The sequence below is a fragment of the Streptomyces sp. MB09-01 genome (assembly GCF_033794505.1).
Classification (GTDB): Bacteria; Actinomycetota; Actinomycetes; order Streptomycetales; family Streptomycetaceae; genus Streptomyces.
In genome coordinates, this window is sequence record NZ_JARAYQ010000039.1 from 1 (window position 1) to 41,388 (window position 41,388).

Here is a 41,388-nt window from a genome sequence, read left to right on the forward strand (position 1 = left end):
GTGCCGCCCCCGGCACCCGCCCGGCGGCCGTCCCCATATACCGGCAAGCGGAATACCGGAATACGGACGGGGTCTTACGTTCACCGGGCAATCCCCCGTAGATTCCCTGCGCTTACGCAGATGATCGACGAGGGGACGAGGGTCATGCCTGAACCGGAAGCAACAGGGACAGAGCGGAACACGGCGAGTCCGGACACCACACCGGGCTCGCCTTCTCCGAAGTCCATCGCCGTGTGGGTGCTCGTCGGACTCGTCGGCGCCATCGGCTGGGGCGTGCTCGCGCTCTCGCGCGGCGAGGAGATCTCGGCCGCCTGGCTGCTCGCCGCCGCGCTGGGCTCGTACGCCATCGGCTACCGCTTCTACGCGCGCTTCATCGCGCACCGCGTGCTCAAGGTGGACAAGACGCGGGCCACCCCCGCCGAACGCCTTGACAACGGTGTCGACTTCCATCCCACCGACCGCCGGGTCCTCTTCGGCCACCACTTCGCCGCCGTCGCCGGCGCCGGCCCGCTCGTCGGACCGGTGCTCGCCGCGCAGATGGGCTACCTGCCCGGCACCATCTGGATCGTCGCGGGCGTCATCTTCGCGGGCGCCGTGCAGGACATGATCACGCTGTTCTTCTCCACCCGGCGCGACGGCCGCTCCCTCGGCCAGATGGCCCGGGACGAGATCGGCCCCGTCGGCGGAGCCGCCGCCCTGGTCGCCGTGTTCGCCATCATGATCATCCTGTTGGCCGTGCTCGCGCTGGTCATCGTCAACGCCCTGGCGCACTCCCCCTGGGGCGTCTTCTCCATCGGCATGACCATCCCGATCGCCCTCTTCATGGGCTTCTACCTGCGCGTGCTGCGGCCGGGCCGGGTCACCGAGGTCTCCTCCATCGGTGTCGCCCTGCTCCTGGTCGCCATCGTCGCGGGCGGCTGGGTCGCCGAGTCCTCCTTCGCGGACACCTTCACGCTGGAGAAGGAGACGCTGGTCATCTGGATGGTCGCCTACGGCTTCATCGCGTCGGTGCTGCCGGTGTGGATGCTGCTCGCACCCCGCGACTACCTCTCCACCTTCATGAAGATCGGCACCATCGCGCTGCTCGCCCTGGGCGTGGTCATCGCGATGCCGATGCTGAAGATGCCCTCGGTCACGGACTTCGCCTCGCGGGGCGACGGCCCGGTCTTCGCCGGCTCGATGTTCCCGTTCGTCTTCATCACCATCGCCTGCGGCGCCCTCTCCGGCTTCCACTCGCTGGTCGCCTCGGGCACCACCCCGAAGATGATCCAGAAGGAGACCCAGGTCCGGGTCATCGGCTACGGCTCGATGCTGACCGAGTCCTTCGTCGCCGTCATGGCGATCATCGCGGCCTGCATCATCGAGCCCGGCCTCTTCTTCGCCGTGAACTCCCCCGCCGGGGTCATCGGCACCACGGTCGAAACCGCCTCGCAGGCGGTGACCGACTTCGGCTTCGCCATCTCCCCCGAGGCGCTGACCCAGGCCGCGAAGGACGTGGAGGAGGCCAGCCTGCTGTCCCGTACGGGCGGCGCTCCGACCTTCGCACTCGGAATGTCGGAGATCTTCTCGTCGGTCATCGGCGGGGCCGGCATGAAGGCCTTCTGGTATCACTTCGCCATCATGTTCGAGGCGCTGTTCATCCTCACCACCCTCGACGCGGGCACCCGCGTCGGCCGGTTCATGCTCCAGGACACCCTCGGCAACCTGCACAAGTCCTTCAAGGACGTCAGCTGGAAGCCCGGCGTCTGGCTGGCGAGCGCGATCGTCGTCGGCGCCTGGGGCTACTTCCTGTGGGTGGGCATCAAGGACCCGCTGGGCGGCATCAACCAGCTGTTCCCGCTCTTCGGCATCGCGAACCAGCTGCTCGCCGCGGTCGCCCTGGCCGTCTGCACCACCCTGCTGGTCAAGTCCGGCCGCCTCAAGTGGGCCTGGGTGACGGCCGTCCCGCTGGCGTGGGACGTGGCCGTGACGCTCACCGCCAGCTACCAGAAGATCTTCTCCGACAACCCGAAGATCGGCTTCTTCGCGCAGCGCAGCACCTTCCAGGAGGGCATCGACGCCGGGAAGGTGCTCAAGCCCGCGAAGAGCATGGACGAGATGCACACCGTGGTCACCAACGCCACGGTGGACGGGGTGCTGTCGGCCCTCTTCGCCCTGCTGATCATCATCGTGCTGCTGGACGCGGCCCGCACCTGCCTGAAGGCCGTCCGCAAGCCGGAGTCGGTGGCCCTCACCGAGGTCCCGTGGACCGAGTCGAAGATCGTCGCCCCGGCCGGGCTGATCCCGACCGCCGAGGAGCGGGCGGAGCTCGCCGCGGCGGGCCTCGACTCGGGCGGCGGACGGGTCAAGGAGCCGCTGTCCTCATGAGCGGCCTCACGAGCGGCCCCAGCCGCCTCACGAGCGGCGCCCGCGGCTTCCCGCGGCTGCGCGGCGCGCTGGCCCGGGCCCGGTTCTACGTACGGGAGTTCTCGGGAGAGGCGGCGTACGACCGGTACGTCGCCCACACCCGCTCCCACGACCCGGACGCGGAGGTCCTGAGCCGCCGGGACTTCGAACGCGCCCGCACGGACGCGCGCGAGGCGGACCCGCGCAAGGGCTTCCGCTGCTGCTGAGCCACACCGGAGGGCCCCGCCGAAATCCGGCGGGGCCCTTCGCGCGCCTCCGGCACACTCGACCGCATGGACATCACGATCAGACCTGCCCAGCCTGCCGAGTTCGCGGAGCTGGGCGAGATCACCGCCCAGGCCTATCTCGCCGACGGGCACCTGGACTTCAACGAGGACGACGGCTACCTGAACGTGCTGCGCGACGTGGCCGGCCGGGCCGCCCTGGCCGAGGTGCTCGTCGCCGAGCGGGACGGGCGGATCCTGGGCGGAGTGACCTTCGCCGCACCCGGGAGTCCGCTCGCCGACATCGCCGGCCCGGACGAGGCCGAGTTCCGGATGCTCGCGGTGGCCCGCGAGGGGCGCGGCCAGGGCGTAGGCGAGGCGTTGGTGCGGGCGTGCGTCGAGCGGGCGCGGGCGATCGAGGGCGTGGCCGCCATGGTGCTCTCCACCCAGCGCAGCATGACGGGTGCTCATCGGATCTACGCGCGACTGGGCTTCGTACGCGTTCCCGAGCGGGACTGGGCGCCGATCCCGGGTCTGACACTCCTCGCGTATCGGCTCAAGCTGTAGCCGCGCCGACACTACATGTGGGGGTTGCCGCATACGGCCGCCCCCACATGTATGCTCAAGGCTGCTGTCTCGCAGGGGAATCCGGTGTGAATCCGGAACTGTCCCGCAACGGTATGAAGTGTCCGCCTACCGGATGCCAAGTCCGAGGACCTGCCGACAGCGCGCCCGGCTCGACCGAACCGGGTGCCGACACGTCCGGGCCTCGCGGTTGGGCCGGTGGACGCCATGCGGTGTGTACGCGTTCCCGTCACGCCCGCATGCGCCCGCCCGCGCCCCGCTCCGCCGATGACCGGGCCGAGCGAGGGAGAGCTCCCGCCGTGACCATCGCGCCTTCCGCACCGCGCGCCGAGTCCGTTTCTGGCGACAACACCGAGGGCCCGGGGGCCACGCTGCTGCGTACCCTCACCGAACTTACGGCGGACCTCCCCGACACCGACCCCGGCCGGGTCGCGGCCTCCGCCCTGCGGGGCCGCAGCTCCGCCGCCGACGACGCCGAACTCCGCGCTCTCGCCACCGAGGCGGCCGCCGGTCTGATCTCCGAGGACCCCGCGTACTCGAAGCTCGCCGCCCGGCTGCTGACGCTGGCCGTGCGCGACGAGGCCGCGAGCCAGGGCTCCACCTCCTTCTCGGCCTCCGTCGAGGTCGGCCACCGCGAGGGCCTCATCGCCGACCGCACCGCCGAGTTCGTGCGCACGCACGCGAACCGGCTGGACGCGCTGGTCGAGCACACCCTCGCCGAGGGCGCCGACGACCGCTTCGGCTTCTTCGGCCTGCGCACCCTGCACAGCCGCTACCTGCTGCGCCACCCGATCACCCGTCAGGTCATCGAGACCCCGCAGTACTTCATGCTGCGCGTGGCCTGCGGCCTCGCCGCGGACGAGAGTGTCCAGGCCGTCGAGGAAGTGGCCTCGCTGTACCGGCTGATGAGCCGCCTCGACTACCTGCCCTCCTCCCCCACCCTCTTCAACTCCGGCACCCGGCACCCGCAGATGTCCTCCTGCTACCTGCTGGACTCCCCGCTGGACGAGCTCGACTCGATCTACGACCGCTACCACCAGGTGGCGCGCCTGTCGAAGCACGCGGGCGGCATCGGCCTGTCGTACTCCCGCATCCGCGCCCGCGGTTCCCTGATCCGCGGCACCAACGGCCACTCCAACGGCATCGTGCCGTTCCTGAAGACCCTCGACGCCTCCGTCGCCGCCGTGAACCAGGGTGGCCGCCGCAAGGGCGCCGCCGCCGTCTACCTGGAGACCTGGCACGCGGACATCGAGGAGTTCCTGGAGCTCCGCGACAACACCGGTGAGGACCAGCGCCGCACGCACAACCTGAACCTCGCCCACTGGGTCCCGGACGAGTTCATGCGCCGCGTGAACGCGGACGCCGAGTGGTCGCTGTTCTCCCCGGCCGACGTGCCCGAGCTGGTCGACCTGTGGGGCGACGAGTTCGACGCCGCCTACCGCAAGGCCGAGGCGGAGGGCCTGGCCCGCAAGACCATGCCCGCCCGCGACCTGTACGGCCGGATGATGCGCACCCTCGCGCAGACCGGCCAGGGCTGGATGACCTTCAAGGACGCCTCCAACCGCACGGCGAACCAGACCGCCGAGCCGGGCACGGTCGTGCACTCCTCGAACCTGTGCACCGAGATCATCGAGGTCACCAACGACGGCGAGACGGCCGTCTGCAACCTCGGCTCGGTCAACCTGGGCGCTTTCGTCATCGACACGGCCGACGGTCGCGACATCGACTGGGAGCGGATGGACGAGACCGTCCGCACCGCCGTGACCTTCCTCGACCGCGTGGTGGACATCAACTTCTACCCGACCGAGCAGGCCGGCCGCTCCAACGCCCGCTGGCGTCCGGTGGGTCTGGGCGCGATGGGTCTCCAGGACGTCTTCTTCAAGCTGAAGCTCCCCTTCGACTCCCCCGAGGCGAAGGCCCTCTCCACCAAGCTCTCCGAGCGCATCATGCTCGCGGCGTACGAGGCGTCGTGCGACCTGGCCGAGCGCAGCGGCCCGCTGCCGGCCTGGGAGCAGACCCGCACCGCGCGCGGCGTCCTGCACCCGGACCACTACGACGTGGAGCTGAACTGGCCGGAGCGCTGGGACGCGCTGCGCGCCCGCGTCGCCGAGACCGGCATGCGCAACTCCCTGCTCCTCGCCATCGCCCCGACGGCCACCATCGCCTCCATCGCCGGCGTGTACGAGTGCATCGAGCCGCAGGTCTCCAACCTCTTCAAGCGCGAGACGCTCAGCGGTGAGTTCCTCCAGGTGAACGGCTACCTGGTGGAGGAGCTGAAGGCCCTCGGCGTGTGGGACGCCCAGACCCGCGAGGCGCTGCGCGACTCCTCCGGCTCGGTCCAGGGCTTCGGCTGGATCCCGGCCGAGGTCCGCGAGCTGTACCGCACGGCGTGGGAGATCCCGCAGCGCGGACTGATCGACATGGCGGCGGCCCGTACGCCGTTCCTGGACCAGTCGCAGTCGCTGAACCTGTTCCTGGAGACGCCCACCATCGGCAAGCTCAGCTCGATGTACGCGTACGCCTGGAAGCAGGGTCTGAAGACCACCTACTACCTGCGCTCGCGCCCCGCGACGAAGATCGCCCGCGCCGCGCAGGCCGCCACTCCGGCGGCGCTCCCGCAGGCCGTGGCCGACGCGGACGCGCTCGCCTGCTCCCTTGAGAACCCCGAGTCCTGCGAGGCCTGCCAGTAATGAGCTCCACCGACAACAAGAACCTCCTGGACCCGGGCTTCGAGCTCACGCTCCGTCCGATGCGCTACCCGGACTTCTACGAGCGCTACCGGGACGCGATCAAGAACACGTGGACGGTGGAGGAGGTCGACCTCCACTCGGACGTCGCGGACCTCGCGAAGCTGACGCCGGCCGAGCAGCACATGATCGGCCGCCTGGTCGCGTTCTTCGCGACGGGTGACTCGATCGTCTCGAACAACCTGGTGCTGACGCTCTACAAGCACATCAACTCCCCGGAGGCGCGCCTGTACCTGTCGCGCCAGCTGTTCGAGGAGGCCGTGCACGTCCAGTTCTACCTGACGCTGCTCGACACCTACCTGCCCGATCCGGACGACCGGGCGGCCGCGTTCGACGCCGTCGAGGAGATCCCGTCCATCCGCGAGAAGGCGCAGTTCTGCTTCAAGTGGATGGACTCGGTCGAGAAGATCGACCGGCTGGAGACGAAGGCCGACCGCCGCCGCTTCCTGCTGAACCTGATCTGCTTCGCCGCGTGCATCGAGGGCCTGTTCTTCTACGGCGCCTTCGCGTACGTGTACTGGTTCCGCTCGCGCGGCCTGCTGCACGGCCTGGCCACCGGCACCAACTGGGTGTTCCGTGACGAGACCATGCACATGAACTTCGCCTTCGAGGTCGTGGACACGGTCCGCAAGGAGGAGCCGGAGCTCTTCGACGACGCCCTCCAGCAGCAGGTCACCGACATGCTCAAGGAGGCCGTCGAGGCGGAGCTGCAGTTCGGCCGCGACCTGTGCGGCGACGGTCTGCCGGGCATGAACACCGAGTCGATGCGCGAGTACCTGGAGTGCGTCGCGGACCAGCGTCTGGTCCGCCTCGGCTTCGCCCCGGTGTACGGCTCGCAGAACCCGTTCTCCTTCATGGAGCTGCAGGGCGTCCAGGAACTGACCAACTTCTTCGAGCGCCGTCCGTCGGCCTACCAGGTCGCGGTCGAGGGCACGGTCGACCTGGACGAGGACTTCTAGGTCCCCGGTCTTCCGGGGTCCCCCGGTCGGGACGCGGTAGCGCCGCGAAGCCGGGATGCGGTTCACCACCGCGTCCCGGCTTCTCGCGTTTCCGGCGCCCGATCGTCCGGCTGCCCGTGTGCACGGTCGCCCCGGCTCAGTGGGCGACGGGGCCCCAGTGCATCCCGGTGTGCCGGGCGCGGGGCCGACGGGTGGGCGGAAGGCCGCCCGCCTTCTGGCGCGGCAGCCATACGAGGCGGGTCTCGACGGCCCGCAGCTGCCGGTCGATCCGGCGGTCGCGCAGGACCCCGTACAGGCTGGGGGCGAGCACCAGGGCGGCGACGGCAAGGACGGTGAGGTAGCTCAGGAGCGTGTTCATGTCTCCACTGTCCTCCCGTGGGGAAAACTCGCACAGTGGCAGGACTGTCATGAAAGAGCGAATTACTGCCACACTGGAGTCATGCTGACCAACGTGGCCGTGGCCCTCCTCGACGAGATCGCCCCCTTCGAGTTCGGGATCTTCTGTGAAGTCTTCGGAATCGACCGCAGCGATCACGGACTGCCGGTGTACGACTTCGCCGTGTGCGCGGCGCAGGAAGGCCCCCTGGCCATGTCCGGCACGGGCTTCACCGTCTCCCCCGAACACGGGCTGGAGCGGCTGGAGAGTGCCGACCTGATCTGCGTGCCCGCCTTCCGTGACGCGGGCGAGCGTACGTTCCCGGAACCGCTCCTGGAGGCGCTGCGCCGCGGGGTGGACCGGGGAGCGCGGGTGGTCAGCGTGTGCAGCGGCGCGTACGTGCTCGGGGCGGCGGGACTGCTGGACGGCCGGCACTGCACCACGCACTGGATGCACGCGGCGACGCTGGCCCGGCGCTTCCCGCGGGCACTGGTCGACCCGGACGTGCTCTACGTCGACGCGGGCCCGGTGATCACGTCCGCCGGCACCGCCTCCGGCATCGACGCCTGCCTGCACCTCGTCCGGCAGGAGCACGGGGCCGAGGTGGCCAACACCATCGCGCGGCGGATGGTCGTACCGCCCCACCGGGACGGCGGGCAGGCCCAGTACATCGAGCGGCCGCTGCCGCGCACCTCCTGCGACACCGTGGGCGAGGTGATCGAGTGGATGGCCCGCCACCTGGAGGAGGAGATCACCGTCGAGCAGCTCGCGGAGCGCGCGCACATGTCACCGCGCACCTTCGCCCGCCGCTTCCTCCAGGAGACCGGCACCACCCCGTACAAGTGGGTGCTGCGCCAGCGGGTCCTGCTGGCCCAGGAACTGCTGGAGTCGACCGACGAGACGGTGGACGCGATCGCCGGCCGCTCCGGCTTCGGCAACGCGGCCGCCCTGCGCCACCACTTCCTGCGGACCCTGGGCACCACGCCGAATTCCTTCCGGCGCGCCTTCCGGGGCCCGCAGGCCGCCTAGCCGGCCGAGGGGGCTACGCGTTCGGGACGGTCTCGTAGCGCGGGGTGCCCTCTTCCATCTGCCGCAGGGCGTCCTTGCGGTCCCGCTTCGAGAGGCGGTCGATGTAGAGGTAGCCGTACAGGTGGTCGGTCTCGTGCTGGAGGCAGCGGGCGAAGTAGCCGGTGCCGCGCACCTTGATCGGGTTGCCCTGGGCGTCCTGGCCCTCGACCTCGGCGTAGTCCGGGCGGGCCAGCGAGGCGTACGCCGTCGGGACCGACAGGCAGCCCTCGTTCGAGTCGTCCAGCACCCGGGTGCCCGCGGGCAGCTCGACGAGCTTCGGGTTGACGACGACACCGGTGTGCCGCACCCCGTCGTCGTCCGGGCAGTCGTAGACGAAGACCTTCGCGTCCACGCCGATCTGGTTCGCGGCGAGGCCCACGCCCTCGGCGGCCTTCTGGCTGGCGAACATGTCGTCGATCAGCTGCGCCAGCTCGTCGCCGAACTCGGTGACGTCCTTGCACTCGCTGTGCAGGACCGGGTTGCCGACGACGGTGATCGGGCGGGCGGTGCCGCGCTCACGGTGGGCGAGCTCGCGCTCCGCACAGTCCTCCGTGTCCACGACGTACCCGTCGTTCACGACCTCGACAACCTCGTTCTCCTGCTGCGACATGTCCGCCGTACGCCTTCCGTAAGTCCAAGTCACCGGTGGTCGCCAATGGCCACCGATGTGCCCGTACAGCCTACGGCCCGGCTCAGCAGACTTCTTCGAGATCCCGCCACTCACGGGTGCCCGGGCTGTCCGCGACCCAGCCGTCGAGCAGTCCGCGCACCAGCCCGGCCGGCGCCGCGATACCGCATTCGCGCTCGGGCACCCACAGGGAGCCGGAGCCGGCCGTACGGTGCCCCAGCGGTCCGGGGTGCCCCGGCTCGCTGTGGTCGTGCGGATCCAGGTGCTCGCCGTCGCCCTCGTCGCTGGGCATCTCGCTCTCCGAGCAGGTCCGGCACAGCAGCCGCACCGACGAGGACCAGTCCTCGGCGGCGAAGCCCGCGTCCGAGGCCAGCTGCTCCAGCGCGTCGCGGTCCGCCTCGGTGGCCGCCTCCAGCAGCACCACCCAGGTCGGCACCGGCGACGGCGCCCACAGCTCGATCTCGTCGAAGACGGGGTACGAGGGGCCGGCCGCGGTGATCCGCTCGCCGTGCGGGACCCCGTCGTGGAGCACGACCTCGCCCCAGCGCCGCCCCGAGGAGGGCAGCGGGATCGACAGCACCTCCAGCCGGGCCGGATCCAGCCTGCGGCCCCAGACCACCTCGGCCTCGCCCTCCGGCGAGAGCCGCACGGCGGCGCTGCCGAGCTCCATGCCGACCGGTTCGCCACTGCCCTTGCCGCCCGCGCCGTGCGCGTCGCCGGGCACCTTCAGCCCGTACGCCTGCCAGGCCCGCCGCGCCAGCGGCCAGTCCTGCAGCGCGGTCGCGGCGATGCCGACGTTCCACCAGTCCGGGGCGCCGGTCTCGCGGTCCAGAAGGGCCACGGCGCGCAGTCCGGCGGCCCGTGCCTGTTCCCAGTCGTGCCGGAACTTGTGCAGCAGGGCCAGATTGAACCAGGACTCGGACAGCCAGGGCTCCAGGTCCGCGGCTCTGGTCAGGAGCGCGCCCGCGTCCTCGTACCGCCCGTCGCCGATCAGCGTGAACGCGCGGTCGGTGGCCTGCCGCCACGAGGCGGAGGGCCGATGCCGTACCTTCCCGAAGATCCTCACGATTCCCGCCTGCCTGGGGGCACCCTCCCAGCGGTGGCTGGGGGACAACGGTGCAGCCTTGCGGACACTCTTACTGGCATCCAACCATGCCCACTCGGACGGCCGCTCATTACCCATGGGTTACCCCGGTCGGACAGGAACAACTCTGTCACGTCCACCCCTGGCCAGAACCCTCGCAAGACACTCCACGACCTCCGGCTGGTATTCGTACCCGGTGCCCAGGCGGAGCTGTTCCAGGGCGGCCAGTGAGCCGCCCGGGTGACGGCTCCCGCCGCCCAGGTCGTCGTACGCGTTCACCGTGCGCACGATGCGGGCCAGGACGGGCTGCTGCCGGTACGGGTCCGCCTGCCGCTCCACCACCACGGCGACCTCGGCCGGCACCCCGGTCTGCCGGGCCACCTCCCCGCCCAGCCCGGCGATCCGGCGGGCCTCGGCGGCGGGCAGCCCGGCGGTGGCCCCGTCCGGGACCGGGTCGACGAGGGAGAGCTGGCCGATGTCGTGCATCAGGGCGGCGTACTCCAGCACCGTGAGCTCCCGCTCCGACAGGCCCAGCTCCCGGCCGACGGCGCAGCTCAGGGCGGCGACCCGGCGGGAGTGGCCCGGCCGGGTGCAGCCGGCGATCTCGGTGGCACGGGCCAGGGAGGTGATGGTCTGCCGGTAGGTGGTGCGGATCGCGGTGATCCGGTGGAAGGACAGCTGGGTCAGCAGCAGCGGCACGCTGAAGACGGGTATCGCCCACAGGCCCGCGACGGCAGCGCCGAGCGCCATCACGACCCCGGTGGCGCAGATCGCCGCGCCGATGCCCAGCTGGGCGCGCAGCTCGTCGCGCAGCAGGGGGCCGTACGGCCAGCCGGTGCGGGACCCGGCCAGCGCGGCGGCGAGGACGGCGTCGCACAGGGCGGTGAGGCCGAGGAGGCAGAGCAGGAAGACGACGAAGTACGGGCCCTGGCCCACCCGTTCCTCCAGTCGGCCGGAGTTGTAGAGCGGCTGGAAACAGACGGCGGCGAAGCCGACGGTGAGCACCTGGCGGGACAGGTGGTCGAGGGCCGGGCCGCGGCCCCGGGCGATGTGCGGCACGATCCCGGCGAGGGCCGCCGCGACGACGACCGCCACGATCTGGAGCGCCCCGTGGTGGGTGGGCCGGCCGGCGTTCTGGCCGAGCAGGGCGTAGGCGAGGGCCCCGGCGGAGCCGAGGGGCGCGGGCAGCCGGTCGAGGGAGCCGTCCCGCCGGTCCCGCCGGGCGAGCTCGCCGAGGGCGATCAGCGCGCCGAAGGCCAGTGCGGCACCGGGCTCGACGACACCCTTCCACAGGGTGTGGCCGAGGGCGACGACGGTGAGCACCGCCGCGGCCCCCCGCACCGTCCACGCGGCCGCGGCCCTCATCCGCCGGCCCCGGCACCGTCCGCGCCGCGACCGGGCCCCTCGGCCGGGGGCGTCCCGCCGGCGGGCGGAGCCGCCTTCCCCGGGCCCTCGGTGCCGGCGGGCGCCGCTTCCTGTGCGGGAAGGACGCTCAGGGCCGCCCTCGCGGGGGCCCCGGCCGCGCGGGCCCTCCCGGCGGGCCCGGCCGTCTCGCCGGGTCCGTCGGCAGGAGCGGATCCCTGCGCCGGCAGCCCCGGCAGGGCCGACGGACCCGGCGCCGCGGCACCCGCGGCCCCGGCGGGAGCGCCGGCACTGATCACCTGGAGGTCCTCGTCCGAGGTGACCACCGGGTGCCAGCCGTGCCGGCCGATGGCGCCCGTCAGGGCCCGTACCATCGCCGGGTCGAACTGGGCCCCCGCACACCGGTCCAGCTCGGCCAGGGCCACCGGCACCGGCCGGGCCCGGCTGTAGGAGCGGGTCGAGGTCATCGCGTCGAAGGCGTCGGCCACCGCCACCACCCGGGCCAGTACCGGGATCTGCTCGCCGGTCAGCCCGTACGGGTAGCCGGAGCCGTCGACCCGCTCGTGGTGGTGCAGGATCGCGGCCCGGGCCTCGCCGAGGAAGCCGATGCCGCGCACCATCTCGTGCCCGTACTCGGGGTGCAGCTCGATGATCCGGCGTTCCTCCGGCGTCAGCGGCCCGTCCTTGCGCAGCAGCCGGGTGGGGACGCCCAGTTTGCCGACGTCGTGGAGGATCCCGGCGATCCGCACGACTTCCATCCGGTCGTCGGCCATGCCCAGCTCGCGGGCGATCATCGCGGAGGCCTGGCCGACCCGTTCGCTGTGTCCGCGGGTGTAGCGGTCCTTGATGTCGACGGCCTGGACGAGGGCGCGGATGGTGGCCCGGTGGGCGGCGCGCTCGCGGTGGTACTGGGCGAACACCCAGCAGGAGATGTACATCGGCAGCAGGACGAGCAGTGCGGCCGGGAGCCCGTAGGGGCTGCGCCACATGACCGCCATCATCAGTCCGGCGAGGCCGTGGACGCAGTGCGGGGCGAGGGAGAGGGTGAGCAGTCCGCGCCAGGCGGTGGCGGCGGGCCGGCGTTCGGCGGTGGCCAGGATGCCGCCGTCGAGGGCGGCGAGCACCAGGCAGAAGACGACCGCCGCGGCCGCCGCGGGGAGCATCACGTAGGGGAAGTCCGCCACCCATCCCGGCGGCCCGGACCCCGCGGAAGGCCCTCCGCCGAGGGCGGCCGGACCGCGCAGCAGCCCGTATACCCGGCCTGCGGCCCAGGCGGCCATCGCCTGCTGCGCGCCGTGCCACACCCGGCGCACCCGGGCGGGCCGCTCGGCCACGGTCCCCGCGAAGCCGCCGGGCAGCGCCACGAGCGCGGCGGCGGCGGGCGGCAGGAGGAAGACGGCGGCGAGCACCACGGGGAAGAAGGAGCCGATGCCCTCGGGCACCCGGCCGCCCAGCAGCGGGCAGACCTTCACGAGCTCGCAGCCGAGGTAGAGCAGGGCGAGCAGGACGACGGCCGCCCAGGGCGTACCGGAATCCGTGAGGGCCGGGGTGACGCACGCCGCGGCCGCGAGGACGGCGCACAGGATGTATCCGCGCGCCATCGGCGGAAGTACCCGCATGGCGCTCTCCTCCCGTGGGCCGTTCAAGCCGGGTACCGAATCAAACCAGTACCGAATGGGGAGAATAAGTGGGGCCCCGAACGAGGTGGGCCACATTTTCGTATTGCGCCATGTGGACGCCCCCGGATTAGCACATTCGGGTGAACGAAGTGCCCATCCGGGGGCGGTTGTTCCGTGCTTCGCCGATCAGGTCAGCCCGGGGCGGGGTTGTCGGCGGTGACGTCGTGATCGGGCACCGCCTGCCCGGACCGGATCAGCTCGATCCGGCCCATCACCTTCGACCGCAGGTCGGTCGGCACGTCGTCCGACCCGCAGCAGCGCTTGACCAGCTTCTTCACGGCCTGCTCCAGGCCGTACTTCTCCAGACAGGGATTGCACTCGCCGAAGTGGGTCTCGAACTTCGTGCAGTCGCTGTCGGGCATCTCATGGTCGAGGAACTCGTACAGGTGGTCCAGGACCTCAGAGCACTCTGTCTCGTGCGGCTCTCCGCAACTCATGAGCCCGAGCCTTTCCTGTCGTTCGACTCTCCCGCGCCCGCGGGAACCAGCCCGCGCTCGCGGGCATAGTCCTCCAGCATTCCGCGGAGTTGACGGCGGCCACGGTGCAGTCGTGACATGACCGTACCGATGGGTGTACCCATGATGTCCGCGATCTCCTTGTACGCAAAGCCCTCTACGTCGGCAAGGTAGACCGCGATGCGGAACTCCTCGGGAATGGCCTGGAGCGCTTCCTTCACGTCCGAATCGGGCAGGTGGTCGAGCGCCTGCGACTCGGCGGAGCGCAGTCCGGTCGACATGTGCGACTCGGCACGGGCCAGCTGCCAGTCCTCGATCTCCTCCGCGGCGCTGCGCTGGGGCTCGCGCTGCTTCTTGCGGTAGGAGTTGATGAACGTGTTGGTCAGGATGCGGTACAGCCACGCCTTCAGGTTGGTGCCCTCGCGGAACTGGTGGAAGGACGCGTATGCCTTCGCGTACGTCTCCTGGACCAGGTCCTCGGCGTCGGCCGGGTTGCGCGTCATGCGCAGCGCGGCCGAGTACATCTGGTCGAGGTAGCCGAGGGCGTCCCGCTCGAAGCGCGCATTGCGCTCCGGGGTCGTCTCCTCCGCGTGGCCTTCGTCGGTCCCAGCGACAGGACCCACCTCCTCCGACTGCGTGGCGGCTCCGAAAGCGGATCCGCTCGAATCGGAGAATAGTCGACCATCCCGGCCCTCCGCCGCCCGAAGCGTGCTGCGCTTGGGGGCAGGAAGAACAGTCCAGTCCAGGTCAGCGGCCTGCCGACGGTTCTGACTGATGACCTGGGTCATGCGCTCCCTCTCCTCCGACAAGTTCCCGTACGTACCGACATCCGGGACAACAGAAGGGCCGGGCGGCGCATTCCCGCGTACCGGACGGGTTTTCGGGCCTTCCGCTTCCTCGCCGCTCCCGCTACTTCCCGGCCGGGAGCGCCAGGAGCCATTCCGCGACCGCCCCGGTGATCTTCGCGAGGGCCTCGTCCTGGGTGAGGTCCGCCTTCTTCGGGACGGCGAATCCGTGATCGCCGTACGGGATCTCCACCAGCGCGTGCTCTCCCGCGGGGAACTCCCCGGGACGCCCGAAGGGGTCCCGGCCGCCCTGGACCACGAGCGTGGGCCGGCCCGCCCCGGTGAGCTCCGCGGCGCGCGACTTCTCCGGCCGGCCCGGCGGGTGCAGCGGGAACGCCAGCGCCAGCACCCCGGCGGCGCCCAGCTCGACGGCGGTCCGGCAGGCCACCCGGGCCCCGGCGCTGCGACCGCCCGCGACCACCGGCAGCCCGGGCTTCGCGAGCGCGGGCCACAGCGCGCGCCATCCCTGGTCCAGCACCTTGGGCGCGGCGGCGACCTTCTTCCCGGCGACCCGCCAGGGCTGTTCGACCAGCGCGACCGTGATCCCGCGGGCGGGCAGGGCCGCGGCCAGCGCCTGGAGGTCGCCGGCCTCGATGCCGCCGCCGGCGCCGTGGCTCACGGCGAGCACGAGCTTCGCCGCGCGGGCGGTGTGCCAGGTGATGCGGGCCTCGCCCGCCGGGGTGTCTACGCTCTCGGTACGCGTGGTCATGCGCCCATCCTGCCCGGGGCGGGGCCTAGAAGAGGGTCGCCTCCTCCGGCGCGGCCAGCTCTTCCAGCAGCTCCGGCCCGTTGTTGCGGACGCTGCTCACGGAGGTGGACACCGGGTAGGCCCGCATCAGCCCGCCCGGCGGCGGCGCCAGCAGCTCCCGCAGGGAGCCCTCGGTGTCGGTGTTCGCGGGGTCCAGCCAGGCGTCCCAGCGGTCCGGGGTCAGCATCAGCGGCATCCGCGGGTGGATCTCGGACAGCGAGCGCGGTCCTTCGGCCGGGGGCACGCCCAGGGGCGCCGTCTCGGCCTCGGTGGTGATCACCGCGCAGGTGACCCACCAGGCGAGCGGGTGCTCGTCGGGCAGGGTCCGGTCGCGCCAGAACTCGTATATCCCGGCCATGGCGAAGACGGAGCCGTCGGAGGGGAGCACGAAGTAGGGCTGCTTGCGGGCCCGTTTCTTCTTCCCCTCCACCTCCAGCTGCCGCTCGTCGTGGGCGGTGACCCACTCGTAGTAGCCGTCGGCGGGGACGATGCAGCGGCGCTGCGCGAAGGGGCGGCGGAAGGACGGCTTCTCGTGCAGGGTCTCGGACCGGGCGTTGATCATCCGGGCGGCGCCGTCGGGGTTCTGCGCCCAGGAGGGGACCAGGCCCCATTTCAGGGTGCGCAGCTGGCGAACCGGACGCGGGTGCGAAGCGTCCTTCAGGGGACGGTCGAGGACGACGTGGACCTCCTTCGTCGGGGCCACGTTCCAGTCGGGGGCCAGGGCCTCCTCCGGCTCCCACTTCTCGATGCCGAATGCCTCCACGAGGTCCTCGGGCCCACGACTCGCCGCATACCGTCCGCACATGGCTGCCACACTGCCATGTCACTCCCCCAGCTACCGCTGGGAGGTACCCACACGTCACCAACGCAAGGAGTCCGCCACCTCATGGACATCAGCACGACGGCCGGCCTGTGGGACCGGCTCACGGGCATACAGACCCCGCCCGACCTGTGGCTGGTGATCGTGACCGGCCTGGTCGCGCTGGCCGCCGTGGCGCCCCGGCCGCTGTGGCGGCTCTCGCGCAACGCCATCACCATCGCGCACGAGGGCGGGCACGGCCTGCTGGCGCTGGTGACCGGGCGGCGCCTCAGCGGGATACGGCTGCACTCGGACACGAGCGGGGTCACCGTCAGCCGCGGCAAGCCGACCGGGCTCGGGATGATCCTGACCGCCGCGGGCGGGTACACGGCGCCCTCGCTGCTCGGGCTCGGCGGGGCGGCCCTGCTGTCCGCGCACCGGATCACCCTGCTGCTGTGGGCGGCCACCGCCCTGCTGGTGGCGATGCTGGTGATGATCCGGAACGCGTACGGGGCGCTGACCGTGGTGCTGACCGGCGGGGCCTTCCTGCTGGTGTCCTGGCTGACGGCGGCCGAGGTGCAGGCCGCCTTCGCCTACCTGGTGGTGTGGTTCCTGCTGCTCGGCGGGGTCCGGCCGGTCTTCGAGCTGGGAGCCAAGCGCAGGAATGGCGGAGCCCCGGATTCCGATGCCGACCAGCTGGGCCGCCTCACCCACCTGCACCCGGTGGTGTGGCTGGTGTTCTTCCACATCGTCGCGCTGTGCTCCCTCATCGGCGGCGGCCGCTGGCTGCTCGCCCTGTGACCACGCCGTGAGACCGGGGCGCGATCAAGATCTGGGGCCGGAGGAAGCCACTAAAGTGGTGGCCATGACCGAGACCCCCGCGCTCCCTGCCCTCTGGCCCGCTCCGCTCGCCGACGGGACCGTCCACGCCACCGTCACGGTGCCGGGCTCCAAATCGGTCACCAACCGCGCCCTCGTGCTCGCCGCGCTCGCCGCCGAGCCGGGCTGGGTGCGCCGCCCGCTGCGCTCGCGCGACTCCCAGCTGATGTCCGACGCGCTGCGCGCGCTGGGCGTCGGCATCGAGGAGACCGTCTCCTCCAGCTCCGCCGGTGACGGCGCGAGCGGCGAGGCCTGGCGGATCATCCCGGCGGCCCTGCACGGCCCGACGACCGTGGACGTCGGCAACGCCGGCACCGTCATGCGCTTCCTGCCGCCCGTCGCCACCCTCGCCGACGGGGACGTCCGCTTCGACGGCGACCCCCGCTCCTACGAGCGCCCGCTCGGCCAGGTCATCAGCGCCCTGCGCACGCTCGGCGCCCGGATCGACGACGACGGCCGGGGCGCGCTGCCCATGACCGTCCAGGGCGGCGGGGCCCTGGAGGGCGGCACGGTCGAGATCGACGCCAGCAACTCCTCGCAGTTCGTCTCCGCGCTGCTGCTCTCCGCCCCGCGCTTCAACCAGGGCGTCGAGGTCCGGCACGTGGGCGCCACCCTGCCGTCGATGCCGCACATCCGGATGACGGTGGAGATGCTGCGCGCGGCGGGCGCCCAGGTCGACACCCCCGAGGCCGGCGGCGAGAAGAACGTGTGGCGGGTCTCCCCCGGCGCGCTGCTCGGCCGCGACCTGGTCGTGGAGCCCGACCTGTCCAACGCCCAGCCCTTCCTGGCCGCGGCCCTGATCACCGGCGGCACGGTCACCGTCCCGGACTGGCCGCGCCGCACCACCCAGCCCGGTGACGCGCTGCGCCGGATCTTCACGGAGATGGGCGGCTCCTGCGAGCTGACCGACGCGGGCCTGGTCTTCACCGGCACGGGCAAGATCCAGGGCATCGACGTGGACCTGAGCGAGGTCGGCGAGCTCACCCCGGGCATCGCGGCGGTGGCGGCCCTGGCCGACTCCGAGTCGGTGCTGCGCGGGGTCGCGCACCTGCGGCTGCACGAGACGGACCGGCTGGCCGCGCTGACCAAGGAGATCAACGCGCTCGGCGGCGACGTCACCGAGACCGCGGACGGCCTGCGCATCCGGCCGCGCCGGATGCACGGCGGCGTGTTCCACACGTACGACGACCACCGGATGGCCACCGCGGGCGCGGTGATCGGCCTGGTGGTGGAGGGCGTACAGATCGAGAACGTGGCGACGACCGCGAAGACCCTGCCGGACTTCCCGAAGATGTGGACGGACATGCTCGCCGGGGACGCCGGTGGTTCCGGGACGCCCGGAGCGGGTGCGGGAGCGTAGGGCCCGTCATGCGCAGGTACGGCAAGCACACCGACGAGGACGACATCCGGCAGCGCCCGAACCCCAAGGGCAACCGGCCGCGGACGAGCATCCGGCCCAAGCACGAGGACGCGGCCGAGGGCTTCGTCCTGACCGTCGACCGCGGTCGGCTGACCTGCCTGGTCGATGGCCGTTCCGTGCACGCGATGAAGGCCCGCGAGCTCGGCCGCAAGGCCGCGGTGGTCGGCGACCGGGTCTGGATCGTCGGTGACCTGTCCGGCAAGAAGGACACCCTCGCCCGCATCGTGCGGATCGAGGAGCGCAGGTCCGTCCTGCGGCGCACCGCCGACGACGACGACCCGTACGAGCGGGTGGTCGTCGCCAACGCCGACCAGCTGGCCATCGTCACGGCCCTGGCCGACCCGGAGCCGCGGCCCCGGATGATCGACCGCTGCCTGGTGGCGGCGTACGACGCCGGGCTGGAGCCACTGCTGGTGCTCACCAAGTCCGATCTGACCTCCGCGGACAAGATCCTGGAGATCTACTCGACCTTCGGGCTGAAGTACGTGGTGACCAACCGCGAGGAGCTGGCTGCGGGCGACGCGGCCGACCGGGTGCGCGAGCACCTCAACGGCCGGATCACCGCCTTCGTCGGCCACTCGGGCGTCGGCAAGACCACGCTGGTGAACTCGCTGGTCGCCGAGGGCCGCCAGCGCGCCACCGGAGTGGTCAACGCGGTGACCGGCCGCGGCCGGCACACCACCACCTCCGCACTCGCGCTGCCGCTGCCGGGCGGCGACGGCTGGGTCATCGACACCCCGGGCGTGCGCTCCTTCGGCCTGCACCACGTGGACCCGTCCCGGGTGATCCTGGCCTTCCCGGAGCTGGTGCCGGGGACGGAGGGCTGCCCGCGCGCGTGCAGCCACGACGAGCAGGACTGTGCGCTCGACAAGTGGGTGGAGGACGGCCACGCGGACCCGGCGCGGCTGTATTCGCTGCGGCGGCTGCTGGAGACGCGGGAGCGCCGCGAGGGCGACTGACCGACCCGGCGGGCATGCCGTGTTTGTCGGAGGACCTGTCTGGATAAGTGCATAATCGCACCAAGTGACGTGATGTCACATGACGCGGGGAGGCATTCGCCATGGCGTGGCTGCTGGTCGTGGTCGCGGGACTCCTGGAGACCGGTTTCGCGGTCTGCCTCAAGCTCTCCCACGGATTCACCCGGCTGTGGCCGACCGTCGCCTTCGCGTGCTTCGCGCTCGGCAGTTTCGGTCTGCTGACGCTGGCCCTCAAGAAGCTGGACGTGGGACCGGCGTACGCGGTCTGGACGGGCATCGGCGCCGCCGGGACCGCCATCTACGGCATGGTCTTCCTCGGCGACCTGGTCTCCACCCTCAAGCTCGTCTCGATCTCGCTGGTCATCCTGGGGGTCATCGGACTCCAGCTGTCCGGGTCGGCGCACTGAGCTGGCGGAGCAGCCGGAGCAGCTCGGCCGCCCCCGGCTCCTCCCCCGGGGCGATCACGTACGAGAGGGCGAGGCGCACGGCGAGCTCGCACCGCTGCGGGCCCTCCCCCGGCGTGAGCGCGGCGGCCGCCCGGTCGCGGACGGTCCGGGCCAGCTCACCGGGCCCGGGCGCCCGGCGTCCCGCGGCGGGCAGGCCCGCGTCCCAGCTGCCGGTGAGCAGGGCCCGCACGAGGGGATGGGCGCGGGCCGCGCGTACGGTCCACTCCGCGACGGCGGCGAGCCGTTCGGCGGCCTGCGCCGGGACGGACAGGGCCCGGTCCACGCCGTCGAGGTACCGGTCGGCCTCGCGCCGGACCAGGGCGCTGCCCAGGCCCGCCTTGCCGCCGAACTCGTTGTAGAGGGTCTGCCGGGACACCCCGGCGGCAGCGGCCACGTCGACCATCCGCACGGCCGGCCAGGGGCGCGCGGAGAGCGCCGCTCCCGCCGCCTCCAGTAAGGACTCCCGGGCTGTCGGCATCCCTCGCCTCCCCGATCGGCTCTCCGGCCAGAGTTGACGGGCCGACAGATCCTGTCAAGGGCGCGTCGGCGCCGCACTGTGGACGTCGTTCGCCCGGGTACGGGAGTCTCGATACTGTTCGGGCATGCCCGAGTATGACGATGACCTGCGCCTTGCCCTCGAACTCGCCGACGCGGCGGACGCCGCCACGATGGAGCGGTTCCGCGCCCTCGACCTGAAGGTCGAGACGAAGCCGGACATGACCCCGGTGAGCGAGGCGGACCAGGCCGCCGAGGAGATCATCCGGGCGGGCATCGCGGCCGCCCGGCCCGGTGACGCGATCCTGGGCGAGGAGTACGGCCTGCAGGGCAGCGGCCCGCGCCGCTGGGTCGTGGACCCGATCGACGGCACGAAGAACTACGTGCGCGGGGTGCCCGTCTGGGCGACGCTGATCTCCCTGATGGCCGAGGGCGCCGACGGCGCCTTCCGGCCGGTGGTCGGCGTGGTGTCCGCGCCGGCTCTGGGCCGCCGCTGGTGGGCGGCCGAGGCGCAGGGGGCGTACGCGGGCGGCGCGCTCGGCGAGACCACGGGGATCCGCGTGTCCCGGGTGGCCGGGCTGGGCAACGCCTCGTTCGCGTACTCCTCGCTGAGCGGCTGGGAGGAGCGGGGCCGGCTCGCCGGGTTCCTGGACCTGACCCGCGCGTGCTGGCGTACCCGCGGCTACGGGGACTTCTGGCCGTACATGATGGTCGCGGAGGGCTCGCTGGACCTGTGCGCCGAGCCCGAGTTGAACCTCTGGGACATGGCCGCCATCGCGATCGTGGTCCAGGAGGCGGGCGGCCGGTTCACCAGCCTGGACGGGGTGGACGGTGTGCACGGGGGGAACGCGGCGGCCTCGAACGGGCTGCTCCACGAGGAGATGCTCGGCCTGCTGCGCCCGCGCGCCTGAGGCTCTGCGCTCCTGAGGCCGCGCGCTCCCGGGGCTCTTGTGCGCCGGGGGCCGGGGGGTGCGCCCGGCGGCACGTGTGCGCCGGCACGCTCCTCTGCACGCCTTCTTGCTGGCCCTCCGTGTCCATGGGAATCTGAGACTCCCCACGCTTGTGCGCTTGTGAAGCCTTTCTCTAAGGGCGGGTTCACGGGCACACCCACCCAAGCGGGGGGCTCACCCCAGGAGGTGGCTCTCTTCATGCTCGTCCGTGACGCAATGAGCACCGTGATCCTCACCCTCGGACCCGCACACACCCTCCGGCAGGCGGCCTGCCTGATGTCCGGCCGGCGCGTCGGCGCGGCCGTCGTCCTCGACCCCGAGCACAGCGGAATCGGCATCCTGACCGAGCGCGACATCCTCAACTCGATCGGCGCGGGCCACGATCCCGACCGGGAATCCGTGGGCGCGCACACCACCAACAACGTCGTCTTCTGCACTCCGGACGCCACCGTCCAGGAGGCCGCCGAAGCGATGGCGCACGGCGGCTTCCGGCACCTGATCGTGCTGGAGAACGGCGGCCCGGTGGGCATCGTGTCCGTGCGCGACGTCATCCGCTGCTGGGTACCGGCCCGGCGCACGGTCTCCGCGTAGGCGCGCAGAAAGGCAGGCGCGCAGGAAGCAGGCGCGCAGGCACCTCTTCGCCAACGGCGCCGGGCCGGAACCCTCCGAAGAGGGCTCCGGCCCGGCGTCACGCAACGGCAAGCGGTCCGTTTCAGCCGCGAAGGGCCTGGACCGCGGCCTCCAGCCGCTTGCCGAAGTCGCCGTCCGCCTGGCGGAAGTTGTTGATCGCGCGCTCGACGATGTCGTCGCGCGAGACCTTGGCGATGAAGCCGGACAGGTTCTCGACCAGACGGGCCTTCTCGTCCTCCGAGTAGAGGCGGTAGAGGTTGCCGGCCTGGACGAAGTCGTTGTCCTCGCTGTGCACGGCGGCGGCGTGGTTGCCCGTGCCACCGGTCACGTCGATGGGCTGCCACAGCGGGCGGTCGGTCTGGTGCGGGCCGCCGAAGCTGTTGGGCTCGTAGTTCTTCGCACCCTTGTGGCGGCCGTCGTACAGGTAGCCGTCGCGGGAGTTGGTGCGCGCCTCGGTGGCGTGCGGGCGGTTCACCGGCAGGTGGTCGGCGTTGATGCCGACGCGGTAGCGGTGGGCGTCGCCGTAGCCGAAGAGGCGGCCCTGGAGCATCTTGTCCGGGGAGGGGCCGATGCCGGGGACGAAGTGCGCCGGGGAGAAGATCGACTGCTCGACCTCGGCGAAGACGTTCTCCGGGTTGCGGTTGAGCTCCAGCTTGCCGATCTCGATCGGCGGGTAGTCCTCGTGCGGCCACACCTTGGTGAGGTCGAACGGGTTGAAGCGGTACGTCGCCGCCTCGGCCGCCGGCATGATCTGGACCTGCACGGTCCAGGTCGGGAAGTCGCCGCGCTCGATGGACTCGCGCAGGTCGCGCTGGTGGCTGTCGGGGTCCTCACCGGCGAGCCGGTTGGCCTCGGCCTGGGTGAGGTTCTTGATGCCCTGGTCGGTCTTGAAGTGGTACTTGACCCAGAAGACCTCGCCGGCCTCGTTGTTCCACTGGAACGTGTGGGAGCCGTAGCCGTTCATGTGGCGGTAGGACGCCGGGATGCCGCGGTCGCCGAACAGCCAGGTCACCTGGTGGGTCGACTCGGGCGACAGGCCCCAGAAGTCCCAGACGTTGTCCGCCTCCTGCGAGCCCGTGTACGGGTCGCGCTTCTGGGTGTGGATGAAGTCGGGGAACTTGATGGCGTCCTTGATGAAGAACACCGGGGTGTTGTTGCCGACGAGGTCGTAGTTGCCCTCTTCGGTGTAGAACTTCAGCGCCCAGCCGCGGGGGTCGCGCACCGCGTCGGCCGAGCCGAGGTTGCCCGCGACGGTGGAGAAGCGCAGGAAGGTCTCGGTCTCCTTGCCGACCTCGGACAGGAACTTGGCGCGGGTCCACTGGGAGACGTCGCGGGTCAGCGTGAAGGTGCCGTAGGCACCGGCGCCGCGGGCGTGCACCACGCGCTCCGGGATGCGCTCGCGGTTGAAGTGCGCGAGCTTCTCCAGCAGCAGCTGGTCCTGGACCAGAACGGGACCTCCGAGGCCGGCGGTCTCGCTGTTCTGGTTGTCGGCGACCGGAGCCCCGGCCTCCGTGGTGAGCGGTCCCTGCGTCACGTGCGCCTCCTGCGTCATTCCCGGATGTCCTGTCCTTGGCGTTGGCCGTACCCGATCCTACGATGGACTTTGTCTAAGTCAAGTAAGCATCCAAATTCGCACCGGTTCGGGAGTTACACCGAATCCCCTCGCTGTTAGGCTGATGTCTATGAGTGACCTGCTGGAACGACTCCGCGGACGCGGCTGGCGCATGACGGCGCAGCGGCGTGTCGTGGCCGAGGTGCTCGACGGTGACCACGTGCACCTGACGGCCGACGAGGTGCACGCGCGCGCGGTGGCCAAACTGCCCGAGATCTCGCGGGCGACCGTCTACAACACGCTGGGCGAGCTCGTCACCCTCGGCGAGGTCCTGGAGGTTTCCACGGACCGGCGCGCCAAGCGGTACGACCCGAACGCCCACCGGCCCCACCAGCACCTGGTCTGCGCCCGGTGCGGCGCGATCCGCGACGTCCACCCGGCGGGCAACCCGCTGGCCGACCTGCCGGACACGGAGCGCTTCGGCTTCGTCGTGTCGGCGGTCGAGGTGACCTACCGCGGGGTCTGCCCGAACTGCGCGGCCGCCTGACCCCGGAGACAAGAGAAGGGCCCGGATCCCCACGGGAGTCCGGGCCCTTCTCCTTCCGGCTTCACCCCCGGAAACGACTCAGGGCCCGGATCCATTGGATCCGGGCCCTGGGCCTTCAGTAGCGGGGACAGGATTTGAACCTGCGACCTCTGGGTTATGAGCCCAGCGAGCTACCGAGCTGCTCCACCCCGCGTCGGTAAACCCAACGTTACGTGAGGGCCCCCGGCAGATGCAAATCGGTTAACCGGCCAGCCCGCGGTGCAGGAGAACGGTCAGGGTCTCGACCACTTCGCCGTCCTCGGGCGCCACCCCGCCGGTCATCGCGGCGTACCCGAGCATCGAGCTCATCGCCCCCATCGCCGCGGCGACCAGCTCGGGCTCCCCCGGCAGCTCCCGGCCCTGTTCGCGCATGTACGCGAGGTGTTCGCGCAGCGGGCTGGTGGAGGTCCTGCACGCCGAGGCCGTGCGGGCGGGGGCGCGGATCGAGACGGGCCGGCGGGTGGACCCCCTCGGCCGTGGACGCGGACCTGGTGGTGGCGGACGGCCTCTGGTCGGCGACCCGCTCCGTACTGGACCCGACGGCGCCGGAGGTGCGGTACGCGGGCCTCTACAGCGTTTCGGGCGTCTCGGAGGGACCGGACCTCACGCCGGGCACCTTCCACATGGTCTTCGGCCGCCGGGGCACGTTCCTCTGCGTGCCGGCACCGGACGGCACGGTGTGGTGGTCGGCCCAGGGGCCCTCGCCGGAGTCCCCGGACCCGGCGGCGGTCACCCAGGACCTGCTGGCGGAGCTGTACGGCGGGGAGCGGATGCCGCTCGCCCTCGTCCGGGCGGCCCGAGCCACCACCCGGCTCTACCTCTGACACGGTCCGGCCCCGCCGGGCACATCCAGACCCGCCGGCGTTTGAGGCGCGGGGTCCGGGGCGGAGCCCCGATCTTCGAGCCCCGCCGGCGCTTGAGGCGCGGGTCCGGGCAGAGCCCAGGCCGCGGCGCTGCAGCCACAAGGACGGCGGAGCCCCCGGCCAGGGTCAGGCCGAGAGTTCCTCCGCCAAGGCCTCCCGCAGCCGCGCCGCCCGCTCCGAAACCTCGGCCGGCCCCAGCTCCATGGCCCGCACGCACCACTTCTGCCCCTCGGCCAGGTCCCCGTGCCGGGCCGCCAGCAGCCCCAGCCGCAGCGCCGCACGGCCGTGGCCCGCCACCGCGGCCCGCGTCCACCACAGCGCGGCCTCGGGCTCGCTCCCCTCGCGGGCGAGCAGCAGCCCCAGGTTGAACGCCCCGTTGCGGGACCCGGCCTCGGCCGCCTCCCGGTACCACCGCGCGGCCACCGCCAGGTCACCGCGGGCGGCGGCCAGCATGCCGACCCGCACCTGGGCCCGGCGGTGCCCCAGCTCGGCGGCCCGCTCGTACCACTCCTCGCTCTCGGTGCGCGGAGCGCTGCCCACCGGTTCGCCCAGCGCGACCGGCTCCGGCGGCGGGGCCAGCGATTCCAGCAGCGCGGCCAGCCGGAAGGCGGCCTCCGCGCTGCCGCCGCCCGCCGCGCACCGCAGGTGCCGCTCGGCCGCCCGCTCCTCGCCGTCGCGGACCAGCGCGATGCCGACCTGCAGCGCCGCGTCCGTGTGCCCGGCCGACGCGGCCCGCTCGTACCACTTCAGTGCCGTGCGGTCCTCGTCCCGGCTGGCGAAGAGGATCCCGAGGTTGAACGCCGCGTCGACGCTGCCCGCTTCGGCCGCCTTCGAGAACCACGGCTCCGCGCCCGCCGCGTCCCCGACCTGGAGCAGCATGATGGCCAGTGCGTTGGCCGCCTCACGGTGTCCCGCGTAGGCCGCCCGCCGGTACCACTGCTCGGCCTGCGCGGTCCGGTCCTGTGCGGCGCACAGCAGAGCAAGGTTGTACGCCCCGTTCTGGTCGCCCGCGTCCATGGCGGTCCGGTACCAGCGCTCCGCGGTCTGGGTCTCCCCGCGCGCGGCGTGCAGGGCGCCCAGCGCGTTCGCGGCATTGCCGTCGCCGTCCTGGGCGGCGCGGTGCCACCAGGTCGCCGCGCTCTCCTCGTCCCCGGCGTCGCGCAGCAGGAAGCCGAGCGCGCACGCGGCGCGGGCCTCCCCCTGCTTGGCGGAGGTCAGGTACCAGCGCCCGGCCTCCTTGAGTTCCCCGCGCGCCTCCAACAGGGCGCCCAGGTGCAGGGCCGCGCGCCGGTGCCCGCGCGCGGCGGCCTGCCGGTACCACTGCTCGGCCTCGGTGGGGTCGCCCTTGCGCAGGTGCCGCGCCAGCCGGTACGCGGCTTCGCGGTGCCCCTGTTCGGCGGCGGCGCGGAACCACCGCTCGACGCCCTTGTCGCCGCGGTGCTCGAGCAGGTCGGCCAGCCCGTACGCGCCCAGCGCATGGCCGGATTCCGCCGCCTGCCGCATCCAGTACTCGGCCGCGGGCTCGTCCCCGCGCTCGCGGAAGTGGCGGCCGAGGGCGTGCGCGGCCGGCGCGGATCCGGCCACGGCGGCGACCCGCCACCAGCCCGCGGCCTCTTCGGGGTAGCCGCGCTGGTGCAGGAGCACGCCGAGGTTGTTCGCGGCGGCACGGTCCCCTTCGCCGGTGGCCCCGCGCAGGTACGGCTCGGCCCCGTCGAGGTCGCCGCGGCGCAGCAGCAGCGCACCGAGCACGCTCATGGCGCCGGGGTCGCCCTTGTCGGCGGCCACCCGGTGCCGGGCCTCCAGCTCGGCGTCGCTCGCCGCGTCGGTCTCGGCGAACAGTTCCTGCGCGAAATCCGCATCGGTCAGCGCGGTCTGCGCGTCGGCTACCGGAACCGCCCCCTGGGCCTCTGCGCCCGATTCGGTCTCCGCCCTCACAAACCGCCCTGTCTCCAGCAGAGTTGACCTGTCCCCCATAAATCCCATCGTCGCATCACCTGCTACCCGCGTACACCTGGTATGTCGCAGCCAGTGAGGTCACTACAGCGTTTTGTCGACATGCCCACAGTGGGGTAAGTCAAACACGCTCCTACCCCAACTCACCCGCCTCAGCTAACGCGTGTCCACCCCGGGCATGACGAAGGCCCGGATCCCATGGATCCGGGCCTTCATCTTCAGTAGCGGGGACAGGATTTGAACCTGCGACCTCTGGGTTATGAGCCCAGCGAGCTACCGAGCTGCTCCACCCCGCGTCGGTGAAACCACAGTATCACGACACGGGACGGAGCCATTACCCATTGATCATCAGCCGCCCGGCTGGGGCGCCGTCGTCTTCGCCTCCGCGTCGATCGCCCGCTTCAGCGCCGCCTTGATCTCGTCCTGGGCCTTGCCGAAGGCCGCCCAGTCGCCGGACTGCCTGGCCTTCTCGGCGTCCTCGATGGCCTTCTGCGCGTCGGCGAGTGCCGCCTTGACCGTCGGGTCCTGGACGACCGGGGGCGTGACGGTGCCCTCGCCCGGCGGCTGGACCGGGGGCACCGGCGTGGTCGGGGCCTCGGCCCCGAAGACCACGTTCAGCGCCTTCTCCAGGGTGTCCTCGAAGGCCGTCTGGCCGCCGTAGGTCACCAGCACCTTGCGCAGCAGCGGGTACTTCAGCCCGGAGCTGCGGACGTACACCGGCTCCACGTAGAGCATTCCGCCGTCGAGCGGCACTGCGAGCAGGTTGCCGTACTCGATCTCCGAGTCACCACCGCGCAGCAGGCGGATCGACTCGGCGATCTTCGGTTCGGACTGGAACTTGCTCTGCACCTGGCCGGGGCCGTCCGGCGGCTTGCTGGTCGGCATCTTCAGGATTCTGATCTTGCCGTAGTCCGGGGTGCCCGGATCGGCGTTGACCGCCATGAAGGCACTCAGGTTGGGCCGCTCGTTCGGCGTGAACGTCGTGGTGAGCGAGAAGACCTGGTCCTTCTCCTTCTGGCCCGGCATCTTCATCGACAGGTAGTACGGCGGAACCGCCGTGCCGGCCTTGGTCGTCGGGTCGTCCGGGACCGACCAGGCCTCACTGCCGCTGAGGAAGGTCTGCGGGTCCGTGACGTGGTACCGGGTCAGCAGCTCGCGCTGGACCTTGAAGAGGTCCTGCGGGTAGCGGAGGTGGTCCATGAGCGGCTTGGCGATGTCGCTCTTGGGCTTCACCGTGCCGGGGAACGCCTTCATCCAGGTCTTCAGGACCGGGTCCTCGGTGTCCCACTGGTACAGGTTGACCGAGCCGTCGTACGCGTCGACGGTGGCCTTCACCGAGTTGCGGATGTAGTTGACCTGGTTCTCCTGGGCCACCACCGCGCGCTGGCTGTTGGTCAGCGAGTCGGCGGTGCTCTGGCCCAGCGTGGTGCGCGAGGCGTACGGGTACCCGTTGGTCGTCGTGTAGGCGTCGACGATCCACACGACCCGCTTGCCGATCACGGCCGGGTACGGCGCGCCGTCGATGGTCAGCCACGGGGCGACCGCCTCGACGCGCTGCTTGGGCGTGCGGTTGTAGAGGATCCGCGAGCCTTCGCCGATGGCGCCCGAGTAGAGGATCTGCGGCTCGCTGAAGGAGAGCGCGTAGGCGGCCCGGTTGACCGGGTTGTCCAGGTTGACGCCGGAGTCGCCCTTGTAGCTCGTCTCCTTCTCGCCCTTGTCGTCCGAGTAGTCGAGCTCCTTCTGCGGCCCGCCGACGATCGAGTACTGCTTCGTCTGCTCGCCGTAGTAGATGCGCTGCTCGAAGTCCGTGCCGAACATGCCCTTGGAGGGCAGGTCGGACTGGGTGAAGTCCGGGGCCCCCTGGTCACCGACCGTGGTGCCCTTGGCCGCGACCACGCCGTAGCCGTGGGTGTACTTGAAGTGGTCGTTGATCCAGTTGTTCTTCGGGATGCCGCCGATGTTCAGCTCGCGCAGCCCGATGACCGTGTCCTGGCCGGTGTACCGGTCCACGGCGAGCGTGGACGGGAAGGCGTAGTAGCCCTTGACCTGCTGGAGCTGCTGGAAGGCGGGCGAGACGATGTTCGGGTCCAGGAGCCGGATGCTGGCCGTGGTGTCGGCCTGCGGCCGCAGCTTGGTCCGGTCCGTCGTCTGCGGGGAGCCCGGGTAGTCCGTGACCTCGGAGCCGGCGATCCCGTAGGCGTCGCGCGTGGCCTTGATGTTCTTCTGGACGTACGGCGATTCCTTGGCCTGCTCGTTCGGCTGGACCTGGAACTTCTGCACGATCGCCGGGTACAGCCCGCCGATCAGGATCGCCGAGAGCACCATCAGGCCGAAGCCGATCACGGGCAGCTGCCAGGTGCGGCGCCACAGCGTCGCGAAGAACAGCACGGCGCAGATCGCGGCGATGGCGACGAGGATCGTCTTCGCCGGCAGGTAGGCGTTGGCGTCGACGTACCGCAGGCCGGTCCAGTTGTCAGCGGCCTTGAAGTCGCTGGACTTCACGGCGAGCCCGTACCGGTCGAGCCAGTACGCGACCGCCTTGAGCGTGACGAAGAGGCCGAGCAGCACCGACAGGTGCCCGGTGGCGGCGGCGGTGGCCCGGGCACCCGGGCTGGTCACGCGCAGTCCGCCGTACAGGTAGTGCACGACGGCCGCGGCGATCACCGACAGCACGACGGCGGCGAAGCCGAAGCCGAGCAGGAAGCGGTACCAGGGCAGGTCGAAGGTGTAGAAGGACACGTCCATGTGGAACTGCGGGTCCTTCGTTCCGAAGGTCACCCCGTTCACGTACATGAGCCAGGTCTTCCACTGACCGGCCGCCGAGGCGCCCGCGATCAGCCCGACGAGCACGGCGATGCCGAGGAGCAGCCACTTCTTGTACGGGGCGATGCTCATCCGGTAGCGGTCGAGGCTCTGCTGTTCCATCGACATGGCGCTGAGCGGCGGCCGCAGCCGGTGGGCCAGCCAGATGTTGAACCCGACGGCGCCGGTCATCAGCAGACCGAAGACGGCGAAGAGACCGATCTTCGTCCACAGGGTGGTGGTGAAGACGGTCGAGTACTTCACGGAGCGGAACCAGAGCCAGTCCGTCCAGAACCCCGCGAACATGATGAAGAGCATGGCCAGGACGGCCAGCACGCCCAAGGTCATGAGGAGAGTGCGGGCCCGCCGGGAAGGTCGGCCGACTCTCATCCGTGGCCCGGACGGGCCTCCGCCGCGGTCCGGCATCTGGAAAGCCAAGGTGCGCACCTCGAAAGTCGCTGAGTACTGGTATGGAACGGACCCCCGATCGTAGAGCCCATTCATGCAACTTACTGAGGCTCTGGTCAGTTCCCGGTATGGGAGGGAAAGGAGGCAGGATGTTGTCCATGTCCAACGTTTCGCCTTCCCCCGGCACCCCCATGGCGGCCGGCCCGCTCACCCGCGCCTGTCTCGAGATCGACGAGTACGCGGCCGGCCTCGGCTGGGACAAGCCCGCGCGGCTGTTCGCCCTGGTCGACACCGCCCGGCTCAAGAAGCAGGAGCCCCGGCTCGCGAGCCAGCTCGGCCTCGACCAGGACGACGCCGGCAAGGCCTCCCTCACCCCGATCGAGCAGGACGAGGTCCCGGCCGGGACCCCCCTCGACAAGTTCCTGGGCACCATCGCCTGGCCCGACGCCGTCGTCGGCTGCGCGCTGACGGTGGAGCGGCTGATGCTGCCGCCGTCCGCGGAGGCCTCCGTACCGGAGGGGCTGAGCGACAAGCAGCTGGCCAAGTGGGTCGCCGGTCACCCGGAGCGGCAGGAGGTCCGCCTCACCGTGGCCGTGCTGCGCGACGGCTCGCGCGAGTCGGCCGTACGCCTGCGCGAGAAGGACTCCCCGACCGAGGTCCTCACCGGCGGAGGCCTGGTGCCCGGGCTGGCGGAGGCCCTGGCCGCGACCTTCTCGTAGGACCGCAGGGGGGAGGACCGGTCAGGGCTTGGCGCTGCACTGCGTCAGCCCGGCCGCGTCCCCCTTGCTGATCTTCTCCAGTGCCTTGGTGGCGTCGCCGATCGTGGAGACCTTCACGAGGGTCAGGCCGTCGGGCACGTTGGAGGCCGCGGAGGCGCAGTTCTCGGCGGGCGTCAGGAAGTACTCGGCGCCGGCCTGGCGGGCGCCGATGGTCTTCATCTGGATCCCGCCGATCGGGCCGACCTTGCCCGCGTCGTCGATGGTGCCCGTGCCCGCGACGAACTTTCCGCCGGTCAGGTCCTCCGGGGTCAGCTTGTCGACGATGCCGAGGGCGAACATCAGGCCGGCGCTCGGGCCGCCGACGTCCGCGAGCTTGATGTCGATCGTGAACGGGAAGGTGTGGTCGGATCCGGCCCGGATGCCGACGACGGCGTGACCGTCGCCCTCCGCCTTGCCCGCGTTGATCGTCACCTTCGAGGAACCGGCGGGCTCGTGGTTCGCCTTCGCCGCCTCGGCCGCCTCCGCGGCGGGCACGATGGTGAACTCGACCGGCTCTCCGGGCTTGTGCTTGGTGACGAGCTTCGCCACGTCCTCCGGGGCGGTGACGGGGGAGCCGTCCACGGCCTTGATCACGTCACCGGCGTGCAGCTTGCCCTCGGAGGGGCTGCCCTTGACCACGGAGGCGACGATCACGCGGGCGGTGACCGGGATGCCGAGCTCCTTCAGGGCGGCCACCTTGGCGCTCTGCTGGGACTGGCTGAACTCCTCGGCGTTCTCCTGAGTGGATTCCGCGTCCGTCTTGCCGTCCGGGTAGAGGTTCTCGTGCGGGACGACGATGTTGTCGCCCGCCAGCCACCCGTACACCGCTTCCACCAGGTTCATGTCGTAGTCGGCGCCGGTGACGCGGACCGTCGTCATGTTGAGGTGGCCGCTGGTCGGGTACGTCTTGCGCCCCGAGATGTTGAGTACGGGCGCACCGTGCGAGTCGCCGAGCGTGTTCACGGTCGGGCCGGGGCTCATCTCGGAATACGGGACCTTGATGAACACACCTGCGCAGAGCAGCGCGAACAGCACGAGGGTGGAAGCGAGCATCGTCGCAGTGCGGCGTGGCATGGATCCGACAGTACGGGACGGCCCCGGCGGGTGGCCCTCGGGGCCGGTCCGTAAGGGGTCCGTACGCGAAACTCTCAGGGGATTCTCAGCGGGGCCCGGTCAGACGGCGTCGGAACCGGAATGGGCCTCTGCCTTCGCCCTGGCCTGATCGGCGTTCCCCATGGCCTCGCGGAACCGCGCGTAGCCCGCGAGCTCGGATATGTCACCTTGTGTGCGGTCGCGTGCCGCCCAGCTGCCCCATATCGCCGCACCTATCGCGGCGAACAGCGGAATCAGCAACCACGCCAAAGACGCCATGGGCGTGCCTCCCTACCCCGAACTACGTTCCGTTGGTGGCTTCAACGCTCGTGCCCGTGGGGGGGTTACGCAAATCGAGGGCGTGTTGCGCGGCCGAACGGGTGCGAGGCTACCCCTTCGCGGGGGCCGCTCCACGACCGGGGGGTCAGCAGGCGCCGACCCACTCCTCGGTGCCGTCGGCGAAGGTCCCCTCCTTCACTGCCGCCCTCGCACCACTCGGCGCCGGAGCGCCTCACAGGCTTCGGACTCCTGCGCCGGACTCCGTCCGTCGTACCGTCCCGGCGCGCTCCCCCTAGCAGGCGCCGACCCACTCCTCGGTGCCGTCGGCGAAGGTCTGGTGCTTCCAGATCGGGACCTCGTGCTTGAGGTCGTCTATGAGCATCCGGCAGGCGTCGAAGGCCTCGCCGCGGTGCGGGCAGGAGACGGCGACGACGACGGCCAGGTCGCCGACGGCGAGGTCGCCCACGCGGTGCACGGCGGCCAGGGCGCGGACGGGGAACTTGGCCACGACGCGCTCGGCGACCCGGCGCATCTCGGCCTCGGCCGTCGGGTGGCAGGAGTAGCCGAGCGAATCGACGTCCGCCCCGCTGTCGTGGTTGCGCACCGTGCCGACGAAGAGCGTCGTCCCTCCCGTCGCGTCGTCGCCGACGGCCTGGAAGACCTCGTCGATCGAGAGCGGGGTTTCACGGATCTCGAGCAGCCGGATGGGGTCCTGAGCGGCCTGCTCGCCGGGGTGGTCGAAGTGCGGTGCCATGCCTTCATCGTGCCCTAGTGGGTGACGGGGCGAAATAGCAGTTTCGCCCGTGCCGGACCCGAGCCCTTGGGAGCCTCCTACCAATCCGGCCCCGCCGGCGTTCGAGGCGCGGGGGCCGGGGCGGAGCCCCGATCCTCGCACCACAGGGGCCCTGCGGGTCGGGCAGGCGGCCCGACCCGCAGGGTCAGATCCCGCGCCGCTTCCGCGCCAGGCGGACGGCGGCGGCCGCGCCCAGCAGCGCCACCGTCGCACCCGCCGCACCGGCGGCCGTGGCGGCGTCCCTGCGGCCCAGCCGCCGGCCCGCGACCGTGTGGCGCCCCGAAACCTCCTGGAGGAGCTCGGCGAGCACCTCCTCGTTGGTCCAGCGGGGCCGCCACCCCGCCGCGTGCAGCCCGCTGACGCTGACCACCCAGGGGTGCATCGTGTACGCGAGGTCACCGGCCGGGGACGGGGTGAGGCCGATCCGGTGCAGCCTGGCCGCCGCGCCCAGCGCGACCGCCGAGGGGAGCTCCATGCGGCGGATGCCGCTCAGCTCCTCGACCTCTTCCTGCTCCAGCCACCCCTCGCAGCCCACGGCCAGCTCGCCCTCGACCTTTTCCAGGGCCGCGTACTCCAGGGCGCTGACCAGGTCCTCCACGTGGCAGAACTGCCACGTCGGGCGGGATCCCGCCACCACGAGCAGCCGCGGGGACTCGAAGTAGCGGGTCAGGGCGGTGTCGGTGCCGCCGACCAGGACCGCCGGCCGGATCACGGTGACGTTCAGGCCCGGGTGCGCGCGCGGGGCCCTGCGGCCGAGGCGCTCGATCTCCAGCAGGTCGCCGACGCCGGTGGCCTCCGCGGTCGCCCGCAGCTCGGAGTCCTCCGACAGCGGGATGTCGTTGTCCGGCAGGGCCCCGTAGACCATCGCCGAGGTGCAGAGCACGACCCGGTGCACACCGGCCGCGGCGGCGGCGGTGAGGACGGTCTGGGTCCCGCGCACGTTGTACGCCGTACGGGCCGCGGGGTCCGTCTCGAGGTCGAGGTCGAGTGCGAGGTGGACGACGACGTCCGCGCCGCGCAGCTTCTCGGCGATCGCGGGGTCCCGTACGTCCAGGATGTGCCACTGCGCGGCCGCGCAGTCGCCCCGCCGCTCGTCGATGGCGACGACCTGCTTGACCTCGTCGGAGGCGGCCAGCCGGCTCACCAGGGCCGCGCCGACCCCCGACGCGGCGCCGGTCACGGCGATCACGGGACCTCGCACGGCCGGGTTTCGCGGCTGGCGAACGCCCTGGGCGCTGCCGCCGTGCTCAGGGCGGTCTTCGTCGTCGTTCATCGCGCGAAACTGCGGATCTGGGGAACTCACCGGGCGTCTCCAGCGGTTGTCTTCAGTAGGGACGCGCCGTGACGCGTACCCACCAGGTGATGTCCATCCTGCCGCAGCCCAGGAGTCGGCGGAGCACCGAGCCCGTATGCGGCCCAGGTGTCTACGCTGGGTGGTGTTGTCGGACCATTGCCCGTCGGCACCCGCCGGCGGCCCTACGAGCCGAGGAAACCCGTGAGCGACACCCCATTCGGATTCGGCCTTCCGCCGGAGGAGCCGGAGAACGGCGACGAAGGCAAGAAGAAGGGCAGTGAGGGCGGTCAGGGCGGCCCGAATCCGTTCGGGTTCCCCGGCATGGGCCTGCCGGGCGGCGCGGGCGGTGCCGGTGGCGCGGACAATCCGTTCGCCGCGATGTTCGGCGCGATGAACCCGAACGACCTCGGTGCGGCCTTCCAGCAGCTCGGCCAGATGCTGAGCTACGAGGGCGGTCCCGTGAACTGGGACATGGCCAAGGACATCGCCCGCCAGACCGTCGCGCAGGGCACCGCGGACGGCGTGAAGGACACGAGCGTCGGCATCGCCGAGAAGTCGGCCGTCGAGGAAGCCGTGCGCCTCGCCGACCACTGGCTGGACGGCGTGACCTCGCTGCCCTCGGGCGCCACCACCTCCGTGGCGTGGAGCCGCGCCGAGTGGGTCGAGGCGACCCTTCCGGTGTGGAAGGAGCTCGTGGACCCGGTCGCCGAGCGCGTCGGCGCGGCCATGGGCAGCGTCCTGCCCGAGGAGATGCAGGCCATGGCGGGCCCGCTGCTCGGGATGATGCGCTCCATGGGCGGGGCCATGTTCGGCCAGCAGATCGGCCAGGCCGTGGGCACGCTCGCGGGCGAGGTCGTCGGCTCGACCGACATCGGCCTGCCGCTGGGCCCGGCCGGCAAGGCCGCGCTGCTGCCGCTGAACATCGAGGCCTTCGGCAAGGACCTGAGCGTCCCCTCGGACGAGGTACGGCTGTACCTGGCCCTGCGCGAGGCGGCGCACGCCCGGCTCTTCGCGCACGTGCCGTGGCTGCGCTCGCACCTGTTCGGCGCGGTCGAGGGCTACGCCCGGGGCATCAAGGTCGACACCTCGAAGCTGGAGGACGTGGTCGGCCAGCTCGACCCGTCGAACCCGGAGCAGCTGCAGGAAGCGCTGCAGGGAGGCATGTTCCAGCCGCAGGACACGCCCGAGCAGAAGGCCGCCCTGGCCCGTCTGGAGACGGCGCTCGCGCTGGTCGAGGGCTGGGTCGACGCGGTGGTGCACGAGGCGGCCAAGCCCCGGCTGACCTCGGCCGACGCGATGCGCGAGACCATGCGCCGGCGGCGCGCCTCGGGCGGCCCGGCGGAGCAGACCTTCGCGACGCTGATCGGCCTGGAGCTGCGCCCGCGCCGGCTGCGCGACGCCTCCCGGCTGTGGGCCTCGCTCACGGACGCGCGCGGTGTGGACGGCCGCGACGGGCTGTGGGAGCACCCGGACATGCTGCCGACGGCCTCCGACCTGGACGACCCGGACGGCTTCGTGCACCGCGAGCAGCTGGACTTCTCCGAGATCGACAAGATGCTCGGCGAGGCCGCCGAGCAGCGCGACCAGCGTGACCGGCGCGACGAGGACGGCGACGAGAAGAAGTGAGCCTGCACGACGACGCGGTCCTCGTCCTGAAGCGCTACGAGGGCCAGCCCGAGCTGCGTGACGTCTATCTGGATCACCTCGCCGCCCATCCGGACGGGGTGTACAAGCCGTGCACGGCCGGGCACATCACCGGCAGCGCGCTGGTGATCGACCCCGTCGGGGAGCGCGTACTGCTGACCCTGCACAAGAAGCTGGGCATGTGGCTGCAGATGGGCGGCCACTGCGAGCCCGGCGACGACACCCTCGAGGCGGCGGCGCTGCGCGAGGCCCGTGAGGAGTCGGGCATCACGGCCGGGCTGAACCTGCTGCCCGGCGGCCCGGTCCGCCTGGACCGGCATCCGATCCCGGCGCCGTGCCACTGGCACCTGGACGTGCAGTACGCGGCGCTGGCTCCGGCCGGCGCGATGGCGGAGATCAGCGAGGAGTCACTGGACCTGCGCTGGTTCCCGTACACGGAGGTGGCGGCGGTGGCCGACACCTCGGTGGTACGGCTGCTGGAGGCGACCTTGGCGCGGCTCGGGGGCTGATCCCGGGCACGGCGAAAGGGGCGGTCCCCGGCGGGGCCGCCCCTTTCGCCCGTCCGGGATCAGTTCCAGGCGTTGTTCTGGTTCTGCGCGTGGGAGCCGTGCTGGCCCACGCCGAACTGGGCCGCGACGCCCTGGCCGAGCTGGGCGTTCTGCGGCGGCAGCACCTCGCTGGGCTGCACCAGCGCGAAGCCGGTGCCGAGGAAGCTGAGCTCCCAGCCCTCGCCGGTGTTGCCGCGCCGCCGCCAGACTCCGCTGGAATGCGTCTGGGCCTGCATCTGCACCCGGAGCGAGGTCGACCAGGCGACGATCGCGTCCGCGTCGACGTTGACGTACTTGTCGGGCGTGACGTGCATCATCAACGGCTGCCCGGAGGTCATCAGCGCGACCTTGCCGCGGCCGGTGATGTTGAGCTGGTACTTGCCGGATCCGGAGATTCCGTACTGGCTGTCCACCGCGATGACCTCGGTGTGCAGGGTGGAGTCCAGTGCCAGGACGTAGCTGCTGTCGACCGTGAGGCCTTCCTGGTCCACGTCCACGACGTGCACGTACTGGGCCAGGTTGGCCAGGTAGACCGTGCCCTGCCCGGAGCAGCGCATGAGGTCCAGGCCCTCGCCGGTGCGGCGGCGGGCACCCCGCTGACCGGTGCTCTGGTACTCACCGTCGAAGTCGATGAGGCCCTGGTAGGCGACCATCGCGCCCTTGCGGGCGAGTACGTCGTCGGAGCCGGTCAGCGAGACCCGCAGCAGCTGCGGGTTCTGGATGGCGTACCGGTCCTGGGACTGGGCCTCGGCGTGGGCGAAAAGTGCGCTCTGCATGATGTGTCCGCTCCCCCTCAGCCCCGGACCCGGAGCCGGTCGGTGCTGTCCTCGCTGGGCTGTACGACGACGATGCCCTGGCCGGAGAAGGCCATCTGGTAGGCCTCCCCGCTGCCCCGGCCGATCATCGACGAGGCCTTGAAGCTGCGCTTGCCCTTGACCTTGAGATTCGGCGACCAGGCGACGAGCGCGTCCGGGTCGACGTACGTCTCGTCCTCGCCGCGGCCGCAGTCGACCACGATCGGGGTGCCGCGGGAGGTCAGGGCGACCCACCCGGTGCCCGCGATCTCCACGTTGAACAGGCCCTGGCCGGCGAACTTGGCGAGACCCTTCACCCGCTCGACGCCCCACTGGAGATGCGCGTCGAAGGCGAGCAGGTTGGTGCCGTTGACCGAGAGCGAGTCGTTGTTGAGGTTGATGACGACGACGTCGGCGCCGTAGTCGGCGAGGTAGAGCAGGCCGTCGCCGGTGCACTTCATCAGCGGTGCGCCCTCACCGGTGATCCACTGCGAGGCCATCTGGCGGACGGCCGGCGGGTTGGGCTCGTACTGCACGAAGCCCTCGTAGGCGACCATCGAGCCGGTGCGGGCGAAGAGGTCCTGGCCGCTCTGCATGGCGACCTTGAGCATGGCCCGGCCGTGGTTCTCCATGCGGGCCGTGACGGGGGTCGGGGCGAAGCCCGCGAGCTGCTGGTTCATTGCGTTCATGTCGGGCTCCCTCAGACCTCGTACGGCTGGACGACGATGAAGTTGCCGGGAGCGCCGCGGAACTGGAGGTTCACGGTCTCCCCGCTGTGGCCGGGGTAGGCGTTGCGCCGCAGCCGGACCTGGCTGGAAAGGATCACCTGCGAGGCGGAGGACCACGCGACGATGGCGTTGCTGTCCGCGAAGGTGGTCGGGGTGACGGGCAGGACCACCGGGACGCCGTGCGTCTTGACGATCACCGTGCCCGTGCCCTGGAACTGCATGGTGAACAGGGCGCCGCCCGGGATGCCGTGGCCCTCGATGCGGCGGACCTCGTGCTGGAGCGACTCGTCGAAGGCGAGGACGGCGTCGGCGGAGACGCAGATCCCGTCGCCCTGGAGCTCGATGGCGTGGAGGTGGGCGCCGTTCTCCGCAAGGAAGACCTGGCCGCGGCCGGTGCAGCGCATGAGCTGCATCTCCTGGCCGGTGGCGTTGCCGACGATGCGGCCGGCGAAGCCCGCGCCCTTGTAGCTGAAGTCGACCTTGCCCTGGTACAGGACCATGCTGCCTTGGCGGGCGAGGACGGCCTGGCCGCCCATCGCCAGGTCGACGCGCATGAGCTGCGCGTTCTGCGGGGTCCAGCGGGTGCCCGTGGGGGCTTCCTTGTAGGGCTGGAGCGCGGCGGCGAGCCCGGCCCCGACGGGGGCGGCGGCCTGGGGCGCGTAGCCGGGCTGCTGGCCCGGCACCTGTCCGGGGACCTGGCCCGGGACCTGCCCGTAGCCCGGCTGCTGCCCGTAGGACGCAGGGGCGGGCGGCGGGACCTGGCCCGGGTACTGGCCGGGGGCCTGCCCGGGGACCTGGCCGTACGAGGGCTGCTGCGGCTGCCCGTAGGGCGCGGGGGCCTGCGGTGCGAGCGGCGCGGCCACGGTGGGCGCGGCGTGCACCGGGGCCGCGGCGGCGGGCTGCTGGTACTGCGGCTGCGGGGCCGCGGCGGGCGCGGGCGCGCCGAAGGACGGCGCGGGCGCGGCGGCCGGGGCGGGCGCCGGAGCGCCGAAGACCGGGGCCGGCGCGGCCCCCTGCGGCGGCGGGGCGAATCCGGGCGCGGCTGCGGCGGGCGCCTGCTGCTGCGGCTGCGACTGCGGCTCCTCGGCGACCTCGCCGCCGAAGTTCCTCAGCAGCGCGTCGAGCCCGCCGTCGAAGCCCTGGCCGACGGCGGCGAAGCGCCACACGTCCTTGAGGTAGAAGTCGCCGAGCATCACGGCCCGCTCGGTGGTGAACTCCGAGCCGGTGAAGGCGTACCGGACGACCTCTTCGCCGCCGGCCACGATGCGGATGTAGCCCGGGCCGACCTGCGACATCTGGCCGGCACCGTCGATCGTGGCGGTGAAGGAGAGCTTGTGGATGGACGCCGGAATGCGATCCAGGGTCACCCGGAAGGATTCGGTGTCACCGGACTGCGCGCCGAGTTGCTGAATGGACTCTTCCGGCGACTTCGGCTGGTTGAAGAAGACGAAGTAGCGGTCGTCCGACAGCTGCTCATTGGCGTCGAGCCCGAAACAGCTGATGTCGAAGGTGAGTCCGGGCCCGGCGATCTGGACGCCTACGTACAGATCGGTGCCCGCCGTGAGATCACTGATCTTGGCCTTGTGGCCGCGTTGGAATTCCCTGGCCATACGTAACGACCGTCCCCCATCCCGACTGTGAATGCGTGCCGCTCAGGCTAACGGCAACTGCCGACATCCGGCCAAGTCGGTACCGACCCGGTACATATCACGCTGTGTGACACGGCGGCCGGTACGGGGCCTTCCTGCTCATTCCTCGCGGGCGGCCGGGACCTTCGGAAGGCGTTCGGCCGCCACCACTCCCTCCAGGTACCCGCGGGCCCGCTCGGTGCGCGGGTACGCCTCCAGCAGTTCCCAGAAGCGCGGCCCGTGGCCGGGCACGAGGAGGTGGGCCAGTTCGTGCAGGAGCACGTAGTCGACGACGTACTCCGGCATGCCCTGGATGCGGTGCGAGAGCCGGATGCTGCCTTCGGCCGGGGTGCAGGAGCCCCAGCGGGTGTTCTGGTTGGTGACCCAGCGGACCGAGCGGGGGCGCGCGCGGCCGCCGAAGTACTGCTCGGACAGACGCTCGGCGCGCTCGGTGAGTTCCGCGTCCCCGAGGGTGCGTTTGCTCTCCTGGGCGGCCAGCTTGTCGAGCATGACGCCCACCCAGCGCTGCTCCTCCGCCTCGGACATCCGGGCAGGGATGAGGACGACCGTACGGTCACCCTCGCGATAGGCGGATACGGTCCTGCGGCGGCGCGCGCTCCGGCGGACTTCGACGGCGCGCTGCGGTGGGTCGGCGGACACGCGACGACGGTACCCGGTGGCGGTGGCCGAAGTCCCGCTCGTCCGCGGTTCGAACGTGAGCGATGCGCAGTCGATATCGGGAACGGCATTTCCCTTCATCTCATATGCCTAATACCCCTCGCCTGTGGACAATTTCGCGCACGCATTCCGGGGGACGGGCACTGTTGCGGAAGAGCGAAAAGGGGCGGCGCACGTCCGCACGGGAAATCGAGGGGGACCGGACATGTATCCGAAGGTGAAGCCCGCGCTGGCGCGGGCCTGGCGGGACCGGGAGACGGTGCAGTTCGGGGTGACCCCCGCCCATGCGGTGGTGCTCGGGCCGGTGGACACGGCGACCGGAACGTTCATCGACCGGATCGACGGCACACGGGGGATGGAGCTGCTGCGGGCCGAGGCCACGGGCATGGGGCTCCCGGACGGCCAGGCCGACGCACTCGTCAGGCGGCTGGCGGGAGCCGGTCTGCTCGACGACGCCACCGCGGGAGGTCCGCGGGCCCAGGCCGTGCGCAGGCATCCGGAGGCCCTGGAGCGGCTGGGGCCCGATCTGGGCTCGCTCTCCCTGGTGCACCGGGAGCCGGGCGGGGACTTGCGGGGTGTCGCCGCGCGCCGGGCGATACGGGTCCGGGTGCGCGGGAGCGGCCGGGTGGGCGCCGTGATCGCGGCGGTCCTGGCGGGAGCCGGTGTGGGCCGGGTCGAGGTGCTCGACGGGGGCCGGGTGGAGCCGGCGGACGTGGCGCCGGGAGGTCTGGATCCCGGGAGCGTGGGCCGGCTGCGGGCGGAGGCCGCGGGGAAGCTGGTGCGCGAATCGGCTCCGGGGCGCGCCCCGCGGGCCGGGGAGGAGGAGGGCTCGGAGCCGCGGCTGGCGTTGGTGGTGGTCGCGCCCCGGGACGGGCTGCACGCCTGGGCCCCTGATCCGGGCACCGCGGCCGACTGGGTCGCCACGGGCATCCCGCACCTGTACGCGGGGGTGTTGGAGGGGACGGGGCTGGTGGGTCCGCTGGTCCTGCCGGGGGTGACGGGCTGCGCGGGGTGCATGGAGCGCGACCGGGTGGACCGGGACGCGGCCTGGCCCCGGATGCTGGTCCAGTGGCGCTCGGCCCACCGCCGCCGGGCGAGCGCCGCCTGCGACCTGGGCCTGTCCACGGCGGTGGCCGGCTTCGCCGCGGCCCACGCGCTCTCCTTCCTCGACGGTGAACTGCCCGCGTCCACCGCCGCCCGCTGGGAAGCCGCCCTCCCCACCCTCCACTGGCAGCCCACCCCGGTCC

Annotated in this window: 40 protein-coding genes, 2 tRNA genes and 1 riboswitch; of the genes, 18 read left to right on the forward strand and 24 right to left on the reverse strand. The window is 71.7% G+C overall.

What is annotated here, in order from left to right; translation table 11 throughout:
• Window positions 1-120 precede the first annotated feature (120 nt).
• The 5 genes from PV721_RS11455 to PV721_RS11475 all read left to right on the forward strand — a co-directional run bounded on the left by PV721_RS11455 (window position 121) and on the right by PV721_RS11475 (window position 6,900).
• Window positions 121-2,367: a carbon starvation CstA family protein gene (locus tag PV721_RS11455; RefSeq protein WP_416371076.1), complete on the forward strand. Its 2,247-nt coding sequence runs from the start codon at window positions 121-123 to the stop codon at window positions 2,365-2,367.
• The gene (locus PV721_RS11460; protein WP_319722981.1) at window positions 2,364-2,612 is read left to right on the forward strand and encodes a YbdD/YjiX family protein; all 249 of its coding nucleotides are present in this window, start codon (window positions 2,364-2,366) and stop codon (window positions 2,610-2,612) included. Before PV721_RS11455 ends, PV721_RS11460 begins: the two co-directional genes overlap by 4 nt.
• A 66-nt stretch (window positions 2,613-2,678) precedes the next feature.
• Complete coding sequence (locus tag PV721_RS11465) at window positions 2,679-3,176, forward strand: GNAT family N-acetyltransferase (RefSeq protein WP_319722983.1); 498 nt, start codon at window positions 2,679-2,681, stop codon at window positions 3,174-3,176.
• Between the two features lie 41 nt (window positions 3,177-3,217).
• Window positions 3,218-3,349, forward strand: a riboswitch (cobalamin riboswitch).
• Window positions 3,350-3,493: 144 nt separating this feature from the next.
• Window positions 3,494-5,884 carry a ribonucleoside-diphosphate reductase subunit alpha gene (locus tag PV721_RS11470; protein WP_319722985.1) on the forward strand — a complete coding sequence of 797 codons (2,391 nt, stop codon included), beginning with the start codon at window positions 3,494-3,496 and terminating at the stop codon, window positions 5,882-5,884.
• Window positions 5,884-6,900 carry a ribonucleotide-diphosphate reductase subunit beta gene (locus PV721_RS11475; RefSeq protein ID WP_319722987.1) on the forward strand — a complete coding sequence of 339 codons (1,017 nt, stop codon included), beginning with the start codon at window positions 5,884-5,886 and terminating at the stop codon, window positions 6,898-6,900. Before PV721_RS11470 ends, PV721_RS11475 begins: the two co-directional genes overlap by 1 nt.
• A 136-nt stretch (window positions 6,901-7,036) precedes the next feature.
• Here the strand turns inward: PV721_RS11475 and PV721_RS11480 are convergent, their stop codons facing one another.
• Window positions 7,037-7,258, reverse strand: coding sequence for a hypothetical protein (locus PV721_RS11480; RefSeq protein WP_319722989.1), 222 nt, complete (start codon window positions 7,256-7,258; stop codon window positions 7,037-7,039).
• A gap of 81 nt (window positions 7,259-7,339) precedes the next feature.
• Between PV721_RS11480 and PV721_RS11485 the strand changes: the two genes are divergently transcribed.
• Entirely contained in the window at window positions 7,340-8,305 is a 966-nt protein-coding gene (locus tag PV721_RS11485) for a helix-turn-helix domain-containing protein (RefSeq protein ID WP_319722991.1), read from the forward strand.
• A 13-nt stretch (window positions 8,306-8,318) separates the two neighbouring features.
• Here the strand turns inward: PV721_RS11485 and def are convergent, their stop codons facing one another.
• The 8 genes from def to PV721_RS11525 all read right to left on the reverse strand — a co-directional run bounded on the left by def (window position 8,319) and on the right by PV721_RS11525 (window position 15,950).
• Window positions 8,319-8,954: a peptide deformylase gene (gene def, locus PV721_RS11490; protein WP_319722992.1), complete on the reverse strand. Its 636-nt coding sequence runs from the start codon at window positions 8,952-8,954 to the stop codon at window positions 8,319-8,321.
• Between the two features lie 82 nt (window positions 8,955-9,036).
• Entirely contained in the window at window positions 9,037-10,038 is a 1,002-nt protein-coding gene (locus PV721_RS11495) for a hypothetical protein (protein ID WP_319722994.1), read from the reverse strand.
• 120 nt (window positions 10,039-10,158) lie between these two features.
• Window positions 10,159-11,421 (reverse strand): HD-GYP domain-containing protein, encoded by a 1,263-nt coding sequence (locus PV721_RS11500; protein ID WP_319722996.1) that lies wholly within the window; start codon window positions 11,419-11,421, stop codon window positions 10,159-10,161.
• Entirely contained in the window at window positions 11,418-13,037 is a 1,620-nt protein-coding gene (locus tag PV721_RS11505; RefSeq protein WP_319722998.1) for an HD-GYP domain-containing protein, read from the reverse strand. Before PV721_RS11505 ends, PV721_RS11500 begins: the two co-directional genes overlap by 4 nt.
• Window positions 13,038-13,228: 191 nt before the next feature.
• Window positions 13,229-13,534: a mycothiol system anti-sigma-R factor gene (gene rsrA / locus PV721_RS11510; RefSeq protein WP_030658812.1), complete on the reverse strand. Its 306-nt coding sequence runs from the start codon at window positions 13,532-13,534 to the stop codon at window positions 13,229-13,231.
• Entirely contained in the window at window positions 13,531-14,175 is a 645-nt protein-coding gene (locus PV721_RS11515; RefSeq protein ID WP_030709911.1) for a sigma-70 family RNA polymerase sigma factor, read from the reverse strand. Before PV721_RS11515 ends, rsrA begins: the two co-directional genes overlap by 4 nt.
• Window positions 14,176-14,461: 286 nt before the next feature.
• A complete protein-coding gene (locus tag PV721_RS11520) occupies window positions 14,462-15,106 on the reverse strand; it encodes an alpha/beta family hydrolase (protein ID WP_319723005.1) in 645 nt (214 codons plus the stop codon).
• Between the two features lie 25 nt (window positions 15,107-15,131).
• A complete protein-coding gene (locus tag PV721_RS11525) occupies window positions 15,132-15,950 on the reverse strand; it encodes an SOS response-associated peptidase (RefSeq protein ID WP_319723007.1) in 819 nt (272 codons plus the stop codon).
• A gap of 81 nt (window positions 15,951-16,031) precedes the next feature.
• On the opposite strand from PV721_RS11525, the gene PV721_RS11530 reads away from it, so the two are divergent.
• The 4 genes from PV721_RS11530 to PV721_RS11545 all read left to right on the forward strand — a co-directional run bounded on the left by PV721_RS11530 (window position 16,032) and on the right by PV721_RS11545 (window position 19,627).
• The gene (locus tag PV721_RS11530; protein WP_319723008.1) at window positions 16,032-16,745 is read left to right on the forward strand and encodes a M50 family metallopeptidase; all 714 of its coding nucleotides are present in this window, start codon (window positions 16,032-16,034) and stop codon (window positions 16,743-16,745) included.
• Between the two features lie 64 nt (window positions 16,746-16,809).
• Window positions 16,810-18,183: a 3-phosphoshikimate 1-carboxyvinyltransferase gene (aroA, locus tag PV721_RS11535; protein ID WP_319723010.1), complete on the forward strand. Its 1,374-nt coding sequence runs from the start codon at window positions 16,810-16,812 to the stop codon at window positions 18,181-18,183.
• An 8-nt stretch (window positions 18,184-18,191) separates the two neighbouring features.
• Window positions 18,192-19,202 (forward strand): ribosome small subunit-dependent GTPase A, encoded by a 1,011-nt coding sequence (gene rsgA / locus PV721_RS11540; protein WP_319723012.1) that lies wholly within the window; start codon window positions 18,192-18,194, stop codon window positions 19,200-19,202.
• 101 nt (window positions 19,203-19,303) lie between these two features.
• Window positions 19,304-19,627, forward strand: coding sequence for a DMT family transporter (locus PV721_RS11545; RefSeq protein WP_030011402.1), 324 nt, complete (start codon window positions 19,304-19,306; stop codon window positions 19,625-19,627).
• On the opposite strand, the gene PV721_RS11550 is transcribed toward PV721_RS11545, so the two are convergent.
• Window positions 19,593-20,144, reverse strand: coding sequence for a TetR/AcrR family transcriptional regulator (locus PV721_RS11550; protein WP_319723013.1), 552 nt, complete (start codon window positions 20,142-20,144; stop codon window positions 19,593-19,595). The two genes, PV721_RS11545 and PV721_RS11550, sit on opposite strands and share 35 nt — an antisense overlap.
• 124 nt (window positions 20,145-20,268) lie before the next feature.
• Between PV721_RS11550 and hisN the strand changes: the two genes are divergently transcribed.
• Together hisN and PV721_RS11560 are read left to right on the forward strand one after the other, a co-directional pair.
• Window positions 20,269-21,072, forward strand: a complete 804-nt coding sequence (hisN, locus tag PV721_RS11555; protein ID WP_319723015.1) for a histidinol-phosphatase — start codon at window positions 20,269-20,271, stop codon at window positions 21,070-21,072.
• Window positions 21,073-21,309: 237 nt separating this feature from the next.
• Window positions 21,310-21,702 (forward strand): cyclic nucleotide-binding/CBS domain-containing protein, encoded by a 393-nt coding sequence (locus PV721_RS11560; RefSeq protein ID WP_319723017.1) that lies wholly within the window; start codon window positions 21,310-21,312, stop codon window positions 21,700-21,702.
• Between the two features lie 121 nt (window positions 21,703-21,823).
• Here PV721_RS11560 and PV721_RS11565 read toward each other — a convergent pair whose 3' ends face one another.
• Window positions 21,824-23,293, reverse strand: coding sequence for a catalase (locus PV721_RS11565; protein WP_319723019.1), 1,470 nt, complete (start codon window positions 23,291-23,293; stop codon window positions 21,824-21,826).
• A gap of 130 nt (window positions 23,294-23,423) precedes the next feature.
• Between PV721_RS11565 and PV721_RS11570 the strand changes: the two genes are divergently transcribed.
• Window positions 23,424-23,840, forward strand: a complete 417-nt coding sequence (locus PV721_RS11570; RefSeq protein WP_319723021.1) for a Fur family transcriptional regulator — start codon at window positions 23,424-23,426, stop codon at window positions 23,838-23,840.
• A 119-nt stretch (window positions 23,841-23,959) separates the two neighbouring features.
• On the opposite strand, the gene PV721_RS11575 is transcribed toward PV721_RS11570, so the two are convergent.
• Window positions 23,960-24,033 (reverse strand) — tRNA-Met (locus tag PV721_RS11575).
• A gap of 47 nt (window positions 24,034-24,080) precedes the next feature.
• A complete protein-coding gene (locus tag PV721_RS11580) occupies window positions 24,081-24,251 on the reverse strand; it encodes a hypothetical protein (protein WP_319723023.1) in 171 nt (56 codons plus the stop codon).
• Between the two features lie 104 nt (window positions 24,252-24,355).
• Here PV721_RS11580 and PV721_RS11585 point away from each other — a divergent pair, with 104 nt between their 5' ends.
• Window positions 24,356-24,703: a hypothetical protein gene (locus PV721_RS11585; protein ID WP_319723025.1), complete on the forward strand. Its 348-nt coding sequence runs from the start codon at window positions 24,356-24,358 to the stop codon at window positions 24,701-24,703.
• Between the two features lie 165 nt (window positions 24,704-24,868).
• Here the strand turns inward: PV721_RS11585 and PV721_RS11590 are convergent, their stop codons facing one another.
• The 3 genes from PV721_RS11590 to PV721_RS11600 all read right to left on the reverse strand — a co-directional run bounded on the left by PV721_RS11590 (window position 24,869) and on the right by PV721_RS11600 (window position 29,923).
• A complete protein-coding gene (locus PV721_RS11590; RefSeq protein ID WP_319723027.1) occupies window positions 24,869-26,725 on the reverse strand; it encodes a tetratricopeptide repeat protein in 1,857 nt (618 codons plus the stop codon).
• A 192-nt stretch (window positions 26,726-26,917) separates the two neighbouring features.
• Window positions 26,918-26,991 (reverse strand) — tRNA-Met (locus tag PV721_RS11595).
• Window positions 26,992-27,043: 52 nt separating this feature from the next.
• Window positions 27,044-29,923: a UPF0182 family protein gene (locus PV721_RS11600; protein WP_319723047.1), complete on the reverse strand. Its 2,880-nt coding sequence runs from the start codon at window positions 29,921-29,923 to the stop codon at window positions 27,044-27,046.
• A 131-nt stretch (window positions 29,924-30,054) separates the two neighbouring features.
• Here PV721_RS11600 and PV721_RS11605 point away from each other — a divergent pair, with 131 nt between their 5' ends.
• On the forward strand, window positions 30,055-30,624 hold the full coding sequence (locus tag PV721_RS11605; RefSeq protein WP_319723029.1) for a PPA1309 family protein: 570 nt from the start codon (window positions 30,055-30,057) through the stop codon (window positions 30,622-30,624).
• Between the two features lie 21 nt (window positions 30,625-30,645).
• On the opposite strand, the gene PV721_RS11610 is transcribed toward PV721_RS11605, so the two are convergent.
• The 4 genes from PV721_RS11610 to PV721_RS11625 form a co-directional block, all read right to left on the reverse strand.
• Window positions 30,646-31,737 carry a PDZ domain-containing protein gene (locus PV721_RS11610; RefSeq protein ID WP_319723030.1) on the reverse strand — a complete coding sequence of 364 codons (1,092 nt, stop codon included), beginning with the start codon at window positions 31,735-31,737 and terminating at the stop codon, window positions 30,646-30,648.
• 99 nt (window positions 31,738-31,836) lie between these two features.
• Complete coding sequence (locus PV721_RS11615) at window positions 31,837-32,034, reverse strand: hypothetical protein (RefSeq protein ID WP_319723032.1); 198 nt, start codon at window positions 32,032-32,034, stop codon at window positions 31,837-31,839.
• 292 nt (window positions 32,035-32,326) lie between these two features.
• On the reverse strand, window positions 32,327-32,788 hold the full coding sequence (locus PV721_RS11620) for a molybdenum cofactor biosynthesis protein MoaE (protein ID WP_319723034.1): 462 nt from the start codon (window positions 32,786-32,788) through the stop codon (window positions 32,327-32,329).
• A gap of 184 nt (window positions 32,789-32,972) precedes the next feature.
• Window positions 32,973-34,130 (reverse strand): SDR family oxidoreductase, encoded by a 1,158-nt coding sequence (locus PV721_RS11625; protein WP_319723036.1) that lies wholly within the window; start codon window positions 34,128-34,130, stop codon window positions 32,973-32,975.
• Window positions 34,131-34,322: 192 nt separating this feature from the next.
• Between PV721_RS11625 and PV721_RS11630 the strand changes: the two genes are divergently transcribed.
• Window positions 34,323-35,747, forward strand: coding sequence for a zinc-dependent metalloprotease (locus tag PV721_RS11630; RefSeq protein WP_319723038.1), 1,425 nt, complete (start codon window positions 34,323-34,325; stop codon window positions 35,745-35,747).
• Window positions 35,744-36,274 carry an NUDIX hydrolase gene (locus tag PV721_RS11635; RefSeq protein ID WP_319723040.1) on the forward strand — a complete coding sequence of 177 codons (531 nt, stop codon included), beginning with the start codon at window positions 35,744-35,746 and terminating at the stop codon, window positions 36,272-36,274. Before PV721_RS11630 ends, PV721_RS11635 begins: the two co-directional genes overlap by 4 nt.
• Window positions 36,275-36,333: 59 nt before the next feature.
• On the opposite strand, the gene PV721_RS11640 is transcribed toward PV721_RS11635, so the two are convergent.
• The 4 genes from PV721_RS11640 to PV721_RS11655 all read right to left on the reverse strand — a co-directional run bounded on the left by PV721_RS11640 (window position 36,334) and on the right by PV721_RS11655 (window position 40,222).
• Window positions 36,334-37,089, reverse strand: coding sequence for an AIM24 family protein (locus tag PV721_RS11640; RefSeq protein WP_319723041.1), 756 nt, complete (start codon window positions 37,087-37,089; stop codon window positions 36,334-36,336).
• A 17-nt stretch (window positions 37,090-37,106) separates the two neighbouring features.
• Entirely contained in the window at window positions 37,107-37,787 is a 681-nt protein-coding gene (locus PV721_RS11645) for an AIM24 family protein (RefSeq protein WP_319723050.1), read from the reverse strand.
• Window positions 37,788-37,807: 20 nt separating this feature from the next.
• Window positions 37,808-39,445, reverse strand: a complete 1,638-nt coding sequence (locus PV721_RS11650) for a TerD family protein (protein ID WP_319723042.1) — start codon at window positions 39,443-39,445, stop codon at window positions 37,808-37,810.
• 138 nt (window positions 39,446-39,583) lie between these two features.
• On the reverse strand, window positions 39,584-40,222 hold the full coding sequence (locus PV721_RS11655) for a M48 family metallopeptidase (protein WP_416371077.1): 639 nt from the start codon (window positions 40,220-40,222) through the stop codon (window positions 39,584-39,586).
• 124 nt (window positions 40,223-40,346) lie between these two features.
• Between PV721_RS11655 and PV721_RS11660 the strand changes: the two genes are divergently transcribed.
• The coding region (locus PV721_RS11660; RefSeq protein ID WP_319723044.1) for a ThiF family adenylyltransferase at window positions 40,347-41,388 on the forward strand (1,042 nt) is incomplete at its 3' end.

Bases quoted from the DNA above. Each gene is read 5' to 3' on its own strand.
- PV721_RS11455 (WP_416371076.1), top strand. From the start codon at position 121: ATGATCGACGAGGGGACGAGGGTCATGCCTGAACCGGAAGCAACAGGG.
- PV721_RS11460 (WP_319722981.1), top strand. From the start codon at position 2,364: ATGAGCGGCCTCACGAGCGGCCCCAGCCGCCTCACGAGCGGCGCCCGC.
- PV721_RS11465 (WP_319722983.1), top strand. From the start codon at position 2,679: ATGGACATCACGATCAGACCTGCCCAGCCTGCCGAGTTCGCGGAGCTG.
- PV721_RS11475 (WP_319722987.1), top strand. From the start codon at position 5,884: ATGAGCTCCACCGACAACAAGAACCTCCTGGACCCGGGCTTCGAGCTC.
- PV721_RS11480 (WP_319722989.1), bottom strand. From the start codon at position 7,258: ATGAACACGCTCCTGAGCTACCTCACCGTCCTTGCCGTCGCCGCCCTG.
- PV721_RS11485 (WP_319722991.1), top strand. From the start codon at position 7,340: ATGCTGACCAACGTGGCCGTGGCCCTCCTCGACGAGATCGCCCCCTTC.
- def (WP_319722992.1), bottom strand. From the start codon at position 8,954: ATGTCGCAGCAGGAGAACGAGGTTGTCGAGGTCGTGAACGACGGGTAC.
- PV721_RS11500 (WP_319722996.1), bottom strand. From the start codon at position 11,421: ATGAGGGCCGCGGCCGCGTGGACGGTGCGGGGGGCCGCGGCGGTGCTC.
- PV721_RS11505 (WP_319722998.1), bottom strand. From the start codon at position 13,037: ATGCGGGTACTTCCGCCGATGGCGCGCGGATACATCCTGTGCGCCGTC.
- rsrA (WP_030658812.1), bottom strand. From the start codon at position 13,534: ATGAGTTGCGGAGAGCCGCACGAGACAGAGTGCTCTGAGGTCCTGGAC.
- PV721_RS11520 (WP_319723005.1), bottom strand. From the start codon at position 15,106: ATGACCACGCGTACCGAGAGCGTAGACACCCCGGCGGGCGAGGCCCGC.
- PV721_RS11525 (WP_319723007.1), bottom strand. From the start codon at position 15,950: ATGTGCGGACGGTATGCGGCGAGTCGTGGGCCCGAGGACCTCGTGGAG.
- PV721_RS11530 (WP_319723008.1), top strand. From the start codon at position 16,032: ATGGACATCAGCACGACGGCCGGCCTGTGGGACCGGCTCACGGGCATA.
- aroA (WP_319723010.1), top strand. From the start codon at position 16,810: ATGACCGAGACCCCCGCGCTCCCTGCCCTCTGGCCCGCTCCGCTCGCC.
- rsgA (WP_319723012.1), top strand. From the start codon at position 18,192: ATGCGCAGGTACGGCAAGCACACCGACGAGGACGACATCCGGCAGCGC.
- PV721_RS11545 (WP_030011402.1), top strand. From the start codon at position 19,304: ATGGCGTGGCTGCTGGTCGTGGTCGCGGGACTCCTGGAGACCGGTTTC.
- PV721_RS11550 (WP_319723013.1), bottom strand. From the start codon at position 20,144: ATGCCGACAGCCCGGGAGTCCTTACTGGAGGCGGCGGGAGCGGCGCTC.
- hisN (WP_319723015.1), top strand. From the start codon at position 20,269: ATGCCCGAGTATGACGATGACCTGCGCCTTGCCCTCGAACTCGCCGAC.
- PV721_RS11560 (WP_319723017.1), top strand. From the start codon at position 21,310: ATGCTCGTCCGTGACGCAATGAGCACCGTGATCCTCACCCTCGGACCC.
- PV721_RS11565 (WP_319723019.1), bottom strand. From the start codon at position 23,293: ATGACGCAGGAGGCGCACGTGACGCAGGGACCGCTCACCACGGAGGCC.
- PV721_RS11570 (WP_319723021.1), top strand. From the start codon at position 23,424: ATGAGTGACCTGCTGGAACGACTCCGCGGACGCGGCTGGCGCATGACG.
- PV721_RS11580 (WP_319723023.1), bottom strand. From the start codon at position 24,251: ATGCGCGAACAGGGCCGGGAGCTGCCGGGGGAGCCCGAGCTGGTCGCC.
- PV721_RS11590 (WP_319723027.1), bottom strand. From the start codon at position 26,725: ATGGGATTTATGGGGGACAGGTCAACTCTGCTGGAGACAGGGCGGTTT.
- PV721_RS11600 (WP_319723047.1), bottom strand. From the start codon at position 29,923: ATGCCGGACCGCGGCGGAGGCCCGTCCGGGCCACGGATGAGAGTCGGC.
- PV721_RS11605 (WP_319723029.1), top strand. From the start codon at position 30,055: ATGTTGTCCATGTCCAACGTTTCGCCTTCCCCCGGCACCCCCATGGCG.
- PV721_RS11610 (WP_319723030.1), bottom strand. From the start codon at position 31,737: ATGCCACGCCGCACTGCGACGATGCTCGCTTCCACCCTCGTGCTGTTC.
- PV721_RS11615 (WP_319723032.1), bottom strand. From the start codon at position 32,034: ATGGCGTCTTTGGCGTGGTTGCTGATTCCGCTGTTCGCCGCGATAGGT.
- PV721_RS11620 (WP_319723034.1), bottom strand. From the start codon at position 32,788: ATGGCACCGCACTTCGACCACCCCGGCGAGCAGGCCGCTCAGGACCCC.
- PV721_RS11640 (WP_319723041.1), bottom strand. From the start codon at position 37,089: ATGCAGAGCGCACTTTTCGCCCACGCCGAGGCCCAGTCCCAGGACCGG.
- PV721_RS11645 (WP_319723050.1), bottom strand. From the start codon at position 37,787: ATGAACCAGCAGCTCGCGGGCTTCGCCCCGACCCCCGTCACGGCCCGC.
- PV721_RS11650 (WP_319723042.1), bottom strand. From the start codon at position 39,445: ATGGCCAGGGAATTCCAACGCGGCCACAAGGCCAAGATCAGTGATCTC.
- PV721_RS11655 (WP_416371077.1), bottom strand. From the start codon at position 40,222: ATGAAGGGAAATGCCGTTCCCGATATCGACTGCGCATCGCTCACGTTC.